General features: G+C 34.9%; 26 protein-coding genes and 4 pseudogenes (1 of these 30 running past the window's edge). 5 read left to right on the top strand and 25 right to left on the bottom strand.

The genetic code is table 11. The features are described 5' to 3' along the window. A pseudogene (locus tag BTJ66_RS05210) lies at window positions 1-340 on the top strand (transposase); the annotation flags it as partial. Here the strand turns inward: BTJ66_RS05210 and gtfB are convergent. The 19 genes and pseudogenes from gtfB to cntK all read right to left on the bottom strand — a co-directional run bounded on the left by gtfB (window position 318) and on the right by cntK (window position 26,594). After that, entirely contained in the window at window positions 318-1,598 is a 1,281-nt protein-coding gene (gtfB, locus tag BTJ66_RS05205; RefSeq protein WP_099089900.1) for an accessory Sec system glycosylation chaperone GtfB, read from the bottom strand. The pseudogene BTJ66_RS05210 and the gene gtfB overlap by 23 nt on opposite strands. A gap of 45 nt (window positions 1,599-1,643) precedes the next feature. Next, a complete protein-coding gene (gene gtfA / locus BTJ66_RS05200; protein WP_099089899.1) occupies window positions 1,644-3,152 on the bottom strand; it encodes an accessory Sec system glycosyltransferase GtfA in 1,509 nt (502 codons plus the stop codon). 16 nt (window positions 3,153-3,168) lie between these two features. Beyond that, a complete protein-coding gene (secA2, locus tag BTJ66_RS05195; protein ID WP_099089898.1) occupies window positions 3,169-5,556 on the bottom strand; it encodes an accessory Sec system translocase SecA2 in 2,388 nt (795 codons plus the stop codon). Next, window positions 5,540-6,508: an accessory Sec system protein Asp3 gene (gene asp3, locus BTJ66_RS05190; protein ID WP_099089897.1), complete on the bottom strand. Its 969-nt coding sequence runs from the start codon at window positions 6,506-6,508 to the stop codon at window positions 5,540-5,542. Before asp3 ends, secA2 begins: the two co-directional genes overlap by 17 nt. Next, complete coding sequence (gene asp2, locus BTJ66_RS05185) at window positions 6,505-8,055, bottom strand: accessory Sec system protein Asp2 (protein WP_099089896.1); 1,551 nt, start codon at window positions 8,053-8,055, stop codon at window positions 6,505-6,507. Before asp2 ends, asp3 begins: the two co-directional genes overlap by 4 nt. After that, on the bottom strand, window positions 8,055-9,602 hold the full coding sequence (gene asp1 / locus BTJ66_RS05180; RefSeq protein WP_099089895.1) for an accessory Sec system protein Asp1: 1,548 nt from the start codon (window positions 9,600-9,602) through the stop codon (window positions 8,055-8,057). The genes asp2 and asp1 overlap by 1 nt, the downstream gene beginning before the upstream one ends. 10 nt (window positions 9,603-9,612) lie before the next feature. After that, window positions 9,613-10,815: an accessory Sec system protein translocase subunit SecY2 gene (secY2, locus tag BTJ66_RS05175; RefSeq protein ID WP_099089912.1), complete on the bottom strand. Its 1,203-nt coding sequence runs from the start codon at window positions 10,813-10,815 to the stop codon at window positions 9,613-9,615. A gap of 147 nt (window positions 10,816-10,962) precedes the next feature. Beyond that, window positions 10,963-11,562 carry an LPXTG cell wall anchor domain-containing protein gene (locus BTJ66_RS14085; protein WP_476662001.1) on the bottom strand — a complete coding sequence of 200 codons (600 nt, stop codon included), beginning with the start codon at window positions 11,560-11,562 and terminating at the stop codon, window positions 10,963-10,965. Between the two features lie 185 nt (window positions 11,563-11,747). Beyond that, window positions 11,748-15,521, bottom strand: a pseudogene (locus tag BTJ66_RS05170) (lectin-like domain-containing protein); the annotation flags it as partial. Window positions 15,522-16,088: 567 nt separating this feature from the next. Beyond that, window positions 16,089-17,295, bottom strand: a pseudogene (locus tag BTJ66_RS05165) (GTP-binding protein). Between the two features lie 98 nt (window positions 17,296-17,393). Beyond that, window positions 17,394-18,566 carry a staphylopine family metallophore export MFS transporter CntE gene (gene cntE, locus BTJ66_RS05160; RefSeq protein ID WP_099089911.1) on the bottom strand — a complete coding sequence of 391 codons (1,173 nt, stop codon included), beginning with the start codon at window positions 18,564-18,566 and terminating at the stop codon, window positions 17,394-17,396. Between the two features lie 29 nt (window positions 18,567-18,595). Next, a complete protein-coding gene (locus BTJ66_RS05155; protein ID WP_099089894.1) occupies window positions 18,596-19,345 on the bottom strand; it encodes an ABC transporter ATP-binding protein in 750 nt (249 codons plus the stop codon). After that, window positions 19,338-20,153 carry a staphylopine uptake ABC transporter ATP-binding protein CntD gene (cntD, locus tag BTJ66_RS05150; protein ID WP_099089893.1) on the bottom strand — a complete coding sequence of 272 codons (816 nt, stop codon included), beginning with the start codon at window positions 20,151-20,153 and terminating at the stop codon, window positions 19,338-19,340. The genes BTJ66_RS05155 and cntD overlap by 8 nt, the downstream gene beginning before the upstream one ends. Further along, window positions 20,150-21,013 carry a staphylopine uptake ABC transporter permease subunit CntC gene (gene cntC / locus BTJ66_RS05145; protein ID WP_099089892.1) on the bottom strand — a complete coding sequence of 288 codons (864 nt, stop codon included), beginning with the start codon at window positions 21,011-21,013 and terminating at the stop codon, window positions 20,150-20,152. Before cntC ends, cntD begins: the two co-directional genes overlap by 4 nt. After that, window positions 21,010-21,948 (bottom strand): nickel/cobalt ABC transporter permease, encoded by a 939-nt coding sequence (gene opp1B / locus BTJ66_RS05140; RefSeq protein WP_099089891.1) that lies wholly within the window; start codon window positions 21,946-21,948, stop codon window positions 21,010-21,012. The genes cntC and opp1B overlap by 4 nt, the downstream gene beginning before the upstream one ends. A 17-nt stretch (window positions 21,949-21,965) precedes the next feature. Next, window positions 21,966-23,561, bottom strand: coding sequence for a staphylopine-dependent metal ABC transporter substrate-binding lipoprotein (cntA, locus tag BTJ66_RS05135; RefSeq protein WP_099089890.1), 1,596 nt, complete (start codon window positions 23,559-23,561; stop codon window positions 21,966-21,968). Between the two features lie 14 nt (window positions 23,562-23,575). Then, window positions 23,576-24,910: an opine metallophore biosynthesis dehydrogenase gene (locus tag BTJ66_RS05130; protein ID WP_099089889.1), complete on the bottom strand. Its 1,335-nt coding sequence runs from the start codon at window positions 24,908-24,910 to the stop codon at window positions 23,576-23,578. Next, window positions 24,903-25,712, bottom strand: a complete 810-nt coding sequence (cntL, locus tag BTJ66_RS05125) for a staphylopine biosynthesis enzyme CntL (protein ID WP_099089910.1) — start codon at window positions 25,710-25,712, stop codon at window positions 24,903-24,905. The genes BTJ66_RS05130 and cntL overlap by 8 nt, the downstream gene beginning before the upstream one ends. A gap of 27 nt (window positions 25,713-25,739) precedes the next feature. Beyond that, complete coding sequence (gene cntK, locus BTJ66_RS05120; RefSeq protein ID WP_099089888.1) at window positions 25,740-26,594, bottom strand: histidine racemase CntK; 855 nt, start codon at window positions 26,592-26,594, stop codon at window positions 25,740-25,742. Between the two features lie 424 nt (window positions 26,595-27,018). On the opposite strand from cntK, the gene BTJ66_RS05115 reads away from it, so the two are divergent. Next, window positions 27,019-27,846 carry a YdcF family protein gene (locus BTJ66_RS05115; protein ID WP_099089887.1) on the top strand — a complete coding sequence of 276 codons (828 nt, stop codon included), beginning with the start codon at window positions 27,019-27,021 and terminating at the stop codon, window positions 27,844-27,846. Window positions 27,847-28,227: 381 nt separating this feature from the next. Here BTJ66_RS05115 and BTJ66_RS13945 read toward each other — a convergent pair whose 3' ends face one another. Beyond that, a complete protein-coding gene (locus BTJ66_RS13945) occupies window positions 28,228-29,073 on the bottom strand; it encodes a CatB-related O-acetyltransferase (RefSeq protein ID WP_167380376.1) in 846 nt (281 codons plus the stop codon). A gap of 510 nt (window positions 29,074-29,583) precedes the next feature. Here BTJ66_RS13945 and BTJ66_RS05105 point away from each other — a divergent pair. Next, a pseudogene (locus BTJ66_RS05105) lies at window positions 29,584-29,844 on the top strand (hypothetical protein); the annotation flags it as partial. Between the two features lie 104 nt (window positions 29,845-29,948). Here BTJ66_RS05105 and BTJ66_RS05100 read toward each other — a convergent pair. Next, window positions 29,949-30,752, bottom strand: a complete 804-nt coding sequence (locus tag BTJ66_RS05100) for an alpha/beta hydrolase (RefSeq protein ID WP_420801874.1) — start codon at window positions 30,750-30,752, stop codon at window positions 29,949-29,951. 263 nt (window positions 30,753-31,015) lie between these two features. Between BTJ66_RS05100 and BTJ66_RS05095 the strand changes: the two genes are divergently transcribed. Then, window positions 31,016-31,750, top strand: coding sequence for an NAD-dependent protein deacylase (locus tag BTJ66_RS05095; protein ID WP_099089885.1), 735 nt, complete (start codon window positions 31,016-31,018; stop codon window positions 31,748-31,750). Between the two features lie 227 nt (window positions 31,751-31,977). Next, window positions 31,978-32,811, top strand: a complete 834-nt coding sequence (locus BTJ66_RS05085) for an alpha/beta hydrolase (RefSeq protein WP_099089884.1) — start codon at window positions 31,978-31,980, stop codon at window positions 32,809-32,811. 237 nt (window positions 32,812-33,048) lie between these two features. Here BTJ66_RS05085 and BTJ66_RS05080 read toward each other — a convergent pair whose 3' ends face one another. The 4 genes from BTJ66_RS05080 to BTJ66_RS05065 form a co-directional block, all read right to left on the bottom strand. Further along, a complete protein-coding gene (locus BTJ66_RS05080) occupies window positions 33,049-33,897 on the bottom strand; it encodes an aldo/keto reductase (RefSeq protein WP_099089883.1) in 849 nt (282 codons plus the stop codon). Between the two features lie 61 nt (window positions 33,898-33,958). Beyond that, complete coding sequence (locus tag BTJ66_RS05075; RefSeq protein ID WP_099089882.1) at window positions 33,959-34,384, bottom strand: MerR family transcriptional regulator; 426 nt, start codon at window positions 34,382-34,384, stop codon at window positions 33,959-33,961. A 318-nt stretch (window positions 34,385-34,702) separates the two neighbouring features. Further along, on the bottom strand, window positions 34,703-41,617 hold the full coding sequence (locus BTJ66_RS05070) for an Ig-like domain-containing protein (RefSeq protein ID WP_100249684.1): 6,915 nt from the start codon (window positions 41,615-41,617) through the stop codon (window positions 34,703-34,705). 373 nt (window positions 41,618-41,990) lie between these two features. Then, a protein-coding gene (locus tag BTJ66_RS05065) for a Rib/alpha-like domain-containing protein (protein WP_099089880.1) crosses the window boundary here: on the bottom strand, window positions 41,991-43,104 show its end. 3,839 nt of this gene lie beyond the right edge of the window; 1,114 of the gene's 4,953 nt are visible here — the last part of the coding sequence; the start codon falls outside the window, past its right edge; it ends in the stop codon at window positions 41,991-41,993.

The following is a 43,104-nucleotide window of genomic DNA, read 5'->3' as shown; positions in this document are numbered from 1 at the left end:
TCTCAAGTTAACCAAAAGCTTTCAGAACCAGAAACTAAAAAAATCTATAGTCAAAGAAAAATTGACGTAGAACCAGTTTTTGGATTTATGAAGGCTATTTTGGGTTTCAATCGCATGTCGGTTCGAGGAATAAATAAGGTTAAACGAGAGCTTGGTTTTGTCTTAATGGCACTAAACATAAGAAAAATAGTAGCTCAACGAGCTACAAAATTATATAAAAATAAAGAAAACGTCAATTTCTATATAATTTCAATAGAAATTGACGTTTATTCTTTAATCAGAAATGTTTATGTCCCGGACTCTTTCTCGTATATCAACTATTGTTGGAACGCTTGATTAAATGCTTCAACTGTTATTTCTATAGCATGGGCATGCTGGGCGTTTAACGCATTTTCAAAAATAGATACTTGTTGATAAATTTGTTGCATATATAGTTTCAGTTCTTCAGAGTCATTGGATTTATCAAACCGATGTTGTTGCGCAGTCACAGTGTGATTATGCGTAACATCTGTATAGCTTAAAATTAACAAGTCGTAATCAAAAGCTTTTTTTACCGCATTTTCAATCTCATTACCTTCATTAATATCTAAATATATATCACATAATGCATATAGTGTTTCAATTGTTTCCTTATCAATCTCTGGAAACAATTTAACATTTTGGTATTGCCCTATATCTAACAGTTTTGTAGACATCTCTGTAATCGCACCAATATAGAAATCAATATCTTCGTTTGCTTTCACGATGGACTCAAGATTAATGATTTGATCAGAATTGGTCATAATCAGTGCATGCTTTTGATGTCTATTTTCTTTTTTGTACTGATAAATATAACCCGCTGAGGTCACTAAACTCTGACTATTTTCATTAAGTTGACCGTATATCGAATGAAATTCCTCTTTATCTGGAATAAGAACGCGTGTCTTACGACTCGTATGTCCATTAAAAATAAGTTGCATGTTTCCTGGAATTTTACCATTACTATGCTCTTGCCAGAATAATAAATCACGACCTGGCGTATCTAAATTGTAAGTGACTGAGAAAGGCGTTGCTAGCGAATTAATAACTATTTCTGTTAAATCCGCTTCAATTTGTTTTAAATAAAATATTAAAAATGCGACTTGCGATTCAAATAGATATGTTTTGCCCTTCCAATCCAACACAATTGTTTTCGTCTTATAATTTTCATAAAACACTTCTTGTCCTTGTTGATTCATATATTTTTTTAAAATTGGTTCACCTTGGGCATCCAAAGTCATTTGTGCGAATTTGACACCGTGCTTAGTATAATAGTCGATAAAACGAACAGCACCATGTTGATCAAGCCATTCTACATGATTTATTATTCTATGTTCATAGTATTTTTTATAAAAAATTTTACCACGAATGACGCCCATATCTAGAATTAGAGCATGATCATTATTGCCTTCAATTTCCCAATATTGTGGAATTTCTACATCATTAAAAAATTTAGCGTTGGCATTGTCATTTTCAACGTTATAACCGGCGAAAAATTTATATGGTGAATGAATCTCGTCTGGCAAGAAACCATCCTCATGAATGACAATTGTTTCATTATCATGACCGGCAAGTTTCATGTTTGATGCAATTGTTCCGTTATTTGATTATAATGTTCAAATAAATTAATCATGTAGCACCTCTTCTATAAGATTTTGCCATTTCTGCTCAATTTTTGGGGTTAAAAAGTCCCTTGCAATGTCATAAGAAGTACGATGTGGATTTGCCATATCACCTTCAAAATACGCAATGATATACTGCGCTATGCGTTCAACAATGTCATCAGTGCTATCTTCTTTCAACGAAATAGGTACCAGGTACCCATTTTCATTGTGTTTAATAAATGTTTGGTTACCGTAATTAACATCAAAGCCTATCATACTTAACCCTGAACCTACTGCTTCCATAAGCGTCAACCCAAACCCTTCACTTGTTGATGCCGATACAAACAACTCATATTTACTGTAAACTTCATCTAATTTCACATGCCCTAAAAGTCGAATATAGGATTCAGCTTCATGTTGCAGAATTATATCTGAAATATTCTTTTTCTCTCCACCTTCACCGTAAATATCAAATGTAAGTTTCGATACTGTTTGTTTCGCTTTAATGACTGCACGAACAAGCCAATCAATATGTTTTTCACTCGCAAGTCTTGAAGCCGTAATGATAGCGTAAGGTTTTCGACCGTTTTGCGACTGTTGTAATGATGCTAAGCTTCCGACTGGTATCGTGTAGATTTTAGGTTGAAGTCCTTTATATTTTTGAAATTGTGTACTCAGGATTTTATTTTGTAGGTCTGTTGCTGTGATAAAGAAATCAATATCTTTTGCATTTGAAAATTGATATTCATAATAACTATTCCATAAAATATGTGAGTCATTCATGATGTTGTTACTGAAATGTTCCGCGTGTACAGCAACACCTATTTTACTTTGACCTTTATGTTGAAGCACAGCTTGTCCTATTTTTGTCGCTCGGTCTAAAATAATCATATCTTTCGATGTTAACTGCAATCGACGTATGAAATAGCCGACAAACTCTGCCTTGCTATATAGCTTGGCATCGTCAAATGCAAATGTACTCTCGTCCCCATCTACATATTCATTATATGCAATCGAGCCATCCTCATTATAGAATTGTCGCATATAAATTTTTGCACGATTTTCAAAAGGTGCATAATACTCAGAAAATACACGTACATAGCTATAGAAATCTTTTCTTACTAAAATACCCTTAATTACAAATTCAGCACGGTCGACATACGGTTCATCTTGATTTTTCAAATAACACGTCACGAATGTTTGTTCATTATTTAAAAATAATCTTACTTTCTTATCAATTTGCTCAGTGTGTATGACCGCTTCACCTAGAGTGTTTTTCAAATCACCTATCGTAAAAGTTGTGGGTGCAATTTTAATATCTGTAAAATATTGATACAGCCAAATAATCTCATTATCATGGAAACCCATATTACTCGTAAGTGTTTGTATGTTCTCATTTTGTATAAAATCTAAATAGACAAATTTTATATTTTGACTCGACTGTCTTAACAACTTTGCACGGTACGCTTGAGCATACTCTACACCACTACTTGCCCAACCAATTCCAAAATTTATATTATATATAGTCATGCATACTCACCTCATTTTATGGAAAATGTATAACTAAATCATCGTATTCATCATAGGTAATCATACTTTGACATAGGTTTCTAATCATATTGCGCTTAATTTTTATAACCATTTCATCATAAGCGTCCAACGCGACTTTATGATATTCAAAAATAGCATTTCGCTGACCATTTTGACGGTTGCCTACACTTGCTTTCAACTGTTGCAAGTTGTCAACTTGGTCAATCCAACCACTATCCACAGCTTTCAATATTGCTTTACGAACAAAGTTTACATAAAAGTAATCATTTTTAAGTTTTTGTTTGTTCTCTGCCATTTGTTCATGGAATTGATGCATCAAGCTTTGTATTGCTGCTTCTTTACTTTGCGTCCGAATACTTGTCATTTTACCTTCAAATTTAAAACTAATATTATTATAAATATAATGCATCAGGCTTTCTTGTGTTAAATGCACCTCTTTGTTCAATGCATATTCAAATACATCTTGAGCCAATTTATCTATATTGAAATCATCACTTTGAATCATTTCCAAGATTCTGTCGCGTTCTGCGTATACAAGTTCCCTTTGTATACTAATACTTTTTTCATATTCATTTGCCATTTCACGCATTTTAGCGCCTTGTTCTTCTGATACACGTTGTGCCTTGTTCACGCTGTGTTTCACTCTGTGTTGGAAGACACGACTATTTTCAAGACTGTTAGAGTCATAATCATTAAGTATTTGATTATTTTGAAGTTTACCATCTCCCCATCTTTGTACAAGATAATCATCTAATGAAATATAGATTTGTGAACTCCCAGGGTCACCTTGCCTTCCAGCTCTTCCGCGCAATTGTCTATCTACACGACTATTCTCCATATGTTCACTGATAATTACAGCTAGCCCACCCAATTCATGAACATCTTTGTCTAACTTAATATCAGTCCCTCGGCCTGCCATACTCGTCGCAACGGTAACTGCTGATAAATAGCCCGCTTCTGCAATCATTTGCGCTTCTTTCGCAACATTTTGTGCAATAAGCAAGTTATTGGGAATATCCATTTGAAAAAGTGTTGCTGAAAATGCTTCTGCTGACTCTGCTGTACGTGTTATCAAAAGCACTGGTCGTTTTTTATTTTGATAAGCCACAACCGCATCTAAAATCGCACTATTTTTATCTTCACCATTGATAAAAACTTTATCTGCATAATCTATACGTTGAATTGGTATATCTGTTGGTACTTGTACAACAATTTTTGAGTATAATTCAAAAAATTCTTCTTCGCCTAATTTACCAGTGGCCGTCATACCTGAAAAATTATCAAATTGTTTAAACAAATTTTGAAATGTAATCGTAGCCATAACACTTAGGTCTTTGGAAATTTCTACTTCTTCCTTAGCTTCTAACGCTTGATGTAATCCAGCTTGCATTTTCGTACCGGGTAGCATCCGACCTGTAATACGATCAATCAGTATAATTTCACCATTTTGAATAAAATAATCTAAATTAATATCAAATAAATATTGTGCACGTATCGCCAAGTTAATATTGCGTACTAAATCAAAATAAGGTTCATCATAAATATTCGATACGTTGAAATATTTATTTGCCGCCTGTATTCCTTTATCCGTTAACCAAACTTCTTTTTTTGATTTTTTTAGTTTAATATCTTCGTCATCTATTGTTTCGACAAAACGTTTAACAGTGTGGTACAAGTTAGATTGTACTCTTGGAGCTCCAGAAATAACTAAAGGTGTTTGAGCCGCATCTAAAATAATAGAATCTACTTCATCTATAATTGCAAAATTCAAGTCAGGTAAGAATTTATTTTCTAGATTATCTGCTAAGTTATCAATCAAATAATCGAAACCTAACCTACCATTCGTTGTATAAATGATATCATGCTCAAATATTGCGCGTTTTTCACCTGGTCCATACTCATAATCTACAATATCAACAAAACCTAACGAAGAAGACAGGCCTAGCCATTCATAAAGTGGCTGCATTTCTAAAAAGTCTCGCTTTGCAAGATAATCATTTGTAGTAATCAGATACGCACCTTTACCCGTCAAAGCATTCAAATAAAGCGGCATGGTCGCTGTCAACGTCTTACCTTCACCCGTCTGCATTTCAGCTATATTGCCTTGATGAAGAACAATAGCACCCATCACTTGTACATCTTTAGGGTACATACCTAAAACACGTCGGCTTGCTTCTCTTACTACCGCATACGCTTCTGGCAATAATTGTTCTAAAGTCATTTTACTTTCTGACAACATCACTTTGAACGACTCCGCCTTAGCTTGTAGTTCTATATCGCTACATAACTGAAATTCTTCACTATAAACATTTACTTTCTTAAGTAATCTATGGACTTTATTTAACCGTATACGATTGACTGTCGAATTAATTTTTTGTTTCATGACTAACCTCGCTATTAATAAGACTACGATCTAAATATTTTAAATAACGTGCATGGTTGAGTATATTTTTGAAAATATTCAATTCATCACTTTGCATTTCATGATTGAAATATATATTAGGCGTGGTCACATTTATATTCCTCGCGTCATCTAGTTCAATATTTAATGTTTGTGCCAATTGTAAATCTCTATGTGACGTTATATAGACTTCACTTTGAACAGTCCGATTTAGTGCTTTCGCTAATTCATTTGATTGAGGCCCATATCCTATAAGCCTAATTTGTTTATTTATGCTTTGTCTTTTCAAATAGTCTATTAAAATATTCCAGTTGCTATGAAGATTTTCCTTATTCCAATTGCGTGCGACTATGACATTATGAATATGTTGAATACCTTGATTTGATAATGGTAATACTATGTCTGTTGATGGTTCTTCAATTACTATATTTAACGCATTCAACAATATATTTGTGTTTTTCAAATCAGTTATTTCAATATTATTATGCTTTATAATTCCTGGGTTAATGCTTTCAATAGAAATCTTTTTGAATTTTAAATGAGTCGCTGCTGCGTTAATCATTTGAATTTTATAAGCATAGGCATCTTCAGGATAAATAATGCTTTCACATTTTTGCTTAATAATTTGATGGCGAATCACTGTCCCATTTTTACGATAAAAAATAATTTTAAAGTAAATACAATATTCGGGGGTCACTTCATAATCAAAATTGAATTGATAATCTTGCCCCTTTTCTAAAATTGGTAATTGCGGCGTTGTTTTATCTTTATCATAGGTGCTTAACATTTTCCATTCTTGAATTATAATTCCTGAAGGCATCAATACATTTTCAAAAATTGTTTCTTCAGGTCTAAAATTTAACTTTGTACCATATAAAAATGTAGATTTATCTGTGTGATTCCATCTTATTGTGAATTGATGATTTACTTTCATTTTTTTACTCTCCCAAATCTACTTTCTAAAATAATATGATAAAAATTTACAAACCAACTTGTAATCGTCGGTGAATCATCATTGTGTCGCCCTGGTACTGCGCGACTCATGACTCTAGCTTGTTGACTGCTCAATAAGGGTAACAATTCTGCAAATGCCTTTGTATCATAATCATCGTGCTTCATGTAAGCAATAGCGAATGTGGTATCAGTCAATGTCGCTTGTTGCATGACATCCCAAAACTTCCTGTTTAATTTATTAATATCACTCTGAGTTAAATCACCTTCATTTTTCATTAAAACATCTAAAGCAGTGCCGAAGTCTTCCGGGCGTTTCAATGCCATATTGTCTGCGACTGTACCAACGTTTATTAACGGTTTCCCGATCACAACACCTGCTGGGTTCAAACGTGCACCATAATAAAGTGCACCAAATGACCCCATTGATAAACCTGATAGAATTAAATCTTGTGACTCAAAATCTAGCCATGCTAACTTTTCTCGAATAATATTTTGAATCGCATTTTCATATGCTTCAGACCCCAGATAAAATGCGCCACCTTCAATTCTTGGATCACTGATTAATAAAAATGGTGCATCGAGACCAATCATCATAAAGTATCCTTCAAATCCTTCTTGTGAACGGTAACCACTAAAATACACATTCAGTGGTGGTTTCATGTCACCCGGATTGAAATAGTGGAAAAACTCTTCTCTATTTTCATCAACGAATCGCTGTCCACCTAAAATAAATTGACCCAATTCTTTACGTGACCATCGTTTATGAATCGCACCAATATATAATTTGCCTTTACCGCTTGCCTTTGCAGAGACGCTCACATACGCATCCTTGGGTCTCTCTTTAATTTCTATAGGGTTTTGTAACGCCTGTTCATCAACAATATGTTCTTCAATTACGGTGTCAACGGTGCCACTTTGAATGACTCTAAAGGTATATTCAACTTTAACAGTGCCTTCCGTCTTAAATTCTGGCCAAATTTGAGTACCTTTCTCTTTATCACAAACTACGCTATTTCTCCATGAAGCAACAGGCGTACTGATTTCTCCAAAATCTCCAGATAATACTAAATATTTATTACCAATGTATTCCGTTTCTCCTCTGAACTTTGGATCAACAGTACAATATTTAGGATATACCTTATCCCCATATTGTCCTGAAAATGTAATAGCCTGTAACTTTTCTTCAAGCATAACCTGCGATTCATATGAGAATGGTTTTATGAAATTATTTCTTGTAATTGATGATTGTTCAAAATCCGATCCCCAGTAATGTTCGTCAATATACGTGTTATGTGGCATACTTACTAAATTTAAAACTTCTAATAAAGCATGAGAATATGATGTTTGAACAAAAATAAAATCCAATTTACCATTCATTTCTAATATATCTTTCACACTTTGTATATAGTCTTGATCACTTTGAAACAGTGACACGTCTAAATAATCCCATATTACTTGTTGCTTATAATCAACGACATATTCTAAGTCAGTGCCACCTATCTGTAATACATTAAATTGTCGTGCCATTATAAATCACCTTCTATAAAATGGTTTAAACGTTCAATAATTTTTTCAGAGGCAAAGGCTTCAACTAACTTTATAGAATAAGCATAAGCATAGTTCCAATTTTTTAAATGTCCTAAAAAATAATCTAAAGCCGGAAGAACGCTGTTAATATCTGAAATAACTAATCCATTAACTTTATCTTTCACGTAATCTGTGTGTCTTATATTAATTTGTGGAATACATGCACTGATACTACTAATTTGTAAAAATAAATTGGGTTCTTGATTCAAATCGATAATTATTCGTAATTTCGAAATGATTTCAATGATGTCTGTTTCAAATGGTACATGTTCGAGTTCTATTACAGTAATATATTCCTCTTCTTCAGCTAACAAAGCTGCAATACTGTCTTCAGTTTCATCAATAGTATTACGGCTATCATTAATCTCTTTAATTTGTTCTTTTAACCATGTCGGGGCATCTTTGGCTTCCTTTTGGCTTAATAAAATGATTCTCATATCATCATTCTGCCCTATATAAATAATCATCTGGTTTAATAATGTCTGTAGTGCTTCATCTGACAAACCGTCTATCCAAATTCCGATATACGTTTCATATAGTTGACTACTAATATTCGGAAAGACTTGAGCATCAAATGGTGTGATACGCATTATTTTGGAGGAGATATCCTGTTGTATTTTATATTTTTCTAGCATCTGCTCACTATCTACTAAATCAACTAACCAATAATCACTATGTTTAATTGATGAAAGTTGTGTTTCTGACATTGGATAATTCCTATTTTTAAAAATTGAAAAACATATTTTGAATGATTCCAGTTTAGACGATAAAAAAGTATTATGACGCTCGTCAGCTGCAATAATAACTGCATTCACATCTTTTCTTTTGGTAAGATATGCTGCTAATTTCTCTTGTATTAATAAATCCATTCGCGCATAACTAGAAGTATTAAACATTTCTAAATATGTTTCAGCTACCATAACTTCATCTGTTTTAATATTTTCAGTCAGAATGCAATCCCCATTAATTGTCATATATTCTTGTTTTTCAGGATGGCCATCTGAATCAAAGTAACGAATGGCTGATAAAAAACCTCTGTCGTCTAATATATAGCGCTTCGTCCGCACCTTCTGTTCAAATACTTCAACCCAAACGATATAACCATCTTGATTAAAATAAATATTTGAATATTCGTTTTTATCCGTTATACATCGTACAAGATACGGTGTATAGACAAATTCGGTTCCTTCTGGCCACTTTAACACTTTAAAATCAATAGGTTTTGGTGTTTGATGCTGAAACCCTTGTATATCATCAAATAAAGACCAATAATTTATTTCAAATAAATCATGTCTATGCAGAAAAGTTCTTAAATCTGGATGATAATTCAATACTAACGTTTGAAAGTCCACGTTATTTTGATGATGCATATGCATCAAACTAATCATTTCATCAAATTCGGAAATTTTGCGTTGATGGTAAAACGGTACAGACTGATTTCGCCACCATTTCTCTTTGTCATACCACGCTGGAATAAAATATTTCATAAATAGCTCCTCACCAATATTTGTTCAAAAATCTCTTATATTTATCAAAATATAAATAGGTTTTTATCGTTTCTGCAATATTAATACCGATATACACTAAAACTATCAACTGTATTGCAAAATAAATTTGTTGTGCTAATTGTGGCACAAATAATGTACTATATAATGGCACTGCAATAATACACGCGACAATGATTGATCCAATCCAACATATTTTTCGTGCTTTCTTATTTAAAAACCTTTCAGTGGCTTCACCTGGTTGAATCCCTACAAAATAATTACCAGACCTTAGAAAGTCTTTTGATTTATTTTTTGTGTTTAAAATAAATCTAGATAACAAGTAACCTAATATAATTTGTAAAAACATATATAATGTAATACCCGTTCCATTATTAAATGTAAGTAACTGTATAGGTACTTCGCCTTGATTTACGAACCTAGATAATATTAGATTAATTATATTATTAAGTAAGATAAACACTGACACACTCATCATGATTGAAATACTACCTGCTGGATTTACTTTCCATGCAAGATATTTTTTGATTTCATCATTTTCAATATTCATAATATCTCGATAATTTATATGATATTCTATAAGTTCCATCACTAATAAAATAAACAGCGCTATAACAATGGCCACAACAATAAAACTTATAATGATAGTACTCGTATGTAGTGCTCCTAGTTTTTGTTGAAATAGTGATTTTACAATACTCATCAATACAATTGGCATCGGTCCTGCTACACCATACCTTACATTTTGATCTGCTAGCCAAACCAACAACATCGTTCCTGTAACTATGACTAAAAGTAATATAAATATATTTTCTGAATGAATTTTTTCTTTTAAAACATATTCATGAATGACAAAATAACCCTGGATAACACTGAGGACTAACGTTAATAATTTTTCTTTATAATGCTTTTCCTTACGCGTTTGCCTAGATGCTTTATCCATATTTCTGTACGCCAACAAACTAAAGAAAATTAATGCAGTTAACCATGGTCCGAGTCCTAACGAGAAAATGTTCAGTGTATGAATATCTCCGCCCATATTTGAAACTGCTACCTTGTAAAATGAATTGTCATGTTTTTGCACCCCATTTTCTGCAACTAATGAGATGTTACTTCCTAATATATATATAAATAAAATTAAACAAGTGAATAATAATCTTTTATAAAGTATTTTATACTCAGTTTGCTTAAAAATACGCTTTGTAAATTTATTTTTCACAATATACCTCTTTTTTGAATCATTATATCAAAAAGGCTAAGGATATTATCATTTTAAATCCATAAATTATATGAATTTTAAAATGATTTATCTCTTAGCCTTTTTTTTAACTGAAAACCTTAATTAAGATTTATCTTGGTTGCCCTTTGATTGCTTTTTAGATTTTCTAACTAAGCCAAGACCTGCAAGCATTGCTAATGCTGCGCCAATTAATCCTGATTGATTTTCAGAGGTCTGACCCGTTTCTGGTAATGCTTCTGTTTGTTCCTCATTATAACTTTCTCCAGATTCTTTATTAATTTGTGAATCTGTTGATGGATTTACATCTATCTCCGAAGTGCTTAGTGATGTTGACGCACTGTTCGAATCACTCACGGACGTACTTAATGATGTCGACGCACTACCTGAATCACTTAATGATGTACTCAACGACGTTGACGCACTATCTGAATCACTTACTGACGTACTTAGTGATGTCGACTCACTACCTGAATCGCTTAATGATGTACTCAACGACGTTGACGCACTATCTGAATCACTTACTGATGTACTCAACGACGTTGAGGTACTGTCTGAATCACTCACGGATGTACTTAGTGATGTCGATGCACTACCTGAATCGCTTAATGATGTACTCAATGACGTTGACGCACTACCTGAGTCACTCACTGATGTACTTAGTGATGTCGATGCACTACCTGAATCACTTAATGATGTACTCATGATGTCGACTCACTACCTGAATCACTTAATGATGTACTCAACGACGTTGACGCACTATCTGAATCACTTAATGACGTACTTAGTGATGTTGATGCACTGGTTGAATCACTCACGGATGTACTTAGTGATGTCGATGCACTATCTGAATCACTCACGGATGTACTTAGTGATGTCGATGCACTATCTGAATCACTTAATGATGTACTTAGTGATGTCGACGCACTACCTGAGTCACTTAATGACGTACTCATTGATGTTGACGCACTACCTGAGTCACTTAATGATGTACTTAACGATGTTGAGGTACTGTCTGAATCACTTACTGATGTACTTAACGATGTTGACGCACTGCCTGAATCACTCACGGATGTACTTAGTGATGTCGATGCACTATCTGAGGCACTCAATGATGTACTTAACGACGTTGACGCACTGGATGAGTCACTTACTGACGTACTAAGTGATGTCGATGCACTACCTGAATCACTTAATGATGTACTTAGTGATGTCGATGCACTACCTGAATCACTTACTGACGTACTTAGTGATATTGACGCACTGCCTGAATCACTCACGGATGTACTTAGTGATATCGATGCACTATCTGAATCACTTAATGATGTACTCAACGACGTTGACGCACTATCTGATCCACTCAATGATGTACTTAGTGATGTCGATGCACTACCTGAATCACTTAATGATGTACTCAACGACGTTGACGCGCTATCTGAATCACTCAATGATGTACTCATTGATGTCGACTCACTACCTGAGTCACTTAATGATGTACTTAACGACGTTGACGCACTATCTGATCCGCTCAATGATGTACTCAACGATGTTGATGCACTGGATGAATCGCTCACGGATGTGCTTAGTGATGTCGACTCACTACCTGAATCACTTAATGATGTACTCAACGACGTTGACGCACTATCTGAGGCACTCAATGATGTACTCAATGACGTGGATGCGCTATCTGATCCACTCACTGACGTACTTAACGACCTTGACGCACTATCTGAGCCACTCAATGATGTACTTAGTGATGTCGACGCACTACCTGAGTCACTTAATGATGTACTCAATGACGTGGATGCGCTATCTGATCCACTCACTGACGTACTTAACGACGTTGACGCACTATCTGAGCCACTCAATGATGTACTCAATGATGTCGACGCACTACCTGAGTCACTTAATGATGTACTTAACGACGTTGACGCACTATCTGAGGCACTCAATGATGTACTCAACGACGTTGAGGTACTGTCTGAATCACTCACTGATGTACTTAGTGATGTCGATGCACTACCTGAATCACTTAATGATGTACTCAACGACGTTGATGCACTGACTGAGTTACTTACTGATGTACTTAACGATGTTGACGCACTATCTGATCCTGACACTGACGTGCTCGTGCTTGTTGAATTACTCATCGAAGTACTTAGTGACGTGCTCGCACTTGTTGAATCTTTCAATGACATTGAATTACTAGTTGAAATAGAATCACTCTCTACATTATTAGTAATATTCAAATTAAATGTAGTTGTTGTTTTATTACCTTGATTGTCTACTGAAACAACTGTAACCGTTGATAATCCAATAGTTTTTGGTGTACCACTAATTTTATTTGTAGCTGGATCAAAAGTAACACCATATGGTAGCCCAGAAACAGTATTAGCCACTGCAGTACCACTATTGTCTGTTGTAGTAATAGTAATGTCATCTATAGGCCTAAACACTTCTTTGGTTTGATTTGCGATTGGCATTACTTTCGGTGCAGTAGTATCGACAACATTTATTGAAAATTGGGTCGTTATACTATTACCAGTACTATCAGTAGTAACTACTGATACAATTGAATTACCTACTTGTGTTGGTGTGCCTACTATACTGTTTGTTGCAGGATTATATGTCAATCCACTTGGTAAGCCTGTCACTTGGCTAGTTGGCGCATCTCCACTGTTATCAGTTACTGTTATTACAATTGGTGAAATTGCTGTACCTACTTCTTTGGTTTGATTTGCTATTTGTACAGTTGGCGCTTTAACATCTTTATAATAATAAATAACTGTTTGCCCTTGATTAGTTAATTTCACTGCTTTTGATGTTGCATTATAGTTAGGTGCGTTTGAACTATCTGTAGATACGAAAACATAACCTTTATTAGTAATCGCAGTATTTTGATCGTTCAAAGTCACGGTACTATCTACATCACCAGTTAATTTTTGAGGTGGCAAAATTTCTTTACCGGTTGATACGTCTACATACTTGGCTTGAGCTACGGCTGATTCCGTATAAGTAAACGTACCAAATTGTACCTGTTGTAAATTACTCGCTCCACCAGTTGATGCTGTCATTGATAAAGAAAAATTGGTTGTTCCACTTTGCTTAATCCAATCAGAAATATTTCTTGTCCAAGTTTGTCCCGCGTAGGTCACTGTCATTACTTTAGTGTCACCATTATAATCAATAATAAAATTTTGAAACGAATTATCTTCCGGTTGTACTTTTAATTTCATTGCATCTTCGGCTGGGTTAGAAGAAATATATGTACTTGCTACACCATTAGCGTTTGTGGTAACAAATGCACCAAATGCACCTCCCCCAGCAACTTTTGCTGGGTCAGCATTCGCACTCGCTGTTGCATTAGGTTTAGAAGTATTATGATAAGTATCTAATTTGAAACCAAACGCATTTTTCAATCCCCCAATACCTACCGCTGCACCTTCTTTTCCTGTTTCTCCCAAAGCACCTGGTGAAAACGCAAATCCTATACCATCTCCACCAGTCTGACCATTTACACTTTTCCCTTCATATTTATTACCTAGATTAACTTTTCCTTCAAAACGGAAACTTTTATTAGAGTTAATTTTAGTATTAAGAGACACTGCACCTTTTAAACTATTCTGATCAGGTGTGAGAGTAACAACACCTGTATTTTGGTTAAAAGTTGCACTACCTGATAGTTTCATATTGTCATTAAAGTTATCTTTTGTAACTACGACATTATCAGATTGAACAGTCGCAGCTGTAGCCGCAAAAGACGTTGCAGCCATTCTACTAATACTTCTTAAAGTCTTTGGTATAGATACATCATTGCTATTTGCTGTTGAGGTAATAGTAGTTGAAGCTTGCGTGTGTTGGTTAGATTCTGAGGTATTTAAGCTTGAAGAAAATTGCTTTGAACCACCTATAGATGTGCTTTGTATATGCGATTCACTTTTACTAAATATTTCACTTGAAGTATTATCTGTTGTCGAAACTTTTGTTTCATTAATATTACTTTTATTTTCAGTTCCTGTGGTTGTACTCGTTGATTTTATTTCACTTAAACTATTATCTTTATTTGCATTTTTTTCTATATTTGTTTCACTCGTAAATTGACTCTCTATCGTTGATTGACTAGTTTTAGAATCACTCGTTGATTTCTCAACAGTAGATGTATTATCACTTATTTTTTCACTTACACCTGTATTGATTGCGTTACTACTATTATGTTCTGAGCTTTTTACATTGTTTTCAGAAGATGAAATTTTACTTTTTTCAGAATTTGACGATACTGAATTACTATCAAAAGTTCCACTTGCACTGTTGATTTTAGTAGAATTTTGGGTCGCTACTGTTTCACTATATGATGACAATTCTGAAGTAACAAGATGTTCCGAATCAGCAAATGCATAATGATCATTAAGGAGATTTACCGTTAAAGCACCTCCTATCATGGCAGATGTTTTACCAAGGTGTTTTGCTAGTACACTTCTTTTTTCTTCATTAATTTCATTTTTACTTTTCACTATACTTCTACTATAAAAAGGAATACCCATAATTCTTAAAAGTTCTAATTCTTTCAACCCTGTTTTAACCCATTGTTTGCCAGATTTGTATAATTTAAATCTTACTTTTTCTTCTGTTAAACTTGAATTCAAATCTTTTTGCTTTCTAGACATATTTTTTACTCCGATAACTAAAATTTTCAATTAATTGTATCACACTTTACTCTATAAACAATATATTTTACAAACTATTTCATATTCTCTTCCGTTACATACTTTTATAATTTGATAATAGAATCTTAGGCTTTTAACATTATACTAATTTAAATTTTACTATTCTGTTCAATACTTTAAAAAAATCCATAATAAAAGCCCATAAGCGTCATTCTATCGTAAGCTGTTAATAATTACACAACTTATACAATATGTGACGATATGAGCTATATAAATATTACTGTAATAAAGTGAATAATCACGTACAGTAATTCTATACAATTAAGAAACTGGTCTTTAAGAACTATATGTAAGAATACTAAATCACTTAGTTTCAAAAGTTTCTATAGGAATAAGTAAGCATAAGAGTATTGAAAATTATTTTGCTGAGTATGAGCAATTTAACTATAATTCTAAAATACAGAACGTAGAACTAAATTATCTTAATAAAAATTAAATATAATACATATTATTGGACGATTACAGTCAAGGATTATTTTTTGACTAAGTCTATTATAAAATTTCCATTCAGTTTTCACTACCACTAATCACCCATTCATATGGATCTACTAACTGGCTCCAGTCCGCTACTATTTCATGATGCTTCAACAAACATGAGTCAAGTTCACGTTCGATTTTTTCTGTATCTAAATCCGTACCAATAATTACAAATTGCGTATTTCAATCTCCATATTCAATGTCCCACGATTCTGCAACATCTGTTCGTTCTGGAAGGATTTGTCGTTGCTGTGCTTGTGTCATTGCTGCAACCCAATAAGTTACTGGGCTAATATTACACGATGAACCTGCTTGAGATAATAAACATGCAACGTGATTGTATTGTGCGAGCCACACAATACCTTTAGAACGGACAATATTTCCCGGGGTATTTTCCAACCATGTATGGAAGCGTTCTGCGTGAAATGGCAATCTTCTTGAATATACGAATGAACCGATACCATATTCTTCAGTTTCTGGTGTGTGATGTTCATGACCACCTTCTGTTAATTCTTTAATCCATCCCGCAGCATTGCTCGCCTTTTCAAAATCAAAGCAACCTGTATCCAATAATTCATTTTAATGGTACTTCAGCATTCACACTTTTAATTAATTTCGCCTCAGGCTGCAATTGCTTTAGAACGTTTATTAACTTATCAAGTTCCGCAGCAGTAACTAAATCTGTTTTATTCAATATTAAAACATCACAGAATTCAACTTGGTCAATCAATAAATCTGCAATTGATCGTTCATCTTCGTTATCTACACCTTGGTCACGATCATTTAATAAATCTTCCGAGTTGATATCGTGTGTGAAGCGATGCGCATCGACCACTGTTACCATCGTATCCAACTGACAGATGGACGTTAAGTCGATACCCAGTTCATCATCAATATATGAAAATATCTGTGCTACTGGTACAGGTTCTGAAATACCAGTAGATTCAATCACAATATTATCAATATTGCCTTTCCTCACTAACTGTTCAACTTCTTTTAACAAATCTTCTCTCAACGTGCAACAAATACAGCCATTTGATAATTCTACAAGCTTCTCATCAGTTCTTGAAATACCACCACCATCAGCTATTAAATCTTTGTCAATATTCACTTCACTCATATCATTAACAATAACTGCAATTTTTCGATTATCTCTATTTTTTAAAATGTGATTAAGTAATGTTGTCTTACCTGCCCCTAAATAACCACTTAGTACTGTAACTGGAATTTTATACATTGAAATAGCTCCATTTTATAAATCGCAATAATTACGTTTTATAATTTAACCTTAATTACTTATGTCAACTAGGGAATCTGTATATTTCTATTTTAATATCATAGCTTTTTCACAAACAAACTCATAAATATCATACAAATCGCCAAACAACCGCAGATGATATACATCCAGGTAAATCCAAACCAGTCCGATATTGGTCCCATTACAGTACCACCTAATGAGATACCTAAATCGGCACAAGCGATAAATAAACCAAGCAACATGTTTCTTCCATTCACAGGTAAGGTAAAGCTCAAATATGTTGTTAAAGTTGGATATACAAGTGCTTGTGTCATACCTATCAATATCGCTGCACCGTAAAATAATATTATTGGTAATTGTGCACCATACGCGACTATAAATGATGCCATAGCGAGTAACGATAATACAATAATCATAAATTGCACATGCCACTGCCCATCAGAAGGTATCCATTTTCTTAAATAAAAGCGGACAGCGACAATCGCAATTGCTTGAATTGTTAAAAATAGACCTGCATTAGCAAAACCACCTTGAATGGTATACAGCGGGATAAACACACTTACTGCACCAAACACAACCGATGCCCCTATCATTATCGTTCCACAAACCAATAGTTCTCTATTTTTGAAAAATTGACTGAATACGGTGATTGCATTAAAAGAGGTTTGCTCAATTTTATTTGATGATTCTGGACGTGATGCATTTCTAGTAATTCGATAACCGAAAAATGTAGTAGAAAGTGCAATCATTATCATTACAATTGCAAATACACTGATTTGGTTCATTTGCCATATACCTACTGCAATAAAAGGACCAATTAAATTAGGAATAGTAGAAAATAGCGAGTACAAAGAAACCCCTTCTGCACGATGTGCCTCTGGCAATGCGTTGATAATACCAATCTGTAATGCCATAGAAAAGAAAGCCGTACATACTCCTTGCATGACACGGGCAATAAAATAACCTTCTAAACCAGTCAATCCATAAAGCATTAAAGCCACTCCATTAATGACTAATATTAACCTCAATACTTTAATTGCACCGACATTCGCTATGATTTGTCCTGCCCATGGTCGAAATAGCATAGCCGTTAACATATAAGCGCCCATAACTACACCGACTACCGTGTTAGTGGCTCCTATATCATGGCTTCTGAGCGGAATAAAGACATTCAATATTGCATTTGCACTAAAGAACATTAGAGTTAATATGTATAATCTTAAAAATTGCCATGACATTGCACCACTCATCTTTATGCTTGTCACATTTACCTGCCTCCTTAAAATGTTAGCTGTTTATCAATTAATGCACGAGTATAAGGGTGCGTCGTACGATGCAAGTCACATGTATCTATTTGTGTTACAATCGTTCCATTTTTAAAAATAACTAGTCTATCACATAAATAGGTTGCAACTTGAATGTCGTGTGTAATAAAAATATAACTTAGCTGACGTTGTTCCTTAAGATGAATCAACAAATCTAAAATTTGCGTTTGTATAGACATATCTAATGAACTAATCGCTTCGTCTAATAAAATATATTTAGGATTGAGGCAAATGGAACGTGCAATCGCTACACGTTGTGCTTCTCCTCCCGATAACATATTCGGATATTTATTGAGAACGTCTTTAGACAACCCGACCTCTTCTAATAGCTGTATCGATTGAGACAAACGTTTATCTTTCGACCACTCACCACTAAATCTAAGCACTTCTGAAAGTATCATTTGTACCGTGTGAAATGGATGTAAAGAAGAAATATAATCTTGAAAGACCGCACTCATTTGTTGTTTTCTAACTCTGCGTTGATACATCGGTCTACCGTTAAGTGTGACACTTCCTAGATCTGGTTTTTCTATACCTAATATCAAACGGCCTAGTGTGGATTTACCACTGCCACTTTCACCAATAATACCAATCGTTGTGTTCATCGGGCATTCCAAATTTACATCTTGTAAAATTTGTTGTCTCTGATGACGAAATAAACCAGTGCTTTGGTAGGACTTTGTTACCTTAGAAACTTTAAGCATGTAATTCACCTCGCATTGTTTTTTTAAAATGCTGGTTAATTTTCTGTTTCGTCGATATCAAGTATTTCGTGTACGTATGTTCAGGCTGATATAACACCGTTTCTTTTAGTCCTGTTTCAATGCATTGACCTGCTTTCATAACTAGCACGCTATCTGCAACTTGGTTAATCACTGCCAAATCATGCGAGATAAAAATCATTGCACAATCAAATTCTTTTTTAATATTTCTAAATGCCTCTAACACCTCATACTGCGTAATGGTATCTAAGGCAGTCGTTGGCTCATCAGCAATAATCAGTTTGGGCTTTAAAGCAAGTGCTAGAACAATCATTAAGCGTTGTAACATACCACCAGACAACATAAACGGATACGATTGCATTATCTTTTTCGGCTGTTTCAAGTTCATGAAATCCATATACTTTAACAAAACCGCTTCGATTTCTTTCAATGATAGCTTCGTATGCGCCCTCATCGTTTCAAACATCTGTTTACGTACCTTTGTAGAAGGATCAAATGCCCGACTACCTTGTTGCATAATCATCGCAATTTCACCACCACGCTGTTCACGCAATGATTGCTCTGACACCTTTAGTAAATCGATACCATCAAAATAGATATGCCCTTCAACCTTTAGACGACTATCATTCAAACCTGTAATGGCACGACACGTAATCGTCTTACCACTACCACTTTCACCAATAATACCAAGTGTTTCACCTTTTTTAATTTGAAAGTTAATGTCACTGACTAATGGTTGGTTTGTATGTGAATCCGTAATATATAGTTGCTTTATCGTTAATAAACTCATGATGTCATCACACCTTTTTTCACCGAATTTAATCGTTGTTTCAATTCAATACGTGGATCAAGCGCAATTTGCAGTGCATCTGACAGAAAATTAAATGCCATAACAATAATAATAATGGCTATTCCTGGGGCAAACATCATTTCTGGATGTGTAAACATGACTTTCCGTGCTTCGTTAAGCATCATGCCCCACTCAGCCGTTGGTGCTTTTACACCTAATCCTAAAAATGAAAAACCAGATATTTGTAATATCATAGAACACATTGAACTACTGGCAATAATGGCAATATCAGCCAATGTTAATGGTAAGATATGTTTCATCACAACACTCAAATCTCTCATACCAATCACTTTAGCAAATTTTACATGATCAGATGTCGTGTATTGCATGACACTTGTTCGAATAACACGGCAGAACCAAGCCCAACGTGTCAGTATAAAAGCCAACATAATATTTTCTGCACCTGCACCAAGCAACGCAATTAATGCGAGCGCAACAACATAACTTGGAAAGGCTAGCATCAAATCACATAGCCGCATAATTACCGCATCAACATAGCCCTTCATATATCCTGAGATAAACCCAAGTAAAGCACCTATACTAACCGATGCACATAAGGCAATTAAGACATATAATAGACTTGGTCTTATCGCGTAAATCAGACGTGTTAATATATCTCTTCCTAAATGATCTGTGCCTAATAAATGTTGTAAACTCATGCCAGCAAATTTATTAGCTACATCTACAGTCGTTGGTGCATATGGCGTCACGATAGGCGCACATATACCAAGCAAGATATATAATGTAATAATCAACAGTGCAACGATGACTGCTTTATCCTTTAATAAACGTTTGATCATTGCACATGCCCCTTCCTTAATCTAGGATTTAACCACCCATTAATCACGTCAGCCAATGTATTGAACACGATAAACAAGACGGCAACGATTAGGACATATGCCTGTATAACCGGGAAATCTTTCTCAAGAATCGCTTTTAAACTCAACTGTCCTAAGCCTGGCCAAGCGAACATATATTCAATCACGACGATCCCAGCCATTATCATGGGTATTGCCATACAGAAAATAGATACAGTAACCTGCATCGCATTACGTAATATATGCCACAACACCGTCGATGATTTAACACCACAAGCTTTTAAATACACGACGTAATCCTTATTCAATTGTTCAATCATGGCACTCCTCACATTTCTAAAATATATACCAGCGTAAGACATTGTCATAATCAACACGGGTAGGATATAGCTCTCAACACCTGATAAACCCGACGTTGGTAAGAGATTGAGTTTAACTGAAAAATAAATAATAAACATTGAAGCTACCCAATAAGACGGCAGCGCCATGACAAAAAATGCAATGCCACGTATCACACGATCTGTACGCCTTCCTGCAGTATACGCACTTATGATACCTAAACTTACCGACGTCACAATAATCGTTACACTAGATACAACCGTCAGTTTAAGTGTATTGATAAAAGCTGGTGCGATTCGTTCTGCAACAGAATCTCCAGTGATATAACTATTGCCGAAGTTGAGTTGCAATGCTTGCACCAACCAATGCCCATACTGAATTAATAACGACTGATCAAAGCCATATTGTGCATTAATTTCATCAATAAGTTGCGGTGTGATATTGGGTGCACCTTGCGCATGTAATACTGCTATGGCTGGATTTTCATTTGTAATAAAACTAAGTCCAAATGTTATAAAACTAACCGCTATCAATAGGGGAAACATAAACAAAATGCGCTTAAATATAAATGTGGTCATGATGATACCATCGCTCCTTATTTATAGTACATTTCATTAAATGGTAATTCATATTGAGATTGCGTAAATGTCACACCGTTCAAGTCTTTAGGCGTCACTATCGTCATGCGTCCATGAGAAATCGGGATAAAGATGCTCTCGTCTTCGACCTGTTTTAAAATAGCTTGATATGCTGCTGAACGCGCTTCTTGACTTTGAATTTTAAAAGCTTCGTCTATATTGTTATAAAGCGACTTTTTATTTTTTATGCCAGATGTTGCACTTGCGTAACCATTTTTAGCTTTAAATGCTGACATTGTGCTCTGTGGATCATATAATAAGCCCCACGTTTGGTTAAACATTAAATCATACGCACCCGAACTGCGACGCTCAGCAATTTTCTCTGATGTTTCTCCATTGATATTTAATGTTACACCTAATTGTTTAAATGCTTCCTGTAAAAATTCCGCTTGTTCCTTTTGGCTTGCTGAGGCTTTATCGTAATACATCGATAAAGTTAAATCTTTGCCATCTTTTTGACGAACACCTGCCTGGTTATTCATTTTCCAGCCTGCTTGATCTAATAATGAAGCCGCTTTAGATGTATTAAAGTGACGCGTTGGTAAATCAAAGTCAACGTCAGTCACATTTTTTGAAAATAGCTGTGTCGCTGGTTGTTCTTGGCCATCTAAGATCTCTTTGGCGATTTTGTCTCGATCGATCATATGGCCAATCGCCTGTCGTACCGTTTTATCACTTACTGCACTATCTTTCTGGCCTGAATTGGCGACAATCATTTTCGTGTTCATCGCCTGACTGCGAATCGTCTTATACTCTCCTTTATCAGTAAGTTGTTTTAATGCGTCTTTATCTAAGCTATCGGTACCCCTGTCATCTGTATATGCAAAATTTGTTTCTCCTTTTTGCATAGCTAAGAAGGATGTTTCTCCAGCAGGCATAACCTTGGCTACGACTTTATTTAATTTGGCTTTTCTGCCCCAGTAATCATCATTTTTTACAAATTCAGCTGATTCATCCTTTTTGTGTTTGCCTGATTTAAATGGTCCTGTACCATCAAATGCCTTCACGCCATCTTTTGTTGTATTATCTTTAAAGTCCTTCGGCGATACAAAGACATATGGACGCGGCATCGCTAGTTCAGCTAATGCCGGTTGATAAGCTTCAGATAGGTGCAGTGCTACTGTATGCTTATCCTTTACCTCAACGCTGTCAATTAACGTTGAAATCTTTAGCCATGAATGGAGCGCTTTATTTTGTTGCACTGCATCAATATTTTTCTTTACGGCTTCAGCGTCAAATGATGTACCATCATGAAACTTCACATCGTCTCGTAATTGGAACGTGTAAGTTTTACCATCATCAGAGACTTGCCATTTTTTAGCCAGTAATGGTTTGATACCATCCTTTGTATTTTTTACTAAAGGTTCATAAATCATACGTTCTGCAGACATTGAACCCTCATAAACGTGCGGATTCATATCACCAATATCTTTTACTGTCGTATACGTTAATTGCTTCTTATCTCTTTGTTCTTCGAGTCCTTTGTGACCGCATCCTGCTAAGACCAATCCGGACGCGAGTATCACTGCACTCAGTTTTGTTAGTTTATTCATATCGTTGCCTCTTTCTATTTTTTATTTTCAATGTTTAATGTAAAACAATTTTTAAAATAGTCTTTGATTAAGTTCACGTCTTTTTCAAAATTTTGAAGTTGAAACTGTTTTGAAAAATTTAATTCTGGATTTGTCGCTATAAATTTTGAAATATGTTCACTATAACGTTTTAATAACCGATCCATCATCGGCGTCTCAATTCCTAATAACTTACCGATCTGTTGAATGATGCTTGTTCTATAATAATCTTCATATGGCATACGTGGGAGTTGCATCACACCTTGTTTATCTTGATAAATTTGTTGAAATGGTACAGCTGAAAAATCAAAATATCGTCCTTGGGCATCCGGTTTGGAAAATGGATCAATTAAGATTGAACTATAACGCACATACAATAAATACTCTTGATGTATGGCGGGTAACGATTCAAAATGCACAATGTCATAGGGGTTAAATGTTTCTTCACGCACTGGGTAGTTTTCTTTTACCATAAACGCTAATAAATTTAATGACGGTGCTTTAAGATGTTGTAAAATTAAATTAATTTCCTGCCATAACACTCTCATTTCATGAATAAGTCGCATCGTGATTGGCCCTTCTGGAAACAATTTATAAACATAGACAGGTACGTCGCTTCCATCTAAGATGGTGCGCATCGAAAACTCATTCATAAACAACGGCGGATGTACGTATAACGAACTGTTGCGCGCTTCTGCTAATAAGGGCGTCGCTACTATGGTTAAACATACATCGACGTGATCAAACAAAGTTTGTAATGTCTTTAACATGGGTGAGTCTTGTTTCGTTGAACCGATATACACATGATGTTTAATCCCCGTTGTTACTACTTGATGTGGTGCTTCAATATCATACACACGTGTATCACCAATATATGTTGAGAAAGAAATAACTTCTATATCAGGATTGATTTCATTAAGTTGTTGTTGAACCATCATATGAGAACCAATTGTTGGAGAAATTAAAATAATTTGTTCTAATTGTTTAAGAATTGGCGTTGCTATTCGCTCGATAACTGAACGATATGCGTCTGCCTGACAGGCTAAGATCAACGTGTCATATAGCTGTTGAGACCTTAATCGTTGGTTTAAATTATTATAATCTGCATATAGCTGATGCAATGTAAATTGTCCCGTTAGCGCTTGATGCTCCTTGTTTTGCACTGAAACTTCTAATTGGTTATGTTGTTGATAGTTTTGGTAAAAATCGTGCGCCTTCATTGATGTATTTGCGCGCCCCACCATGCCTATATGATGTCGTTTATCTTTTGAAAATATACAAGCGAGTTGAATCGCTACAGGACCTGTGCCAGCAATCAAAACATTAGACATCATTCCTGACACCAGCCTTTACTAGTGACTTTCGGTAAATTGCGACATCAAAAATCTGATTTGCACGTAACTGTTTATGCACACATTTCCATTTTTTTAAATTTGTTTCCTCCATCGGATAATTAAATAGTGCTTTAAATCCGTTGCCATAACGCATTGAAATCACCACTTGGTTATTTGTCAGTGCATAAAGTTGATCTAAAATTTGATACTTAATCGGTACCGTAGAGCTAAAAATGATATGTGTTACTGTATCTATATCTTCAAGTTGCGCTACCGTTTTATTCGATATATGTATATTAGCTTCTGGTGCCAATGTCTTGGCGACACGTTGTCCTAAATCCACTGCAGTGTCATCGATATCAATACCTATGACTTCTGCCCCTATTTCTTTGGCTACTTGAATTAACGTCATAGGATAAGCACCTGAACCCACTAGCAGTAATTTGTCATTTGCCCTTACTTTGCATTGTCCAAATTCTTCATTAATACAATGTTCTATGTTCTCAAAATATTGAGATGTCGAAGCTTCACCATTTAATAACCGTTGTGCCCTTAACTCTTCCATTAACTTCACACTTTTTGCTGAAATATCAGCCAGTTGCTGCGTCATCCGTTGTTTCTCTTTAATATCTAACCATGATGTGTAAGCTTGCTGATATTGTTGATCTAAAACAAATCCACTATACCTTTCAATTAATTCTTCGAGTTTATGTATATTTTCATTATTTTGTACTACTTCTGTATATCGCTGTTCAAATGCTTTCAAATATATTTCTAATTGTTCATTTATGTTTATCATTGAAGTTGTTTGCCTCATTCTAATCTCCTATTCTATATATGCTGTTCCAGTCGCTATGGTAGCAACTTTCCCTTTAATTGTTGTGTTATAAGTCGCTTTATCTTCAAGTTTAGAAGTCACTATCATATGGCCACCTGGTTGATACACGGTGAGCGACTCAATGTCGTTGCCTTTTTGATCATTTTCAACAATACCAATAGAAGCTGCCCCCGAACCGCAACTATGTTCCCAGATACAACTCTGTACCTCTGGCAAATAAATTAAGGGAGTTAAAAATTGCGCTCCTCTATCAAATAGCATAATGCCAATTGTTTTAAATACATTGTTCCATTGTGTAGAACGTACAAAATGTTCCAAGCTTTGTTGTAGCTCATTAGAAATGTCCTGTGTCTCAATGTGAATCACATAGTGAACATAACTTTCATAGCGTACCGCTGTAGCAAAAAATGATTGGTTATCTAATGTAAGTTGCCTTTGGACAATAGTTTCAGGTTGAGGCATCATCACTTCATAATAACCATCATGATGTATGTTACATTCCACTAAATCTGAACGCCCTGATATTTGCATTTGAAATTGCGTGAGATTTGACTCGTGTCTTTTTCCTGTTGTACTAATACGACGTTGCTCATTTAAATAGTGCATAAATGATATCGCTGCATTTCCACAAAATTCATTGCCACTCATTACTAAATGAAAATGTTGTTGCGCATCGCTCTGATCCGATTCAATAAACCCTACTTGTTCACAACAAATATGTGATGTTTGCATGATTTGATTCGCAATAGACACGTACGACGCTTTGTCATGTTTAGAATGCACGAGTACAGTCATGTTGCCTGAGGGATTATACTTTGAAAATTGAATACGCTTGCTTGTCATACAGAACTCCTTTCTGATGCATATATTTTTCCATTCTTTAAATAAGAATCATTACGATTTATTACATATCATATATCTTCAAAATGATGAAGTCAATTACAAATATAAAATTGTGTATCAATCAATAATGAATATATTTAGTCTTAAATTATGCCGCCACCAGATTGGGTGTGAACATATAATGGCGTCTTGCATTAATGAGATGACTGATAAATAAGTAGCGTACATTTGCTGAAATAACGTGTCTTAAATCCTTACATGTATACAAAAAACACTTCAAAAGATAGTTGTTAAAAACTATCTTTTGAAGTGTTTTAATTATTCATTGCATATAACAATTGTGACACATTACTAAAACTGCGCTTTTTGTATTGTATACTACTCATTAACAAGGAATACCCATACTCAGTTGGAGGCACGTTATATGAATTATATCTGGTCGGTAATTATTTTAATATTCATTGTGACAACGGTTCTGGCTATTACTTTAGACAAAAGTAATTTGTATAAAGGGGGATGTGTTAATCTAAGTTTATTTATAGCTATGTTTATGTTATATATCTTTGCTATAGATTTAAACAATTACTGGTTAACTTTATTTTTACTTTTAATAGCCGCATTTTTTGTTGCCATACTTCCGTTGTCCTTAGTATTGCTCATTGGTAGCTTATGCTATTTAGGTTGGCAATTAATGACTAAAGAGGGTAAACGATTAACTAATTTTTTGTCATTAGGGTTAGCCAGCGTCTTGATCTCATTGCTCATTTTGAGTATCATCATTAATTCAATAAAAGACACTTTCTTCTCATTAACTTGGCATTGGATTTCTGCGCTCATCCTATATTTCATGTTACACATTTTTTCATTTGCAACAACGTATCTCTATTTAAAATTTAAGAGAAAAAACGCACCACCAGCATATATCATTATATTAGGTAGTGGATTAATCAATAATGAGGTGCCACCGTTATTGCAAAGTCGCATAAAGAAAGGACTAAACTTATCAAAAAAATTCCCTAATGCCACCATTATTTTTTCTGGTGGTCAAGGTGAAGATGAGGAACTTGCTGAGGGCTTAGCTATGCAAATTTATGCACAGAATCAAGGTTTGGATGTGTCCAATAGCATTGTGGAAAATAAATCACTGAATACGTATGAAAATTTAAAATTCAGCAAAAGTTATATAACCAACTTGAATGACTTATGCTATATCATCACAAATCATTCCATACGCTACGTGCTGCACAGTTAGCTAAGCAAATGCATTTAAAATACGAAGTGATTGGCTCACCTGTGAAATTATACTTTTGGACAAATGCAATTATTAGAGAATACATCGCAACGTTAGCCATGCATAAATACCGTCACGCAACCCTTTTATCAGTAATCACCATTATTTATTTAGCCATCGGTGTTCTCAACTATATCATTCGCTAGTTCCTATGATATCTCCTTCATGTGAAACGATGGCAACAGATATTTACAAACTGATTTTTATTAACTATGACGGCATACTAACCTCAGACAACCCTGAGGCTCCGGATGTCCTATATCATATTTCGCTCTACTGATATTTATGAAAACATAGAAAAGGCGGGGCGCATCCATCATTAAGTGCGCCCCGCTTTTTTCATTATTTATCTATTTCGTTCTCTACTTCTAAAAAGTCACTTAGTGTTAACGTTGATGGTTTAAATGGTTCTATTTGATTAGTAGCTACAAGGTGTTCTACTTTTTCCAAAAACACTTCTATTGAATCATCAGGCATTACATCCTTGAAATCTGCAAATCCGTATTGCCACCACTTTAATTTTAATAATCTTTCAATAATCTGATCTTCAAATCGATAACGGATTACTTTCGCAGGATTCCCTCCTACAATTGCATAAGGTGGCACATCTTTCGTAACAACTGAACCTGCTGCTACAATTGCACCATCTCCGACAGCGATGCCTTTTGAAGAAAAAAGCACATCTTGCCCAATCCAAACATCGTTTCCGATTACTACTGGTTCCATACCTCCAACTGTCGATGGACGGTGATTGTATTCAACACCCGCTTCTTCAAGATAATCATTAAAAGCACATGTCGATTTACTATAAGTTAGCATTGAAGTAGTGAAGCGTTCCATTGGATGATTGCCACCCATACGTCTAACTTGTGCTGCAATAGAACTATAGCGACCTACTATTGTATTGATGGGCAACATGCTATTTGTGGAACTAAAAGCCCCCATAGAATGAAATACATTTCCGACAAAAAACATTGTATATTGTTCAATTTGCGCATGATTTGCTATCTTTAGCGAATTATTATTCGACAGCCTAAACTTTCCTTTAACACTCGACAAGGTATACACATTATTTTTCAAAAAAAGTTCTTTATAATCCTGGTTTACGTTAAACGTTTTACAGCCATGTGATGCTGTTTCAACTAAATCATCTGTATAAAATGTTATTCCTTTAATCTCTGTTGACATGATAACCTCCGTAACCAATTCATGTTTATACACGTAAAAAATCCAAACCTGATACTTTATATCCTTATATTTAATATTAATATATCCATATATAGTTAGCCACCTTTTATTTAATTGTACTGACATAGTCACAAAATAATGTTTCAACCTACGTGCTCAGAAAAATACTTTAAACAATATCTTTTAATATCAAACTGTACATCAAAATTATTTTTAAGGAATGGCAATAATATTCATTATTAAAAAGATTTTTAGCAACTAATAAGGTATAATCAATATAAACATACATATTTTGTTCAAAGGGGGATTTTTATGAAATTTAAATATATAGCTACTGCTATTATTTTTGCTTCTATTGGTTTATCAGCTTGTGATATTAATATTAATACAGGATCAGGGGGAGATTCTAAAGATTCAAACAAACAAGATCAAAACAGTAAAAATAATGATAGCGATAATGCAAGCAACAATAATAACTCATCGTCATCGGATAACAATTCATCATCCAACAATAACAACAACAATGAAAGCAACAATGATGGCAATGATTATAGTAGTGAAGTTACACGTGAGAATGTCATTGATAAAGTTGAAGACTACGAAGGTCATACTTTAGATACTGAGCAATACACTTATAAAGAACCAGAACAAAGTGCTAATGGAGAATGGGGATTTTCTTTCACTGATAAAGACGGTGACTTAGCTGGTTCTTACATTATTGATCCAGATGGCTTCGTTACAAAATATGATGAAGATGGCGAACCAGAATAATTGCATCAATTAGGTTGTCACTTTAATCATTTACTTCCTAATTTAATAAACAATAGTCCGAGACATACATTTTATGTCCCGGACTTTTGTTATATTGAAGGCTATCAATTTTTCTTCCATAAGAAATCAATTAATTCATTAGCGACTTCTTTATTTTCATGTAATTGACTATGTTGTGCAGACTTACCTTGATACTTTGACTCTTTATAATGTTTAGGACTATTTCCCAGTAAATATTTTAGTGATTGAGATGAACTATTTGATACACGTCCATCAGAATGAGTACCGTCCTCTAAATCACCAAATATGTTTAGTACCGCTATATCCTTTCCTTTATAAATATCTTTAAGCACGCGCAATTGATTATATGGTGGATTCATACGACTAGGTTTGCCGTTGCTATCTACACTAATTTCATTAACTGTTTCGTTCATATTTAAAACACCATTAAATGTTCCAGCGATATTTACTTGCTTATAGAGTTGTGGTAAAGATGCATCCTCACCATATGTCCTCATATATTGTGCAAAAGTTAAATTCCCCATAGAATGACCAACAAAATTAAATTGTTTGATTTTGTATTCACCTTGAAGTTTCACGAGAACCGATTTGAACCATTTTGCATTTTCCTCAAGATTGCCTTGTTTATTATCTTCCAATTCAAGTTTCACGATTGGATTAACCGCATCTTGGTTAAAGTGCCCTTTCAATGTTACATTACCTTCTTTTGATACAAACGCTGTTATCACATTTCGGGTGACACTTCTGTCCTCGGCCTGTTTAACCATAAACGTTTCTGAATTCGCACTACCTCCATAACCATGCAAAAAAAGTGTTGGTGTTTGCCCATTCACAAAATTTGTCTGACGGACGTGATGGTTCGTAGATTGCTTTTGATGCACAATAATCACAATAGTTGTAATTATTAAAACTAATAATAACGCGATCCAAATCCATAATTTTTTCACTTTACTATCCTCTATTCCGCTATTTTGATTATATTATAATCTTTGTTCAATATTAATGATTTACTTTTTGGTAGTATTACATAACTTCGCTTTATATGCAGGATATATTTGCTAAAATACTTCTCAAATTTTAAAATTAACATAAGTAATGTATTCGAAAGCAAGTTATCGTTTAGCATTCAATTTCTAATGGAGTGAGATAAATGAACCACAATATTGAACAACTCAAAGATATCATTAAAGATTCAAATAAAATTACATTTTTTACAGGTGCAGGCGTTTCTGTTGCAAGTGGTATCCCTGATTTCCGCTCTATGGGAGGCTTGTTCGACGAAATTTCAAAAGAGGGTTACTCACCCGAATACTTATTAAGTACGAATTATTTACAAGATTCTCCAGAAGGATTTGTCGAATTTTATCACAAACGCTTACTATTAGCTGATAAACAACCCAATCTCGTACATCAATGGATTGCTCAATTAGAACATGACAAACGTTCATTGGGTGTCATCACTCAAAATATTGATGGTCTACATGCTGATGCTGGTAGTTCTAATGTAGATGAGCTACATGGCACATTAAACCGATTTTATTGTATTGAATGTAATAAAGTATATTCTAAAGCCTATGTAATGGCACAAGATTTACGTCAATGTGAAGCCTGTGGCAGTGTCATTAGACCAGACATTGTACTCTATGGTGAAATATTAAATGAACAGACGATTTCGAATGCAATTCATAAAATACGAGAGGCAGACACGTTATTCGTCTTAGGTTCATCACTTGTCGTCCAACCTGCAGCAGGACTTATTTCCTATTTTGAAGGTCAGCACTTAGTTATTATAAACAGGGACCCTACGCCATATGACCACTTGGCTAGTTTAGTTATTAATGATGATATGGTCACAGTGATTAATGAAATCAATCATATAACATAAATATAGCATATAGATTTGAACATGGAATTGCTTGCATAAGCGCATAAACAGACTGTTAGCATAAATCATATACTTTATTCTGCTGATTATACTTATATTCAGCCAGAAAACCTTAGCGCTTTTTTAGACGACTTAGGTCTAACACAAGAAGAAAAAGAGAAAATTAATTACAAAAACGCTGAGCAGCTACTGAATATAAAATAATCAAGTTATTGGAGGAATTTTTTATGCATACATTAGAACTAGAAGGAGCAAAATTAAATTACTATAAGCAAGGACAAGGTCCCGTACTCATCTTAGTCCCAGGTGCAAATGGAACTGGAGATATCTTCTTGCCTTTAATAGATCAATTAAAAGATCATTTTACAGTCGTTGCTGTCGATCGACGTGATTATGGACATAGCGAACTTACGAAACCACTTCCAGATAAAGCTCAGCAACCTAATGATGATTACCGTGTAAAGCAAGACGCTGAAGACATCGCCCAACTAGCTAAACACTTAAGCGATGACCCTATCTATTTACTAGGTAGCAGTTCTGGAGCCATTGTGACCATGCATGTTTTAAAAGATTATCCTGAAATAATTAAGCACATTGCCTTTCACGAACCACCTATCAATACCTTTTTACCAGACAGTCAATACTGGAAACAAAAAAATGATGTAATTGTAGATCAGATATTGAATAAAGGTTTAGAAGTTGGTATGAAAACATTCGCAGAAACGCTTAACATTTCTCCTATTGATATTAAAAGTATGTCTCAACCAGTATCTGAAGATAATGAAGCACAAAAAGAACAATATGAACGCATGATATTTTGGTCAAAATATGAAATTAGACAGTACACGCATTCAGAGATTAATTTATCTGATTTCACACAATATAAAGACCGCATTATATTGTTAAATGGTACTGATTCTAAAGGTTCTTTCCCCCAAGATGTGAACTTTTACATTTCTGAACAAACAGGTATTAAAATTAAAGAAATACCTGGTGGTCATTTAGGCTATATACAGAAGCCTGAAAGCTTTGCTGAAGTTTTATTAAATATTTGGACATAACAAACAAATAGCAAAATCGCATTACCATTAAACCATGATTAATGAAACAATCCGTTTAGATATATGAGTAATAAACCAAAAAGAAGAAACCTATTGTAGCAATTATTTATATCATTAAATATTAATAACGCGTCTCATAATACGTAACACATCTACAAAGTAATTTTCTTTAGTGTGTATTAAGTATCTTGAGACGCGTTAATATTATGTTTGAGTAAAATTTGTAAACACCTTTATTTAAACATTTAATTTTCTATTAGAAAGTGCCTTAATCATCTCTGGGTCAGCATGTGAAAAGAATTGACTATTACTTTCTTCTAATGTGGCGATTTTATTTTTATCTTCAGCTGTTAATTCAAAGTCAAATATATCTATATTTTGTGCCATTCTTTTTGGGTTAACTGATTTCGCTAGTACAACGATGTCGCGTTCAACTAACCAACGTAGTATTACTTGTGCGATTGATTTATCATATTGATCCCCAATCTCCTGCAACACTTCATTGTTGAATAAATTATTTTTCCCTTCTGCAAAAGGTGCCCAAGCTTCTACTACTACACTTTCTTTCTGTAATGCGGTTACTTGCTCTTCTTGTTGATGGAAAGGATTGATTTCTATCTGATTGACTTCAGGCTGTATACTGTTGTTAATACCTAAATCTACAACACGGTCAATACCACAATTAGAAACACCAATGGCTCTAATTTTGCCCTTTTCTTTCAATTCTTCTAATGCTCTCCATGATCCATAAACATCATTATAAGGTTGATGTATAAGTACTAAATCTATATAGTCAATATCCAATCTCTCTAAAGAGCGATCAATAGATTTAAGCGTATCTTCATAGTTCACATTTTCTATCCAAACTTTAGTTGTTATAAATAATGATTTTCTATCTATTCCAGACGCTTTAATTCCTTGACCTACTTCAGTTTCATTCAAATAACTTTGGGCAGTATCTATATGTCTATAACCTGCTTTAATCGCTTCTACAACTGCTTCTTTTGTTTCTTCTTGAGGAATTTGAAATACGCCAAACCCTAGTACCGGTATTTTAACATCGTTACTTATTTCAATATTTTTCAAAGTAAAACCCTCCTTAGTTACATAATGTCACTATAAACAATGGAGTTCACTCAATAGCAAATCAATTGTTTAATTTTTTCTCCCAAAGTCTTTCAACACTGTCTTTATCGATAGTGTCAGCATTAATTTTAGCTATATGATTATCATAGTTATCGATTTTATATTGAAGTAAATCTCTTGCATTAAGCACTGTCTCTAATTTCTCATTTAATTCTCCCAACTGATTATTTAAGATTTGTTTTTGTTGATTTTGTATATCATAATCTTTAGGTAACTGTCCTAATCTGCAAAATTCTATAAGAGATTCAATACTAACACCAGCTCTTCTCAAATGTTTCACTAAATAGACCCAATTTAAATCGCTGTCTTTATATATACGATAACCATTCTTGTCACGACCAACTGGGGGAATAACACCAACCTTTTCATAATATCTAAGTGTATCTTGTGAAACTCCAATGAGTTCTACAACTTCTTTTGTTTTCATAAACGCTCTACTCCTTAATTTAAATTGATTTAAATGACTACTTTCGATATGTTGCCAACACATAAAGACACAAGATAATGTTCCCAATGAGTAAAATTACATCTAATTTAATCAAAGTTTTTTATTTCAAAACAATCCGTATAAAATATTATGATTGATCTTAAAATAACAAAATAAGGAGCGAAAGAGAAATCTAATTGTTTCATTAGACTTCAAATTCCCGCTCCTTATATAGGTGGAATGTTTCTTAATGTTATAGCATAACGTTTTTTAGTCTTACATTTAAATTATGCACTATATTTTGATAATGCTCTCTTGTTACTCTTTAGAATCACCGTTAATTCTACGTCTTCTTAATAAAGCTAAGCCACTCAGTCCAAATAATCCTGCTATTAAGCCTTTATTCGCATCATCATTACCTGTATTAGGTAAAGCTTTCTTGTCTGATGATTTATCTTTTGCAGTTTCTTTGTCTTTATTAAGATCCTCATTCATCTGGTCATCAATATTAGCTGATTCTGATTCACTCATAGGTTCAGAAGTACTTTGTGATTCACTCTCGCTCATTGACTCTGATGTACTTAACGATTCGCTCTCACTTATTGATTCTGAAGTACTAAGTGATTCGCTTTCGCTGATTGACTCTGATGTGCTTAATGATTCGCTCTCACTTATTGATTCTGATGTGCTCAATGATTCACTTTCGCTAATTGATTCAGACGTACTTAACGATTCGCTCTCGCTGATTGACTCTGAAGTACTCAATGACTCGCTTTCACTTACTGATTCGGATGTACTTAATGATTCACTCTCGCTAATCGATTCTGATGTGCTCAATGATTCTGACTCGCTAATTGATTCTGATGTACTCAATGATTCTGACTCACTGATTGACTCTGATGTGCTTAGTGATTCGCTCTCGCTAATTGACTCTGAAATGCTTAATGATTCGCTCTCACTGATTGACTCTGAAATGCTTAATGATTCGCTCTCACTGATTGACTCTGAAGTGCTCAATAACTCACTTTCACTGATTGACTCTGATGTACTTAGTGACTCACTTTCACTGATTGATTCTGATGTGCTCAATGATTCTGACTCGTTGATAGATTCCGAAGTGCTTAATGACTTACTCTCACTAATCGATTCCGAAGTACTTAGTGATTCTGACTCACTGATTGATTCGGATGTGCTTAATGATTCGCTCTCACTAATAGACTCTGATGTACTCAATGATTCACTTTCACTGATTGATTCTGATGTACTTTGTGATTCTGATTCGCTGATTGATTCTGAAGTACTCAATGATTCGCTCTCACTGATCGATTCCGAAGTACTTAGTGATTCGCTTTCGCTGATTGATTCGGATGTACTTAATGATTCGCTCTCGCTGATTGACTCTGATGTACTTAATGACTCGCTTTCACTGATCGATTCAGACGTACTTTGTGATTCACTTTCGCTTACTGATTCTGAAGTACTTAGTGACTCACTCTCGCTGATTGACTCAGAAGTACTTAACGATTCACTTTCACTTATTGATTTAGAAGCTCTTAATGACTCACTCTCACTGATTGATTCCGAAGTACTTAATGATTCGCTCTCACTGATTGATTCTGATGTACTCAATGATTCACTTTCACTTATGGATTCTGATGTGCTCAACGATTCGCTCTCACTGATTGACTCAGAAGTACTTAACGATTCACTCTCACTAATCGATTCCGAAGTGCTTAATAACTCACTTTCACTTATTGATTCGGACGTGCTTAATGATTCGTTCTCACTTACTGATTCGGATGTGCTCAATGATTCACTCTCACTTACTGATTCAGATGTGCTCAATGATTCACTTTCACTTACTGATTCAGAAGTACTTAATGACTCACTTTCACTTATTGATTCAGAAGTGCTTAGTGACTCACTCTCACTAATAGATTCGGATGTGCTTAATGACTCTGACTCGCTGATTGATTCTGAAGTACTTAATGATTCGCTCTCACTAATAGACTCTGAGGTACTCAATGATTCACTTTCACTGATTGATTCTGATGTGCTTTGTGATTCGCTTTCACTGATTGACTCGGAGGTACTCAATGATTCACTTTCGCTAATTGACTCTGAGGTACTTTGTGATTCGCTTTCGCTGATTGATTCGGATGTACTTAATGATTGGCTCTCGCTGATTGACTCTGATGTACTTAACGATTTGGATTCACTGATTGATTCTGATGTGCTCAATGATTCGCTCTCACTAATAGACTCTGAGGTACTCAATGATTCACTTTCACTTATGGATTCCGAAGTACTCAATGATTCGCTCTCACTGATTGATTCAGATGTACTTAACGATTCTGACTCACTAATAGATTCTGATGTGCTCAATGATTCTGACTCTGATGTGCTCAATGATTCTGACTCGCTGATAGATTCAGAAGTGCTTAATGATTCGCTTTCGCTAATTGATTCTGATGTGCTCAATGATTCACTTTCGCTAATTGACTCTGATGTACTTAACGACTCGCTTTCACTGATCGATTCTGATGTACTTTGTGATTCACTCTCACTAATAGACTCTGATGTACTTAATGATTCACTCTCACTGATTGACTCTGAAGTGCTTAGTGATTCACTCTCACTTACTGATTCTGATGTGCTCAACGACTCACTTTCACTGATTGATTCAGAAGTGCTCAACGACTCACTTTCACTGATTGATTCAGAAGTGCTCAATGATTCTGATTCGCTTATTGATTCTGATGTGCTTAGTGACTCACTTTCGCTGATTGACTCTGAGGTACTCAATGACTCACTCTCACTGATTGATTCCGAAGTACTTAACGATTCAGATGTACTTAACGATTCTGATTCGCTCTCACTTACTGATTCTGAGGTACTTAGTGACTCACTTTCACTGATTGACTCTGAAGTACTTAACGATTCTGATTCGCTAATTGATTCAGATGTGCTTTGTGATTCACTCTCACTAATCGATTCTGACGTGCTTAACGATTCACTCTCACTGATTGACTCTGATTCACTTAATGATTCGCTTTCACTTACTGATTCAGAAGAACTTAATGATTCACTCTCGCTGATTGATTCAGATGTACTTTGTGATTCTGACTCACTAACTGATTCTGATGTGCTTAGTGACTCACTTTCACTAATAGATTCTGATGTACTCAATGATTCACTTTCGCTAATTGACTCTGATGTACTTTGTGATTCGCTCTCACTAATCGATTCTGACGTACTTAATGATTCGCTTTCGCTGATTGACTCTGATGTACTTAACGATTCGCTCTCACTGATTGACTCGGATGTGCTTAATGATTCACTTTCACTGATTGATTCTGATGTGCTTAGTGATTCACTCTCACTAATCGATTCCGAAGTGCTTAATGACTCACTTTCACTGATTGATTCTGATGTGCTTAACGATTCTGATTCGCTAATTGATTCACTCTCGCTGATTGATTCCGAAGTACTTTGTGATTCTGACTCACTAACTGATTCTGATGTGCTTAGTGACTCACTTTCACTAATAGATTCTGATGTACTCAATGATTCACTCTCACTAATCGATTCCGAAGTGCTTAATGTCTCACTTTCACTGATTGATTCAGAAGTGCTTAATGATTCGCTCTCACTGATTGACTCGGATGTGCTTAATGACTCACTCTCACTAATAGACTCTGATGTACTCAATGATTCACTTTCACTGATTGATTCGGATGTGCTCAATGATTCACTCTCACTTACTGATTCAGATGTACTTAACGATTCGCTCTCACTGATTGACTCGGATGTGCTCAATGATTCGCTCTCACTGATTGATTCGGATGTACTTAGTAACTCACTCTCACTAATCGATTCGGACGTGCTTAATGATTCACTTTCACTTATTGATTCGGATGTGCTCAATGATTCGCTTTCACTGATTGATTCGGATGTACTTAATGATTCACTCTCACTAATCGATTCGGACGTGCTTAATGACTCTGATTCGCTAATAGACTCTGATGTGCTTAATGATTCACTCTCACTAATCGATTCCGAAGTGTTTAATGACTCGCTCTCACTAATAGACTCTGATGTACTCAATGATTCACTCTCACTAATCGATTCCGAAGTGCTTAATGATTCGCTTTCACTGATGGATTCTGATGTACTTAATGACTCGCTTTCACTCATTGACTCTGATGTACTCAATGATTCGCTCTCACTGATTGATTCGGATGTGCTTAATGACTCACTTTCACTTATTGACTCTGATGTACTTAGTGACTCGCTTTCACTTATTGACTCTGATGTACTCAATGATTCGCTCTCACTGATTGATTCGGATGTGCTTAATGATTCTGATTCACTTATTGATTCCGAAGTGCTCAATGACTCTGACTCGCTGATAGATTCTGAAGTACTTAATGATTCGCTCTCGCTGATTGATTCAGAAGCGCTTAATGATTCGCTCTCGCTGATTGACTCAGAAGTACTTAATGATTCGCTCTCACTGATTGACTCAGAAGTACTTAGTGACTCACTTTCACTGATTGATTCTGATGTGCTTAGAGACTCTGACTCACTGATTGATTCTGAAGTACTTAGTGACTCACTTTCACTAATAGATTCAGAAGTACTCAATGATTCGCTTTCGCTAATTGATTCTGATGTACTTAGTGATTCGCTTTCGCTGATTGACTCTGAAGTGCTTAATGATTCGCTCTCACTAATCGATTCCGAAGTGCTTAATGACTCACTTTCACTAATAGATTCAGAAGCGCTCAATGATTCACTCTCACTGATTGACTCTGATGTACTTTGTGATTCTGACTCACTAATAGATTCAGATGTGCTCAATGATTCACTTTCACTAATTGATTCCGATGTGCTCAATGATTCTGACTCGCTGATTGATTCAGAAGTGCTCAATGATTCACTCTCACTGATTGATTCAGAAGTACTCAATGATTCGCTCTCACTTACTGATTCTGATGTACTTAGTGATTCGCTCTCGCTGATTGATTCAGAAGCGCTTAATGATTCGCTCTCGCTGATTGACTCTGAAGTGCTTAGTGACTCACTTTCGCTTAATGACTGCGATATGCTATGTGACTCACTTTCACTTAATGATTGCGATGTACTCAACGATTCACTTGTACTTAATGATTTTGATGTGCTCAACGACTCCGAAGAACTAATCGATGCACTTTCACTTACGGATGAAAAATCTCCATAACCATTTGCGGAACTTTTCACCCAATTTATTGTATTACTCACTGATTTGCCGGCAATTGTTGTTAATTGTATATTACCATCTTTTGATCCAGTTCCTTCTGTAACAATAATATAGCCAGTATTTTGTCTATTATTTGCTGTAGTGAATTTTAATTGTGTAGTATTAGCATCTAAATTAAGGCGTGTTATTTGGCTAGTAACATCTTGTAAACCGGTTAAATTCGGTACGAATGAATCTGTAAAAGCGCTTTTCATATTACTTGGCACTTTATATATCTTCACATTATCTAACGTTGCATTCGTCTGAGTTAGCGTTGCTGTAAAAGCTCCTGCACCCGCTTTACTTAATTGTGGATTAACATATGAAACACGTGTGTAACTACCATCAACCGGACTAAAAGAAGTAATCGCTGACCTTGTTATGTTTTTTTCATTACTATAATTCTTATAATCAACAGTATAGTTGTGATTTAATTGTTCACCTGCAAAACTAATTGCATTATTATATGTACCATTTGATGGTGCAGTCTTTCTATTGGGTGACATAGAGAATTCAAATGAACCTTTAACGTTATTATATTTGTTGACATAGTCATTAAATATATAATCAAAGCTATTTGTAGAAGCATTATACTTACCAACGGCAATCGTTTCCCCACTAGGACTTAAAATAGCCGGTGCTGCTCTACCATCTTCTTGATATAAAGCACCTGGTACAATATTCTTTCCGAAATCAACGGTAAACGTGTCTCCTGCTTTCACCTTATCATCAACTGTGTAGTTACCTTTTAATACTAATGTACCACCGTATGTAGGCTTAACTGCTGCAGTGCTTCCATCAGGGTTTTTAACTTCTGTTCTGAGATTAGATGCTGTGACAAGATTGTTTACATTTTTACTTGTATTTATAGCAGCTCTTGTAACAACACTTCTAAATCTAGTGTTGGTATTTACTAAACTCCTCGCCGTTGTTTTTGGTAGTTCAGTATCTTTCATATTTTTTAATGCAGCGTAAACTATCGCTTCCTTTACTTCTGATTCAGATAATTCATCGATATTTGATGGCAAGTCCTGTTTGATTTGTGCTTGTTCTTTCGGACTTAAATCTGTTTCTTTAAAAGCATCCTCAACAACTTTACTATCACTTGAATTTGATTTGTCTACTGTAGTAGAACGATTACTATCGGTAGGCGTGTTTACTTTATTTTGAACGTCCGATGCGTTACGTAATTGCTGTTCATCAGTATTTTGTGTCTGATCAATGCTTTTTCTATCTTGATTATTGCCATTATCATTTTCTTCCGTATTGTACTTTGCATCATTATTCGGTGATGTGTTCTTGTCAACATACTTCGCTGCCGATTCTTTATCCTCAGAATCATTCGTTTGCTTTGTTTCATCGTCACGTTGTTCATTCGTATCTTGCTCTTTTTTAACAGCTTCATTTTCCTGATTGCTTGCAGTTGATTCTTTTATATCCTGTTGTTGATGATTAGTCGTGTTATTCTCTGTTTCGCTTTGCTTTGTTGCTTCAGGTTTATCACTATTATCAATTTCACTTTGTTTCTCTTCATCAGGTCTAGCATGATAATCGATTTCATCTTGTTGCGTTTCATCTTTCTGCTCATTATAACTGTCTTCTACTTCACTATTTGATTCTGAATTATTGTTTTCTTTATTTACAGATGTATTTGCTTGTGAATCATCTGATTCCTTAGCTACCTCACTATCTGACTCTTGCATTTGTTGAGTATGTGAATCGGTAGCTCCGTTATTTTCATTAGTTGTTATGTCTTCTTGACTGGTATCCGTTTGATTGTTAATTTGTTCAATGTGATTTAAGTGGTCACTTTTTTGTTCTTCTGCTTCAACTTCTTCCGACGGCTGCCCTAAAAACAAAAGCGCTCCTATTAAAATAGATGCTGTTCCCACAGTAAAACGTCTGATAGAATATCTATTTTTTCTGTTATTCAAAAAATCTAATCTTTTCATAATTCCTCCACTAATATATGTTTCGATATAATATAAAATGAGTGTAAAATGTAGTATTGTTTTCATTTTTTAATTTCACATAATTCGATTTCGCGCAATTTTAAGATTGCAAAACACTTTTGCTATCGACTTTTTGCAAAATAAAGCCATTTACTTAAAAGTTTAAAAAAACGCTTTCGTTTATCACTGCATTTTTTACAAAAGTGAGGCTGGGACAAATGAATTGTCTCAGCCTCCTATCATTACATTGGCAGAAGCTGACCAAGTTGAAAATACACTTATATCAAGCTAATTTCTATACTAGTCGTCTTTGCCGGGTACGATGAAATCTTTTTAAATTAATTAGATTTCACTACCACTTTCATGATGTCAATTATTGTTCTTCTCTTTTGTTGCGTCTTCTGAATAGTAATAGTCCTAATCCTGCAAATAATGTTCCGAAGATTGTAGCGTGCTTACTTTCGGTTTCACCTGTTTCAGGTAAAGCTTGATTGCCTTCAATTGAGTGACTACCATCTGATAAATTGTTACCTTCTTCATCTCCTACAATGCTGCTATCAGATGCATTATTATCTGCTCTGCCTACTGCATTGTTACCGTCTGATGAATTATCGTCTTTTCCATTTCCTGCATTGTTGCTGTCTGATGAAGTGTCATCTTTTCCGTCTCCTGCATTGTTGCCGTCTGATGAATTATCTGCTTCTCCGTCTCCTGCATTGTTACCGTCTGATGAAGTGTCATCTTTTCCGTCTCCTGCATTGTTGCCGTCTGATGAGTTATCGCAATTTTCTCCTACTACAACATTTGTAGGTGTTGATATATTACCTTTTTCATCTTTTTCAACAGCAGTTATAATATCACCTTTATCTAAATCTACTCCTTTTGGAATATCTACTGTCCAGTTACCATCCTTATCGACTTTACCTTCTGAAGTACTGCCATCAGGGAATGTAACTACAATTGTATTTCCAGGTGTACCATTTGATCCTGTAACCACTTTATCGTTATCATCAACCGGATTAACCGTTGGTGCTGGAATATCAACAACATCACCAACTGTAACCATTGCTGATATTTCTTCTGTCGAACCGTCTGGGTACATTACTGTTACTGGTATAACTACAGATGTTCCTGGCACCGCATCTTTAGACGGTTTTACAGTTAATTCCCCAGTATTTTGATCTACCGATATTTCCCATCCAGAAGGAATCTTTGTTTCATCCACTTTATATTTCGTACCATCAGGCATTGTATTATCACCATTTTGTGGGACTTTGCTTGTTTCTCCTGGTTTTACTGAAATATCGTCATAACCCGGATTATTTGTATTCGCCTGTGTTTCGTTACCTACTGTCACGGGTACTTTGATATGATCTGTCGTGCCATCTGGATATGTCACGGTCACGTCTACTTCTGTTGTGCCTGGTGTATTACCGTCTGGTAATTGGCTTTCATCATCTACTGTGATTTTCGGTTGTTCTTTATCA

The sequence above is a fragment of the Staphylococcus edaphicus genome (assembly GCF_002614725.1).
Lineage (GTDB): Bacteria > Bacillota > Bacilli > Staphylococcales > Staphylococcaceae > Staphylococcus > Staphylococcus edaphicus.
Note: the sequence above shows the minus strand (reverse complement) of the source record. Positions and strands in the feature narration are given on the sequence as shown.

Bases quoted from the DNA above. Each gene is read 5' to 3' on its own strand.
- gtfB (WP_099089900.1), bottom strand. From the start codon at position 1,598: ATGAAACTTGCCGGTCATGATAATGAAACAATTGTCATTCATGAGGAT.
- gtfA (WP_099089899.1), bottom strand. From the start codon at position 3,152: ATGACTATATATAATATAAATTTTGGAATTGGTTGGGCAAGTAGTGGT.
- secA2 (WP_099089898.1), bottom strand. From the start codon at position 5,556: ATGAAACAAAAAATTAATTCGACAGTCAATCGTATACGGTTAAATAAA.
- asp3 (WP_099089897.1), bottom strand. From the start codon at position 6,508: ATGAAAGTAAATCATCAATTCACAATAAGATGGAATCACACAGATAAA.
- asp2 (WP_099089896.1), bottom strand. From the start codon at position 8,055: ATGGCACGACAATTTAATGTATTACAGATAGGTGGCACTGACTTAGAA.
- asp1 (WP_099089895.1), bottom strand. From the start codon at position 9,602: ATGAAATATTTTATTCCAGCGTGGTATGACAAAGAGAAATGGTGGCGA.
- BTJ66_RS14085 (WP_476662001.1), bottom strand. From the start codon at position 11,562: ATGAGTACATCATTAAGTGATTCAGGTAGTGCATCGACATCACTAAGT.
- cntE (WP_099089911.1), bottom strand. From the start codon at position 18,566: ATGAGTGGTGCAATGTCATGGCAATTTTTAAGATTATACATATTAACT.
- BTJ66_RS05155 (WP_099089894.1), bottom strand. From the start codon at position 19,345: ATGCTTAAAGTTTCTAAGGTAACAAAGTCCTACCAAAGCACTGGTTTA.
- cntD (WP_099089893.1), bottom strand. From the start codon at position 20,153: ATGAGTTTATTAACGATAAAGCAACTATATATTACGGATTCACATACA.
- cntC (WP_099089892.1), bottom strand. From the start codon at position 21,013: ATGATCAAACGTTTATTAAAGGATAAAGCAGTCATCGTTGCACTGTTG.
- opp1B (WP_099089891.1), bottom strand. From the start codon at position 21,948: ATGACCACATTTATATTTAAGCGCATTTTGTTTATGTTTCCCCTATTG.
- cntA (WP_099089890.1), bottom strand. From the start codon at position 23,561: ATGAATAAACTAACAAAACTGAGTGCAGTGATACTCGCGTCCGGATTG.
- BTJ66_RS05130 (WP_099089889.1), bottom strand. From the start codon at position 24,910: ATGTCTAATGTTTTGATTGCTGGCACAGGTCCTGTAGCGATTCAACTC.
- cntL (WP_099089910.1), bottom strand. From the start codon at position 25,712: ATGATAAACATAAATGAACAATTAGAAATATATTTGAAAGCATTTGAA.
- cntK (WP_099089888.1), bottom strand. From the start codon at position 26,594: ATGACAAGCAAGCGTATTCAATTTTCAAAGTATAATCCCTCAGGCAAC.
- BTJ66_RS05115 (WP_099089887.1), top strand. From the start codon at position 27,019: ATGAATTATATCTGGTCGGTAATTATTTTAATATTCATTGTGACAACG.
- BTJ66_RS13945 (WP_167380376.1), bottom strand. From the start codon at position 29,073: ATGTCAACAGAGATTAAAGGAATAACATTTTATACAGATGATTTAGTT.
- BTJ66_RS05095 (WP_099089885.1), top strand. From the start codon at position 31,016: ATGAACCACAATATTGAACAACTCAAAGATATCATTAAAGATTCAAAT.
- BTJ66_RS05085 (WP_099089884.1), top strand. From the start codon at position 31,978: ATGCATACATTAGAACTAGAAGGAGCAAAATTAAATTACTATAAGCAA.
- BTJ66_RS05075 (WP_099089882.1), bottom strand. From the start codon at position 34,384: ATGAAAACAAAAGAAGTTGTAGAACTCATTGGAGTTTCACAAGATACA.
- BTJ66_RS05070 (WP_100249684.1), bottom strand. From the start codon at position 41,617: ATGAAAAGATTAGATTTTTTGAATAACAGAAAAAATAGATATTCTATC.